Genomic DNA, 42,984 nt, shown 5'->3' with positions numbered 1-42,984 from the left:
GCTCCGCACAACGGATGCAAATGGACAGACCGTCTCGATGACCAACAAGCTCACCGTCGCGAAATAAGTGACGAGAACGCAATAAAGCGATCGCTGAATAACCGATCGCTGAATAAGCGAAGAGTCGAAAACCGACTCCCAAGTGATTTCTCCGAGACTGCCCGGCCAGAATGGCCGGGCAGTCCGGTTTTAGCCCATGAATGATTCTAAACTGTCCTTAGTGAAACTCCCCCGCCGAACCACCGTGTTCTCGCTCGATACACGATGAGCCAACGAACGCAATCAATACTCGGTCGCCGACAGCTTGCTGATTCGGCCAATTCTGACGCCGCACTGACGGACCGTCAGCGGGAGATTCTTCGTCTCATTGTCCGACATTATGTGCTGACAGCAAACCCAGTTGGATCTCGCTACTTAGCTCGTGTTAGCTCTCTGGGGCTCAGCGACGCCACAACGCGCAACGTTATGGCCGATCTGGAATACTTGGGGTACATCGATCATCCTCACACCAGTGCTGGCCGAATGCCCACGGACAAAGGCTATCGGCTTTATGTGGATGACCTCATGGCCCGCGAACACATCGGGGATGCAGCCCGAAAAGCTGTTTCCCGGTCGCTTGCTACCGCGATCACGCCGGAGGACGTTCTCGAGGAATCCTCGCAGCTTCTCGCACGGCTTTCCAGGCAGCTTTCCATGGTGCTATTGCCAGCATTGGATGATGGCATTCTCGACCGGGTCGAGATCGCCCCGCTAAGTTCGAATCGTATCCTCATAATTTTGGCTGCTTCGAGCGGCCGCGTGCGCACGGTTACCCTCGAGTCGGAGAGCACGTTGAGCCAATCAAAACTGGAAGAGCTTCGATTGCTGCTCAACGAACGATTGGCCGGGCACACCTTTCGCGAGATCAAAGCGACGTTTCGTGACCGCGTGAGCGATCTTTCAGAACATGATCGCTCGATTCTCCGCCTGTTCATCGATCAGCCGGAAAAATTGTTTGAAGAGCCAGGCGCGGAGCGCGTGAAAATTGCGGGTGCTCGCAATCTCTTTGCACAGCCGGAATTTCAAAAACCGAGTGTTGCTACTGGCGAGGAATTTCAAAGCATTATTGAACTGATCGATAATGAGGAGGTCGTCATCCACGTGCTCGAACGTTCGGGCGTTGCAGAATTCAACACGGACCGGAATGCACCGACCAGCATCACGATCCGTATTGGAAGTGAATTGGAAGAACAGCACCTTGCGAATTATAGCCTGATCTGCACGAAGTATCAGATCGGGCTTCAGAAGGGAATTATCGGGCTCATCGGCCCGAAGCGGATGGAGTATGAGCGAATTGCCCCACTTGTCGAATATGTCGCACGTGCAATGTCGAACGTGCTCTCACCAAAATAGACCATGAAATCAGACAGAAACGAAAACGAAGAATTATTAGATGGCGATGCCATCGACGATAGAATCACTGCGATCGAGCAGACACTCGAGGATACACGCGATCAACTCTTGCGTCGTACAGCCGAACTCGAGAATATGCGCCGAAGGCATCAGGTCGAACGCGAACAGCTAATATTCGAGGCGAATAAACGTCTAATTCTCGATCTCCTGGAAGTGGTCGATGATCTAGAGCGGACGCTCGAACATGCTTCGCAAGAAAAGGACCCGATCGCCCAAGGCATCGAACTCGTCTTTAAGAATTTTATCAAGACTCTCGAACGCTATGGTGTCCGTCCAATGGAGACTGCCGGAGAGCCATTCGATCCGATGCGGCATGACGCACTGATGGAAGAGCCGCGCACTGATGTTGCGCCTGGCACGGTCACACGTGAAATTCAGCGAGGATATTTGATGCGTGACGCCGTGCTGCGTCACGCCAAGGTCTTTGTCGCCAAAGAACCCGATGAGAAGCAGATCACATAATTATGAAGCGCGATTACTACGAAATTTTAGGGGTTGAACGCTCTGTCACTCTCGATGAGGTCAAGAAGTCGTATCGAAAACTCGCTTTGCAGTATCATCCGGACCGTAATCCGGACAATCCCGAAGCCGAAGAGAAATTCAAGGAGGCGACGGAGGCCTATGAAGTTCTGAGCGATGCCGACAAGCGGGCACGCTACGATCGGTTCGGCCACGAAGGTGTGCGCCAGAATGACTTTGGCCACTATCAGAATGCTAACGACATCTTCTCCCACTTCGCCGATATTTTTGGTGGCATGGGTGGTGGCGGAATGTTCGATCAGTTCTTCGGTGGAGGTGGGCAACGCAATCCGAATGGCCCCGAGCGAGGATCGGATATCCAAATCCCGCTTTCACTTACTCTGGAAGAGATTGCTACTGGGGTCGAGAAAAAGCTGAAGGTTCGGCATCTCAAGAACTGCTCGAGTTGCTCCGGTACCGGCGCGAAGAATGGAGCTGCCATCGAGACTTGCAAGACGTGTCATGGATCGGGACAGCTTCGTCAAGTTCGTTCGATGGGTTTTGGACAGTTCGTTAATGTCACGCAATGTCCGACCTGTCAGGGTACAGGCCAATCCATTCGAGAGCGGTGCGATGTGTGTCAGGGCGAAGGACGGGTGCAAGAAGAATCTACGCTGAAAGTCACGATTCCCGCTGGCGTCAGCGATGGCAATTACCTCACACTCGGTGGTCAGGGCCACGCCGGACGCCGTGGCGGACCTCCAGGTAGCGCATTGGTCGTCATCCATGAGGAGGAGCACGATGTCTTCCTGCGCGATGGCGATGATGTTATCCTCGATCTCGAAATCACGTTCCCCCAAGCCACGCTCGGCGCTGAGATCGAAGTGCCGACGCTCACGGGACACTCCCTGCTCAAGATACAATCGGGCACGCAGAGTGGAACGCTACTACGGATGCGCGATAAAGGAATCCCTCACCTGAACCGAGGAGGCAAAGGCGATGAATTGGTGCGCGTTCAGATCGTCACGCCGAACAAGTTGACAAAGGAAGAACGCAAGCTCATCGAGCAACTAGGAAAGCAGGAGCATTTCAAAGTTGAGGCTATCACGAAGGACCAGGAAGCGCCACCTCGCGAAACTGAAACTTCCGAAGAGCCAGTCAGCTTCGTTAGAAACGTGAAGAGTATTTTTACCTGAGCCCCTTCCGGGACTCCTCAAGCACCTAACTACGAGGGGAACACATGGAACAGACTAGATCCGCTGTAGCGCCACTTATCTATGGACTCGTCCTGGCCACCATCGGAGTGGTATTTCTACTAGACCGATTCAGCATGGTCAATGCGGACGTAGTGTGGCAGGCCTGGCCCCTTGTGTTTTGTGTTTGGGGCATCGTTCGCCTCTTTTCATCGCCCGAGCCACGCGAGAAGATAATCGCGTTGTTCGCAATCGGCATGGGTGTATTGCTCACGATGCACGAGTTCGGCGCGATACGCTATGGTATTGGCGATCTCTGGCCTCTCTTCCTCATTGTGCCCGGATTGCTGATGGTATGGCGAGCACTGCAAACTCGCAAGGGAGCGCAAGTTGATGTCGTCCCTTCGCTCGACCGCTCCGGCTTCAATTCTGTTGCGATCTTTGGTGGCATCGATCGACGTGTAGAGGGCGAATTTAAGTCGGGTGTCACTGTAACTGCGGTATTTGGTGGATTCAAGATCGACTTATCGCGCGCCCAAATGAAAGGTGATGACGCCGTGATCTTTGTGAATGCATTTTTCGGCGGCGGTGAGATTTATACTCCCGAATCGTGGCACATTTCAATGGAGGGAATCGGACTCTTTGGTGGCTTCTCGGATAAAACGCGCTACACACCAACTCCGGGAGCGCCGACCAAAACGCTGCACGTCCGCGGCTCTGCGATTTTTGGCGGCGTCGAAGTTAAGAACTGATGATGTGTAGGGGCAAGCTCCAGCTTACCCTCTGCCCATTGATGCAAGCTGGAGCTTGCATCTACACCGCGACTAACGTACCAGCATTACTGAGATCTTCTTCACTCGCCCGTTCATTCGGACCAGACATTCATACATTCCATCCGGCACTTCGGAAGGCTTCCACTCGAACGTACGCTTCCCTGCTCCAAGCTCACCCGCAAACAGCCGCGCCACTTCGACACCCAGCAGGTTCACGATCGAGACCTCCGCATAGCCGCTGGCCTCCGGCGTGAAGGAGATTGTGGTGGATTGGGAGAAGGGATTGGGATAGGTGCTAACGTTGTGCTTCGATGATGCCGTTGCAGTTACTGTGGCAGGATCTATCATCTCTGAAAGGGGGCGGCACCAAACACCGCTGTAAGTCCCTGCAAAAAGATTCGAGCCAATAACTCCAAGCGCCGTGATTTGGGTACTTGTTAAGCCGCCGCTCACATCTGCCCAAGTTGTTCCATTATCGATGGAGAGAAAGACACCACCGCCGGTCCCGGCGAACAGATTCGAGCCACTTACTGCTATAGTCCGGATAAAAGTGCTTGTCAACCCGGTGCTGGCGGCGACCCAGCTCTCGCCGTTATTGGTCGAGGCATAAATACCGTCCTGTGTCCCTGCAAAAAGCTTTGTATGCCGCCAGACTACTGCTTGAACTGCTTCTCGAACGTCTCGCTTGCATCTCGCAACTCGGGTTTGCGGGAGCAGGCGAGATCGAGCTTGAACTTGTAGGCTTCATTGTTAATCGCGCCGAGGTGGTGCAGGCAGACGAGCGCCATGACGCCGAGAGCATCGTTCGGGTGTCGGTCCAGTTCATCGCCAAGCAACTCGACCGCACGCTTGTGGTAATCGGCGTTTGCCATTCCGATGCGTGTAATGCCAAGCGAAGCGTCGATTGCGTATGCATAGACAGCGTAGCCGGACTTGCGATAGAAATCAATGTCCCATAACTCGGGAATCGAGTCCATCGTAGTGATGATCTCTTCGTATGAGTTCATCGCGCGCTCGTAATGATTTAACTCGCGATCCAGATCGGAGAAGACAACCAGGAAGTACGCTTTCGATTTTTTGAGACGGAAGCGTCCCATGCCGCGCGCGAAGACAGAGTCGGCAATCTTCTTCTCCCCGATTTGCAGTCGCAACAACGCCTCGCAGCTCAATGCCACGGCCAGCGCATCGGGATCGCGCCTCACATCGGTGTCCTGCGCGATGCGACTCCAATTCTTGATGACCTGCTTTGCGGTGGCTGTGCTATCGGCGAGCTTCTCTTGATACTTGTAGCCAGCATCGACTTTCGCACGACCAGGGGTTGGCCTCGGCGCAGTTTGGGCTGAGGCCGCGAACGGGGCGAGGAGGAGAATGAGAAGAAAAATGGAGCGCATGTAAGACTTATGTTCTATTGCTGTCATTGCGAGGAGGGCGAAGCCCGACGAAGCAATCTCGTACGGGGCAACATGAGGCTATCGAGCAAGGGATTGCTTTGCTTCACTTCGTTACGCTCGCAATGACGGCAGGTCCGAATTAAGCATACAAAACAATGATGCCCGCAAACCAATGGTTCACGGGCATCCTGAATATCCATTAACGCGTTACGCGTCAAGCATTATCCGTGCGCCTTCTGCGCTTCGGTCGAGTCGATCTTAAAGCTCGGACCCATGGTCGAACTGATCGCGACAGACTTGATGTAATGGCCCTTGGCCGAAGACGGCTTCGCGCGGATAATCGTCGCCAAGAACATATTGATGTTGTCCACCAACTTCGGTGCTTCGAACGACGCCTTGCCGACCGAGGCATGCACGTTGCCGCCCTTATCGACACGATACTCGATCTTACCGGCCTTGACTTCCTTCACCGCTGTGGCAACGTCCTGCGTGACCGTACCCGATTTCGGGTTCGGCATGAGTCCGCGCGGTCCGAGAATTCGGCCCAGCTTACCAAGCTCACCCATGACTTCGGGTGTTGCGATGATGACATCGGTATCGGTCCATCCGCCTTTGATCTTTTCGAGAATCGTCTCGAAACCCGCTTCATCGGCGCCGGCCGCAAGCGCGGCAGCTTCCTGATTGCGGGTCACGACCGTCACGCGCACCGTCTTGCCAATCCCGTGCGGCAAAGAAACGGTACCGCGAATCGCCTGATCGGCTTTGCGGGGATCGACTCCAAGATTGATCGCAATATCGACCGACTCATCGAACTTTGCCGTGGCGGTCGCCTTCATCTTACTGACGGCATCGGCGATATGGAGCGCTTTGCTCTCCGTGCCGGCCTTCTTAACGAGATTGTTGTAACGCTTTCCGTGCTGTGCCATGGTCTTATCCCTCCACAGTAATGCCCATCGAACGGGCGGTTCCAGAGACCATGCTGATCGCGGCTTCAATGGAAGCAGCGTTCAGGTCCGGCATTTTGAGCTTTGCAATTTTCTCGACGTCTTCACGCGAGACTTTCGCAACCTTGATGCGATTCGGCTCCTTCGAGCCTTTATCGACGGAGACCGCCTTCAGCAACAAGGACGCCGCTGGCGGAGTCTTGGTGATGAAAGTGAAGCTCTTATCAGAATAGACCGTGATAACGACAGGAATAATCATGTCGCCCTCTTTGGAGGTCCGTGCGTTGAATTGTTTGCAGAACTCCGGGATGTTGACACCCTTTTGACCGAGCGCCGGGCCAACCGGCGGCGCGGGATTGGCCTTTCCGGCTGGAATCTGCAGTTTGATGAATCCAGTTACTTTTTTCGCCATGTTGTTAATGGTTTAGTGGTACGTCCCCTGATTCATCCTACCCTCTGGACGAGGGCTGGCTGAGAGAGACTCCCACGGTTAAAACAGCGCCGAATAAACGCAATCAGGCCAGGATAGTTCGATTTTGTCGTATTATTGCATGGCAAATACATACTCCCATGCTAGAACCCATTGTCGAAGAGAGTCTTTTAGCCGAGCAACTGATACGGGATATTCCCGATTTTCCGCGTGCTGGTATCCTTTTCAAGGATATTACACCGGTACTATCGAATCCAGATGCCATGCGCGAAGTCATCGACCGTTTTCTTGACTTTGCGCGCGCAAAGGAGCCGACCATCATCGTCGGCATTGAGTCCCGAGGTTTTGTCTTTGGGATGCCACTGGCGCTCGAGTTGGGGCTTCCGTTCGTGCCAGTCCGGAAATCCGGCAAGCTCCCCTACCAGACCATACAGGAAGAGTATGCGCTCGAATACGGCGTGAACAGCATGGAGGTCCACACCGACGCAATCGTTAGCGGGGATCGGGTGATCATCGTGGATGACTTGCTGGCCACCGGAGGGACTGCAAGCGCAGCCAAACGGCTGGTCAATCGTTTGGGTGGATCGGTCGAGGGATTCGCATTCCTGATCGAGCTCCAGTTTCTTCAAGGTCGCCTTGCACTGGAGAACGATGATGTACTGTCGCTGCTCTCGTTTGACTAATGGGGGGCCGTCAGCAATTTGCTGATAGCTGCTTCGTCGAATCGCTTCATTGGCAGTTCGAACGTTGCGCGCCAATCTCGCTCACATCCGGCATCTCGAATGTAATTCCCGGCCGTCAGCATCGTCAACTCATCAACAGTGATTGGAAACCATGAAAATCGCTGAAGTAATTGTGCGGCACCAAGGATTAGCCACATCGGAATATGTGCTGCGCGCTTCTTCGATCCCATTGCGCACGCAATCCGAAGCACAATTTCTTTATAGGTTAACTTCTCTGGTCCGCCGAGTTCGAAGGTCTTGTCAATCGTCTCGGGTTTCGTGAGCGATTGTATGATGGTCTGCGACACGTCGTCGACCGAGACGGGCTGCATCAGAAAATCGCCGCGTCCCAAAATTGGTACGAATGGCGCCATCCGAATTGCCTTCGCAACCTCACTGACAAAGTTGTGCTGTCGCCGCGGACGGTCATCGAAGATTAGCGAAGGCCGAAGAATTGTCCAGGCGAGTCCACTGGCCCGAACCATCACCTCAGCGCGCCATTTGGTGTCATAGTATCTGATATTCGAATGCGGCTCGACGCCGAGAGCAGACATCTGGATCCATCGGCGCACTCCTGCCATCTTTGCCTCAGCGAGTAAATTTCGGACGCCATCGACATGCAGTCCTTCGAAAGTTAGTCCTTTCGATTCGCGCAACACGCCCGGCAAGTAAATCACGGCCTCGGTACCATGCGCAATTATGCCATGAACCTCCTTCTCTTTTGAGAGATCGACTTTGACCATGTGCAGGTCTGGGTGCTCTCGTTGGAGTGCCCGCAGCGATGCATCGGAATGGACGTGGGCCGTCACATCGTGACCGGTGCGGAGCAGGTCATCAAGGACCCGCTCCCCAATGAAACCAGAGGCGCCCGCAACAAAGATTTTCATCTGACAATTATTCGGTTCGTACTCATACAGATCGATGTATGATCTGCCAAAAGGTAAGCCCCGGGTGGCAAGGAGGACAAATGAAGTGCAGCTATTTTCGTATTTGATTCTGCTTCTTCGAGCGCAATCCGATCCAACGTGTTGGTAAATGCAATGGTTTGGTATTCGGTGGCTGTGTCGATTGTGATCGTAGATTGTGCGCGCGCCATGATCGCGAGAAAGGTCAGAAGCGCAATCTGCAGAAGGATCTTAGTCATAAGCAAGGATCTAGGTCCACTTCTACACCAACAACGTTTGGCGCTTCCACCGGCCTCCTTCAGTGAAGCACTGAGAATCGCCGAACATCAATGGCGCCATTCGTATGAGTGAGTATAGCGGAATACACTCCGGAGGCAAGGCCGCTCACATCGAGCAAGACCCGCGCGTCGGCAATCTTTTGCGAAAGTACTTGCCTTCCTGTGGCATCGAGAATGCGAACTTCGCTAATGCCCTCAAGTCCGTCCATATTTATGGCAGTGCTGGCAGGATTGGGATATGGAAGGAAGGACTCGCGATCCCTGACGGTTGGACGTTGTTCTACGGAAGCAGTCATCTGTGACAACGGTCTTCTCCAAATACCGCCCTGGTTAAATCCGACGAGCAGAAACGAATCGGTAATAGCCAATGAATATACGGTAGTATACGTCAAATTGTTTGGCACCCCGTTGTTGGGTAAACCGTCGCTGATCGATGCCCACGTTGCACCCCGATCAGTCGAACGAAAGAGTCCTTTTGCGGACGTTCCAACAAACAACATATTGCCAGAAGCAGCCAACGCGCTGACCTGATTGTATGGCGTGATCGGCAGATTGTTGGTGACACTCGTCCAGCTTCTGCCATCGTCACTAGACCGCAAAACGCTGTCGGCGAAGGTGTAGAGGTCCGAGCCAGACGCAGCCAGGATGCCGGGCCGCTTCAGTGCGGAATCCACCACGGACCACGTGTTGCCGGCATCCGTCGAAAGCACGACGCCGAGCTGAGACAGCATGAAGACCTTCGATCCGAAGGCAAAACAAATGGGACGATAGTTTTGCGGCAAGGCAATGCAGACGGTATCCCACGTTAAGCCATTGTCGGACGAAATAAAGGCGCCGTTGTTCGTGCCAGCAAAAAGTTTGGAGCCAGAAACGGCGAGGGACCAAACACCGTAGTTCTGTCCGATAGGACGCTGAGTCCAGGTCTTGCCGTAATCCGTCGAAATGTATGGACCTCCATAACCATAACTGGCAAAGAAGTTCGTACCGCCACCCGCTTCCGGAACGGCAGCAAGGCAAACAGCACCGGCGTTAGTCAGCAAGTTATTATAAGATGCCCAGTTCGCACCATCGTCTGTCGATACAAAGACTCCTTTCGGCCAACCGGCGACGAGTGTTCGGCCAGCAGAGGCCATGCCATAGATCGTGCTACTATAGGGTCCGTTTGCCTCCGTCCACTGCGCCACAACGGGTATGCTATTTCCAACGATCATGCTGGTTACTACCAGTGCCGAAGCAACTAATGAGGATGCTGTTTTCATTTTTTCTTTTTCTCCTTTCTAACATTTTTGTTGATTCAGCGCATAATAGCTAGCCGTTGAATCTCCGGGCTGCCGTTGGTGTGAAGGATCTGCACCGCGTAAACGCCGGAAGCCAATTCGCTGACATCGAGTGACGCGGAGGGTCCAGTAATGCTTCGCGAAAGTACCGACTGCCCAGCAGCATCGAGTATGTGAACTTCGCTAATGCCGCTAAGCCCATCAAGGGTAATGTGATTACTGGCAGGGTTCGGCGAAAGCATTAGAACGGTGGCTTTTGCCTCGTTCCTTTGCACCGCCGACGAGGCAACTGTCCCTTCGAGTACGAACGTGGTATCGCGGCTCGAACCACCATCGGTATAGCTCATCGAAACCGTGGCTGAAGATGAGAGTGACGACGACTGTGTCGGGGAATAGTAAACGCTAAGATTTGCTGACTGCCCCGCGGCAATCGAAAGCGGATCGACCAGCCCTTCGACCGAATAATCCGAAGGAGTGGTAAGGATTCGGAGCGTGGTTATGCTGATAACCTCATTTGCATTATTGGTTAACACGACTTCGGCGGTATCTGAAGCTCCCGCTATTGTACTCAGCGAGGTCGTATCCCTGTTGATCTCAAGATTCGCAAGGCGGCTTATGCCGGAAAGGTCAACCGTCGCGAGCGGTGCATCCGAGGGGCCAATGACGAGCGTATCGTAATATTGCCCGGAAATCTTCGGCTTGAAGGTTACCGCGATCATTGCACTACCGCCAGCCGCAATGCTTCCCACCGCCGTATCCGCCAGCGAAAATGCAGTTCCATTCCGTAGCGTGAATGATGGGATGTTCAGCGCCGCCGTGCCATCGTTCGTAAGAGTGAGCCTGGCCGTCTGTAGCGCACCTGCCAGCGTATCGAATGACATCGCTGCCTGGACTGTGAGGTGGGACGATCCCGGTGCCACCGCGCCGACGACCACAAACAGTTCATAGGGAGACCACGCTCCTGCGGAATAAACGTCCCGAATCACGCTGTCCAATTCTCCGCCGGTCCCATAACGATAAACCTCTCGAGCTTTGCGTACCCATTGCGCGCCATCCCAGTTGTTGTCGTAGAGTGTATCAATGCGGCCTTGGTTGTCATATACATATACCCAGTCATCGTCATTCCGGCGCGGGCCGGGAATCAATGTCTCTTGCAGCCGCTCGATCCGGACTCCGGAACCGTTATATGAATGCGTGTACAAATCGTGCTCTTGAAGCGCACCATTTTTGTAAAACATGCGGTCCTGATAGAGGATGCGATTGCCGGAATATGTGAAAGAATCGACCTCGAGACCGCTCCATGACGTGCCATCGAACGAGCTTATTCGATACAGCGAGATCATGCCATTCACATAGGTCTCCGTGGCCCGCTGATATGCGATGTAGTTCTGGTTCACATAAGCTTCAACCAACGCGGAATCAAGCTGCCCACTGCTGTTATACGACGGTGTGAACCTAGCAGCTTCCACCCACTGGCCCGAATTCCAAGTATAATGGATCCCGTACCGGAACTGCGGCATGTCATATTGGAAATCAAATGCGTATGCCCGACTGGAGTAAATACAGACTAGGCCCAAAGCGAAGAACAGAAAAAAGGTAACGGACTTCTTAGTCATAGTTGTAAACAGCGAAGAAAAAGGTTGACGGAACTATACCTGTAAAACTATCAGAGAATACGATTCAGTTCACGGCGAAACTTAGGTTTCTGAAGGCGCGCACTTTGGGCACGACCCTGGAGAGTGGGCACTGGGACTCTTCTCATTCTACCCCCCACCTGTGAAGTGAGGGGTAGAAGCTAAAGATGTCAGGCATCGGGATTTGTGGCGAATTCTTTAATCAAGGCTTCGAACTCCGGGGTCCCTCGAATCGCCTCGAGATCAGAGTCCGTCTCGATCGGCATTGTGTTGAGACTCCCCATCTGCAATGCCCGACGCAGCGCAGCGATCGCCTTATCCAAGGCATTGACGCGTGCATAAAGGCAGGCGAGCTCGAAGCTACTCTCCGCGTCCAGAGAATCTGCGGGCAATCGATCCGCCTCTGCGACTGCCTCCAGCGGCCGACCCGCCTCCAGGAACGTGTAGGCCAACCGTTCACGATTCCGAAAGTCATCCGGATTAATACGAGCATGTCTTTGGAAGATCGGTAGCGCCCGTTCCGCCGCAGCCTTTAGCTCGCTGGCGTACGCTGCTCCTCCAAGTTTGAGCGCGTAAAGGAGTGCGCTGTGACCACCGCTATCGTCCCCGATCCGTACGAATGCTTGCCGCGCCTGAATCTCGCCAGCGAGATTGCCAGTCGCGCGATAGACAGCCGCTAACGCATGGTAGCCGCCTGCGTAGTTGGGCGCTTTCGCGTTCGCTCGTTGAGCGGATTCGAGTGCCCCGGCGATATCTCCTTTCGCTAACAACAGATGCGTGTTGATCCAATCGAAACGCTCGCTTGTACCATAGTACTCACGTGCCTTCTCGACGGCCGCCTCCGCTTTCTCCAAATAACTTGGATCCTTTGTGGCACGAAATAGCATGATAAACATTTGGGCAAGATGACCGTAAGCCCTCCCGAACTTCGGGTCGATCCGTAGTGCCTCTTCCAAGCAGGCGATGGAATGCTGGTGGGCCGCCTCGGTTTCGCGGCCCATATACTCGATACTCTTCATCCAAAGCTCCCAGGCCTCTTCATTGTCAGTCCCCCGCTCCTGCACTTTGGACTGCTCCTCCTTCGACAGGTGGATCTCAAGTCCTGCCAGCACCTTTGCGGCTACTGACTCCTGGATTTCGAAGACATCTTGCATGGTGCCTTTGAGGGAATCCTGCCAGAGATGATCGCCGCGCTCGATATCGAGTAGCCGAACTCCTATCTTGATCTGATCGCCAAACTTTCTTACATCACCCTGAACAAAGTATCGAATCTGCATCTCGTGAGCATACGCGAAAAGTTGCCCTCGATATTGCTTGAACTCTTTTGTCGCTTGACTATCGGCAAGCTTCAATGATTTTACGTTCGATAGCGCCGCGATGAGTTCGGAGACAATCCCATCCGCAAACCAAGCATTATCTCCAGTCGGCGAGAGGTCTTCGAACGGAAGGATCATCAAACTCTTTCGCCCATCAGTCTCCTGCAAGATTTTGGGCGCTTGCGGTGCGCCGGTGGCTTCGAGGCCCAGTTTGGCGAGGGCGCGGATGACGGCGTCGATGTTCGTCATCGAAGTACGCTGCAAGCCGGCAAGATGATACTGCATGCTGGCCGGGAGCGAAACGGGTTCTAAATCCAAGGGAAGAATTTTCTTGTTCTTCTCAAAGGCCAATGCAACTTCCCGGACGACATTCTTCGATTCGATCGAATTCGGCGAGAGCATCACGATGAATGCTTTGCATCCATCCAACGCGTTAACGATCTCTTCCGACCAGCTGCTCGCAGCTTCGATGCCGGCCTGATCGATCCAGACCGATAACCCTGCCGATGCGAGCAACTCGGTTAGCTGGTCCGCCTGGGCGCGGTCTTTCGAGGAATAGGAAATGAAGATCTCAGACATGTGTTTTGAGCAAGACAGTGCAGGGCGACCTGCTGGGCCTTTAAATGTCAACACTCGTAGAGACTCAAAAGTCGCGGCTACAACGGTCCGCGGCTCTCATTGCCCTGCTCCTACCATCAACTGTGAACAAGATGCAGGATTCATCACCAAGTAACAACGCGTTTACGGCTCCATGAAAGAATTTGGCAAGGCAATCCGCGGTGAGTGGCTTCTGGACGAAGATGTAATCTTTCTCAATCACGGGTCTTTCGGGGCATGCCCGCGCCCAGTGCTTGCCGTGCAGCGCGAATGGCAGGAGCGCATGGAAGCCGAGCCGGTTCGCTTCATGACGCGCGAATTACCAGAACATCTTGAGGCCTCGAGAGCGGAGTTGGCAACATTCGTTGGCTCGCGCGCGGAAGATCTCGTCTTCGTTCAAAACGCAACCGATGGAGCGAATGCCGTGCTTCGCTCGCTGCTTCCAACCTTCAAGCCCGGCGACGAACTGCTGACTTCCAGCCACGCATACCGCGCTGTTCGGCAAACGATGGTGTACGTTGCGGCCCTCAGCGGCGCAACGGTCGTCGATGCGGACGTTCCATTTCCTATCAAAGACCAGGATGAGGTCGTGGAAGCCATCGCTCGTTCGATCACGCCGAAGACCGCCTTCGCTGTCATCGACCACATTACAAGCCCGACTGGGCTGATCTTCCCCATTGCGCAAGTCATCGAGGTCTTCAAGGAGCGCGGTATTCCGGTGCTAATCGATGGCGCGCATGCACCCGGGCAGGTCGAGCTAAATCTTGACACACTCGGTGCCGACTACTACGTTGGGAATTGTCATAAGTGGCTGTATGCGCCAAAGGGCGCGGCACTTCTCTGGGTGGATAGGAAGCATCAATCAAAGATCCACCCAACAGTGATCTCTCATTTCCTGGGAGGCGGATATCAAACGGAGTTTGCCTGGACAGGAACATTAGACCCGACTGCTTTCCTGAGCGTCCCGGCGGGAATAGAATTCCACAAGAAGCTCGCTGCCCACGGAAGCCGCGAGTACACCCAAAGGATGCTCCTCGATGCGCGAAGCGATATTAGTGCAGCGCTCGGCGTATCGCTTGCTGCCCCTCCAGACATGCTCGCCAATCTATGTACGATACCGCTACCTGGCAATCCAGACGCAACGGAGGAGCGTGCTCTCCATTTGCATGATGTACTCTTTGATGAGTACAGAATCGAAATCCCCGCGATGAATGCAAACGGGAAGCTATGCGTCAGGGCCTCGTCGCAAGTGTATAACCATCCCTCGGATTTCAATGCGCTGAAGCAAGCGTTGGTCGATCTTTCCGGTGCAGCTCCTGTCATAGGAAAGGCTATCTCGCAATAACGACTCTCCTCCAAATTGCGATCTCCTCTCCACTGTTGGACTCGCCTACAATTCGGACGACATACGAGCCTGCAACTATGCCTGCGGCATCCAGCTTCCAGGTCGTCGTCTTCGATGAAGCGATTTCTTTGCCGAGCAGATCGTAAATTCCGATCTCCGCTGTGCGGACGCCGCTTGACATGATGTTGATATTATCCGTCGCAGGGTTCGGCGTAATCCCTGCTACAATCTCCGTCGGCCGTTGCATGGGACCAACGATTCCATGTTGATCAATCCACACATCCTTCCCACTCGCGCGCAGCATCTCGACAAGCTCCATGGATTGACCGGCATCGTTGTTGGAAGAGTAGACTAGAATATCAACCATTCACAATCTTACGGATCTTTCACACACCGGCAAGCTCCGTTCCCAGCATAGACCGGAGGAATTGTCGCCGCGTAGGTAAACCAGTGCGCTAACGTCGAATTGTAATCCAACTGTAAGACATCGATTTGTCCGGGGTGCAGTTCGGTCGCCATGTGGAACATGGCATAGTAGTTCATGTTATAAAACAAATGCGTGGAGGCGGCGGCATTACCATCCACCCACTCCCCACTCGGCAATGCCGTGAAGCCACTGGAATTTGTCGCGCGGGAGTTCGGCGATGCCCATAACGGTGAGACAGCTTTCAAAGCACCGCCCGCAGTCGTAGAGTCGCCCAGGAAATCGATGAGTTGTTGCCATTCCGATGCGCTCGGCACATGCCAGCCTTTCGGACAGATCCCTTGTACCCCGCTCGGGTTAGCATTGGTTGGCGAGGCACCATTCATTACCATTGAGCGACGATACAACTTTCCATACTGAGCACAGTTCGAGCTGAGGCTGTCGTAGCATTCGCTACCGGGAACGTCATAATTCAGGTTCTGTGCCATCCAGGTTTGCTTTCCAATACAGACTGCCCTATAGACTTGGCCGTCCCGTGCATCGGTAAAAGTATCGACGCAGCCATGCTCATAACTGTAATTGTCCGCACCATAATGCTTGAAATACAGCGGCGGTATTGTTTTGACAACATTTGTTCGTCGTTCAAGGAAGGGATACTGATTGAAGTATTCCGTGGTGTTGTCGGCTCGGAGATTTATGATTTTGGTACTATCCAGATTCCCCACCAATCTCGATACGAGAGAATCTTCCATAACCGAAGCAAAGGAATCCTGCACTCCGGCTGATGTGCCATCCGCATGCGCGTAGCCATAGTAGCTGATGGGATTCCTATTCACAAATGCCGCTTCAATCGGGTCGGTTGTCGCTGTAGCGCTACCGCCTTTGATCTTCACGATCACGGCGCCATTGACGGTATCGGCAAATTGAGGCCACGAGTAGGTCCACGATGCCGCACTCCATCCGCTATAACACATATTACCAAGAATAACTGTATTCGTCATCGGAGGCAATAAATTAAGGTATTTCGAGCTAAACCAGACGGTACGACTGGTACCGGGGATGACGCTCTTCTGCCAGTTGGTGCGATTGGGATTTGCCTTGACGGAAGCGGCTAACTTCAAACTGCCTGAGGTAAGCTTGTCGTAGGCAGCCGCATCGATTTGTGCATTGACTTTCCCTTTCAAATCTGCTTCTGTCTTTGCGGGAGCAGAAAGGTCTAATATGGAGCCAACGAGGAAAGCATCTTTCTGCCCATGGGTATCCATAATCACCAGACCGTAATCGCCGAAATGCTCTACGACGCCGTACGAACATTGCTCATCTTTGAGTACTGTTACATCCAGTCCCAATCCAGAATTCGCCAAACGCTTGAGGGTCCGGGCAATTTGTGGCACGACGTCTGGTAATGACTTCGTATCGGCAGCAAAGAGCAGTACCTTCTTGTTCGTGATCGAATTCGCAGAATTCGTCCCACTGCCCGAAAGGGTCATATTTCCGTGGGGGTCACTGCCGCCACGAAAGACGTCATAGCCGCTATCATTTACTTCTTCGAAATAAAAGCTAGTTGTTAAGCCTGATTTCAGCTTGATGTCGATATACAGGCTGTCGAAGGTTGCTGCTGAAGCAACGCTTGGCTGAGAATTGAGCCACGAGACTGTTCGAATGATCGATTCTCGAACATCCCCGCCAGTCTGATTTGCATACGTAAGAAAGGTTGACTGTGTCGAATCCAGGACTTGCGACACTTCAAACAGCGACGGAGTGGGACCACCAGAAGACGGCCCCGTTGGCTGCGACGCTTTGCAGCAGGGAAATAGAAGCAACAACGACAAAAGGCCAATGGGTTTGAGTGGTTTCATAATGCATTGAGCGCAATTCTTGACTGATCAATCCAATAGGATAGTCCGGCCGAAGCAAGCAACTCCGTAAGCAGTTCGGCCTGCTCGCGGTCTTTCGAGGAATAGGAGATGAAGATATCGGCCATGAGTTATTGCTTCGCTTTCGATTCTATCTCCGCGACGAATGTTCTAAATTCCGAGGACGACTTGAATTCCTCTGGCCATGAATCATCTTCCAACGAACCATCAACAATAAGTCCCTCATCGAAGGCTCGTCGAAGTTGCGCGATGGCGAGCCCGGTATCAAAATGCGCCAGGCTAAGCGCCAAGCTTGCGCGCCACTGAGGGTCGAGTCTCGGTCGCTCGCTGACATCCTTCAGATCGATCAACCACTGCTCCCTTGGCTGCGTCTCGATCCGCAAAATGAGTCTCTTCAGTAATGAATCCGGGGCATCGGGAAAGCGTGCCAGAAAGCGATCCTGAATCTGTAGCCATTCGGAAGCGCGGCGCTTGAGCATCGCATGATCGCCGGCATTGAGGTAGATACCAACAAGATGGTTGGCGTAGTGCGCATCGAGTGGTTCGAGTTCAAAAGCTTTCTCGTAATTCAGCGCGGCATTGGACCAATCCTTTAAGTGGATGTAGCAGAACCCCAGCCAGGCAAAACAATTGTGGCGCTCCGGTGCGAGTGCGTGCATCTTCTTCGCCATATCGAGAGCCTGTTGATATTCCCTATTCTGAATATGCAGACTGGCGAGTCCGGCATAGACTCCCGGAAACATCGGATCGATCCGGAGTGCTGTCATGATAAGCCTGCGGATCTCCTCCTGCGAATTAGGGATTGACTGACCAAGATTCGAGAGCAATCCGGCAAGAACAGTGTAAGGGGCCACGGCATTCGGATCAAGCTCAATCACCCGTTCCAGGAGCGACTTCGCTTTCATCTGGTTTGCGGTATCGGAGTACATATATTCCTGTGCACGAAGGAATAATTCGTAGGCTTCTGGGTTCTGCGTTGCCTGTTTCGAAAGTTGCTTCGCTTCTGCTTCGGTCAGCTTCAGCTTCAGTCCTCCCAGCACCTTCGCGGCAACCTGCTCCTGGATATCGAAGATGTCTTTGAACTCGCCCCGCAACGAATCGGTCCAAAGATGCTCCCCGGATTCGGCATCCAGAAGTTGCACTGTGACTTTGATCTGCTCACCGAATTTGCGGACCGAACCCTCGATAAAATATCGTACATCGAGTGCGCGGGCGATCTCCGCAATCTTCGTTTTCAAGCCCCTATATTCGAGCGAGGTCCTCTGATCGATGAGACGAAGCGATCGGATGCTCGAAAGCGTCGCGATCAGTTCGGACATCAGCCCATCAGCGAACCAGCCATTATCCTGACCGGGCGATTGATCTTCGAATGGCAGGACCATTAGAGACTTACGCGCGTCTTTCTTCGGGGCGGGTGTGGCCTCGAGCGTACTCGTCGCCACAGGTACGCCGAGCTTCCTCAATGACCGCAGCACGGCATCGACATCCGCAATGGGTAACCGCTGCAAACCGGCCAGCGGATATTTCAGCTCGCGGGACAGCGGAATGCTTTCTATGTCAACCGGCAGAATCTTCTTGTCATGCTCGCTGGCGATCGAAATCTCGCGGTGAACATTCACAGACGAGTTTGAATCGTTGGAGACCAGCAGGATCACCGTATGCGCGGCTTCGAGCGCATCGACGATCTCCGCCGACCACTTCTCGGCACCCGAGATGCCGGTTTGATCCATCCAAATGGAATAGCCTTCAGCACGCAGCCGCTCGGCAAGCCCTAAGGCATGCATGGAGTCCCTGCGAGAATAAGAAATGAAGATGTCAGACACGTGAAATTAGCGAGTTATTATGTAACGAGCACCGAGTCCCGATTCGTTGCCATCCGGCCAGCGTCTGGTTGTCCTCCAGAACATTTTTCGTCTTTTTTCAGAATTCACTTGACTTCGCTCTTTTAATTCCCTATATTAGCACATGCTGTCATGGGCACCTACTTCCAGTCGCACCTATTCTCGGGGACCACGAGATTCGTCAAGGAATGGGCGTTCATTAAATGACAATTCAAAAGAGAGAATTTATTCATAATTTCGTGCTTCACGAAAACACTCCACAGTCATGGCTAAAGTCGTAAAAGATCGCGATCAGCTTCCACCTCAGCAACGAAAAGTGCTGGATTACATCGAAGAATACCTCGAAATCACGGGCTATCCCCCGTCAATTCTGGAGATCACTGATTTCCTGGGCGTAAGCTCCACGTTCGGGGTGCGCAAGCACTTGGACGCTTTACTGCGGAAGGGTTACTTGATGCGCGGCGGGCCAGGGCTTTCGCGCGCAATCTCGGTCGCGCGACCAAGCGTCATGATCGGTGGCGAGCGCCATTCGAACGCAATTCCTGTTATCGGGCGCGTCACGGCCGGCGAGCCGATCCTGGCGATCGAGAATGTTGAAGGCTGGCTCTCGTTCAAGCCCATGGACCTCAGCCGAAAAGTCTTCGGGCTTCGCGTCAAAGGCGAAAGCATGAAGAACAAGGGCATCCTGGATGGCGACCTCGTTATCGTCCGGCAGCAGCCGACCGCTGACGATGGCGACATTGTCGTGGCCCGTATCGAGGATACGGCGACGGTCAAGACCTTCCGCAAAAGCAAGGATAACAAGTTCTCGCTCGAACCTGCCAATGAGAGCTATAAGCCGATTCGAATTTCGTCGGATATGGATTTTCAAATCTTAGGCAAGGTCACCAGTGTGATCCGATCCATAGACGAAAAACGGCCGGGCATTTTCACTCTTAAATTCCACTAACACCAATTAAATCAAGACAATAGAGAGGTTTGCTATGACAATTTCGATAGTTCCTGCGCCGGCAACAGACCTGCGCGGTTTTCAGAGCCGCGTGGATGATCGCGTTGACTATGATCTGCTGGAAGTGGCAATCGGATTCGCGAAAAATCGTATCCACCGGCTCAGCAGCAGCGAGTGTGCCGACTTTGGTACGACAACATTCGGCGACGTTACATTTCGACGCTTAGATCCTCTGGAGGAACCATTCAGGGTTGCGGACACGCGACTGCAATCTCGGCTGGAAAGTCTTTGCGAATCGCTCCGAGCAAAATATTGAATCCTGGACTTTAAACCTTACTGACTGTGCGGAAAGTGATTCCAATTCCACTGGATGAAGAATCGCTGTTCTGTTCGTTTGATTGTCGCGGCCGCCAGCGAGGGTGACGTGCGGTCGCTCAGGTAGTTCTGATGTTCCGCGCCAATATCGAAGTTCTTCCAAAGATTTATGGCCAAGCGGGGTTTCAAAAGCACGATCGAGTTCTTTGTCGGCACACCATAAAAGGAGCTGAAATAGAAATAGTAACCGATCGCTGAGACATCGAGGAAATGGTCTCCGATCGAGAAACCAGTTTCGGTCATAACCTGGAATCCATCGCCATAGCTGTAGTCTCTGGTTTGCGTGGTATCGATCGGGAAGAAGCTCGCATTATTTGCCGCAAACGGCATAAAGCTCAAATGCAGATTCGAGTAGAGGTCGTGATGCTCCCCGATGGGAAGCTTCGATTCGATACCGCCACCAAAGGCCACATCGCCTAACTCGAAGGTAAGATTATCGAAATAATCGAAATGTTGATAGAGCCCCATGAGCATTTGCCAGTTTCCGAGATGAACATTCGTCCCAGTCAGCAGCCCATATCCCGTAACGCCGCCCAGATATTTCCGCTGATAGGCATTCGTGAACTCGCCCCAGACTTTGAAGTGATCGTAGGGTTTTCGATCCCGCAACTCGAATGGGTCACCATAATCGATCATAAGGTTAGCACTCAATTTGACTGGCCCAGAACCAAATGTGGTCCCATTGTTGACCATGTGAGGCCCCAGCGAAAGCCGGGCATCCATCGGCTCGCGCTCCAATGTTGGTTGATCGGCAACCTCCCAAAGCTTTCAAGTGATCAGCCGCGAAAGAAATCGCGATGGGCTGATCAGGCCAACTCCTATCTCTCTCCAGACCCGATCGCTCCCGGTAGCCCGATCATCCAGAATATTCGATGTAAGCCGATACCCGATCTCGCCGATGAAGGTACCATTGATGGAGGTGTTGATCAGGTCGGGGTACGTCGGTTGATCGTTTTCGCCAAAGTACTTCCACTCGACCGCGCCGAAGACTGCAAATGGAATCGATTCCCAAAAATTATAGCCGAGCGAGCGAGCATCGATGAAGTAACCGCCTCCGGTATAGGGATGAAAGAAGAAATCGTTGCCGAATCGGTCGCCATCATTCCATGTCCACCCTTCTTTCAGGTTGTTCGACCAGCTATTCAAACTGATATGCGAAAAGTCGTAGTTGAAGACATAGCGATCGATCGCCCACAGTGCGGCATTCGAAATTGTGATCTTAGCCAGCGGCACCCAGATTGGTGCTCTGCCGTAATAATGTGGATCGTCGTTGAAAAGCCAACCTACCGAATTCAGGAGCAGGGAGTCCGGTATGGCCTGCGGGGTGAACAACGCCATGGGTGGCGCTATGTTATTAGATGGAGTAATCTGACTGAAGGCAATATTCGTAGTGATACTACTGCCGAGGAAAACCAATAATAGTGTTTTCATAGAGGTGACTCGAAAGCCATTTCTTCCAACAAGATTGTGCCAATCCGATGCAAAAGCGCACTATTGATGAGTTAGAAAACATTCTTCTCCCGGCCCGAACGTATCTCTGGAATCCATGTTTAACGCAACGAGCTTGTGGTACGACGAAGCCGATTCGCATCGAATTCGACACGCCTCATGCTCTTTAGTACATTCACAGCTTTCGGTTTCGAGTTTTTGAGATTCTGGTTTTGCATCCAGCGATTCGGCTCTTGCGTTATTGCACCTGCTTTTCCTGATTGCTTTACTTGCGAATGAGTCCCCGCACTCCGTGAGGATCATTCACACCTTCCCTAATTCCCGTCTTCGTAAAGCAATTTCTTTGATAATTCCAATTTAGAGACATGACGAAAATCTATGTCGGTGGTCTTCCGTATCAGACGGACGATGACCAACTCAACCAAATCTTCTCGAGCTACGGCGAGATCGCAAGCGCCCGAGTGATTATGGATCGCGATACCGGACGCAGCAAAGGCTTCGGATTCGTTGAAATGAACGATGACGCGGCGGCCAAGAAGGCCATCGCAGAACTCAACGAAGCGGATCTCGGTGGTCGTACGATCACTGTGAACGAAGCTCGCCCGATGGAGCAACGCTCCGGTGGTGGTGGCGGCGGCTATCGTGGCGGCGGCGGCGGTGGTCGCGGCGGCAGCGGTGGTGGCTATGGCGGCGGCGGCGGTCGCTCAGGCGGCAGCGGTGGCGGCGGTGGCAAGCGCTGGTAAGCGCAAGCACCTAAGCCAATAAAGCTTTAGGCTTGTAAGAAGAGGCGGCAGTAATGCCGCCTCTTCTGTTTTGGACAATCCCAAACTACCGCACCACTTCAAACTTCACCGTCCGGCCCTGTGTCGAACTCGCGATGCGGACGAAATAGGTCCCGGCCGCGAGGTGCGAGCAATCCAGACGATGGCACAGACCGAGATCGGCCTCGGGCGTCGCATCGTAGAGCGTAGCGATATGCTCGCCGGTCATGCTGACTACTTCGGCGACGAACGGCTCGCCAGCCACCATCTCATCGATGCAGATCAACGCCTGATCGCGTGCGGGATTGGGATGAACGTATACAATCTCCGAGACGCCATTAGAAGTTGCGACGTCGCTGTGACCGGAAGCAAGGGTGACACATTGAATGTCTCCATTCACAGATCCAAATGCAAGGACATTTCGACTCATATTAAGAGCAATAGCCGCTGGCCTCCCCCAGAAGAGATGTTCTTTGTTAGGAACCGACTCATCATCTTTTCCCACCTGTAGCGAGCTGTCATCGCCTACGGCAATGAGTTCATGTTTACTCGATCCGTAATATGCGCTACCAAAATAATGGTAATAAGATCCGCTTGAACCATTCACTGGCACATAGCTAGCCGCCTGTTGTGCACCGATCAATAGGATACTATCGTCTGAACTGAAATCTAACGATCTAATTGGAGTCACCCAATGAGAAGTAGACACTAATATTCGGCGGTCCGCAATGGAATAAATGAAATATCTTTGACCATCTGATGCAGCAATCAGAGAGCCATCTAAAGACGCCGCTAGAAGCCCAGGCTGGACACCATAAGGCAGCATAATGCTGTCTATAAAACGCCTTTGATCGACAGCCCAGATCCGTATGGTACTATCGGAGTAAGTCACATACAGACGAGAACCCATCAAGACCTGAAAAATTACCGTAAGTCCTGAATTAGATTCTATTACGAACAATGAGTCACCGTTTTGAACGCTGTACGCCAAAACGGAACCGTCCCACGTACTCACGAAAACAAAAGAATCATTTGCAGACAAACTTGAATTCTGCTGAATCCTTGAACTTTGAGTTAGCCAAAGCCGCGCTCCCTCACTGTTGAAGTAACCAACTAAACCAGCTTCGCCAGAAACAGCAATCACAGAATTACGATCTGAAGAAGTAGCTATCCCAGTAATTGGCCCATTCAAGCCCCAAAGGGAATAAATGTTTGCTCCAGCAGCGACGTCAAGAGTTCGAATACCAAGAATTATTGCAGTATCACCTGTGAAGGATATGGCTGCCTGTTGGACGTAACCCGTGTTCCAGACGGTCTTTTGAATCTCTGGAAAAGCGATTAAAACGATACTGTCTTGAAATAGATATTGTACTTTCTTGCCATTCCCCGAAAATTTGGCATCAAAAGCAGGTGCACTGACTTCAGTTAATGTTTGAATCTCCTTCGTCATACGTGAGACTGAATATAATCCGCCTTGGCAAGCGACGAACAGATTTTCATCGTTATCGTCAAAACACAGGGATAGAACTCGATTCGGCATCTGGATGGTATCAGAAGCCGTACCTCCTGAAGCTGAAATAACAATCCTTGAATCGGCTGTAACAGCCAAGGTGTTGCCCGATCTTCCGAGTGCAATTCGATGCTTGCCCGAAGGTGCTTTAAAAGATCTTATAGAGGTTAAACTTGAGTCTAGAATGTTGACAATTCCATCGGTTGTGACAACAGCGATAATGTTGTCACCAGTCGCAATATCCTCTATTGCGCCTCCTAGGTTCGATTCCCTATATCTGCCATCGCTGAGATTAAACGCCTGCAGCGAACCTGTCGCCGCGCCCACCAATAGCTTTTCGTTATTGCTGAATCGCATGACGGTGGCACTGCTATCAGCCTTCACATAGGGTTCCGAATAAGATGAACTGCGATCTAAACTGTATAGCATGATCGACCCATCGAGAGAACAGGTTGCAACCGCACCATCATTCTTGAGTGCAACGAGGCTTGGAAAGGAATACGGGGAATGCCGTAAACTCCACTTGAGGTTCTGGCCAACCAAGAGAGCCGGCCAGAACGTGATAAGAAATATTAGCCTACTTTTTCTGAACATGAGTTATTGCAATGCTACCTTGAGTTTCATTTTCCATGCGCCCTGAGCGCCACGAAAATCCGGCAAAGAACCAACCTCTGCACCACTGGTGTGAAGGGCACCGGAACCAATGAAAGCACAATGTACAAAACAAATTCAGACAGAGAATACTCTCGGCGAAGAATTCTTCAATTATTTTGGCTGTAAGTGCGAAAAAGAGAATGGCAGGGAGTAAGTAATGTCTCATTGCTCAATGAAGGATTAACACTCTGAAAAGTCTCCGATCGATCCGCAGATAATATATTCCAGGCTCCCACGTCGAGACGTCGAAGGATAGAGGATCTGAGGTACCATTCAACTGGATGGTTGCAGCTCTCCCCAGCGCATCAAAAATCTGGGCGCTACCGATTCTAGATCCTCCGCTTATAAAAAGCTCGCGGTCACATGGTACTGGCCATAAGCGTGGAGCGGAAGTTATGTTATTTTGTGCCACACCAGTGAAGTAGCGGATCGAACCATAGAACCTTACTGCTTCGCTGCTATCGAGGCCAGGCACGTTCGACAAATAATTGACTATTGTGTCGGCGTAGACATAGCGATCGAAAATCAAATCCCACTCTCTTCGAGTGAACCAAGATGTGTCGTCTTCGGTGTATGCAGTCCTCCATAAGGTAAATGTGCCGAAGCGTCGCTCGATCGCTGCGAGTGCATTTCGAATATTTAGATACTTCGTGTCAATGTCCTTCCAGCTCCGATAGACCGTATCTCCCACAGGCACGCCAGTGTCCGCCAATACATAATAGCGGAATGTGAGTTGAAAATCCTTCCGCGCAAATGACGAATGTAACATCGTCGCTCCCGAAAGATAATAGAATGGGGTATCGGATGAGCAAGTATCAAACTTAAGGCTATCAGGATTCATCCACATGGCTGTATCGTGGGGTATGCCATGACATAGAGTTGGTATGTCCTGCCAGAGTGCTAGGCATGTATCCATCTGCGCCTCGGCAGGGCTTGCCGTTAGGCTGGAGACGAGAAGGAGAATCACCGCTGCGAATAATCGTTTCATGGGCACGCCCTCAAACATTCGTGAGAAACCAAGCTTCTACCATAGAAAACCAGCGAGATGGCAAAGGGTTACACCTACTTTTCAATAGAAACAATAAAAATTATATTCGCTACGCAAAGTATTAAAGCCACCCACGAACCACTCCTTGAAAAAGCCGAAGGATTTTTAAACCATTTTTTCACGTGGTGGTACCAATCGGCCAAAGTTGCCCTATATTAGTCCGGGTTGTGAGTGGCACCATTGCTCATTGACAAAAGATTGGCCAGGAGGAGTCGTTTATTAAATGACAACTCAAAAGAGAGAAATCATTCATGAATGAAATCGAGGCAAATGGCGAAAGCGGCGCGGAAACGGCAGTGATTATGAATATGAAATTCAAAAAACAAAAGGCGCGATTTCTGGAGGCGAGATCTCGGGGTTGCATGTGGATAAATGTGCTATTTTTGCGTCCGCTGTCCAGTCACTAACTGATTTAGGAGACCCATTATGCATCCCGCAATGACGATCGATACTGGAAATACCGGTTTCATGCTGCTGTGTTCGAGCCTTGTCATGCTTATGACGCCGGGACTCGCCTTCTTCTATGGCGGACTCGTCGGACGCAAGAACGTGCTGGCGATCATGATCCAATCGTTCGTCAGCATGGGTTGGACGACGGTAATCTGGTATGCGTTCGGCTACTCGCTTTGCTTCAGCGGCGATGTCGGTGGCGTGATCGGCAATCTCGATAAGGCGTTCCTTTCGGGAGTCGATCTGATGAGCCCCTCGCCCATCAATCCGACGATACCGATGATTGTCTTCATCGCGTACCAAATGATGTTCGCGATCATCACGCCTGCGCTGATCACTGGGGCCTTCGCCAACCGGGTGACGTTCAAGGCGTACATGCTTTTCCTGACGGGCTGGCTGGTTTTTGTTTACTTTCCGTTCGTCCACATGATCTGGGGTGGCGGTTTGCTTGCGCAATGGGGCGTGCTTGATTTTGCAGGCGGTATCGTCGTCCACAACATCGCTGGAATGGCAGCCCTGGCTTCGGTGCTCATCGTCGGCAAGCGTCGCGCGAAAGATGCCGGTCCGCATTCCATTCCGCTCGTCGCACTCGGTACCGGATTGCTGTGGTTCGGATGGTATGGATTTAACGCCGGGAGTGAATTTCGCGTCGATGCTGTCACCGCCAGCGCATTTTTGAATACGGATATCGCCGCATCGTTTGCGGCCGTAACGTGGATGATCGTTGAATGGATGACCACTCGGAAGCCGAAATTCCTTGGCCTGCTAACGGGTGCTGTCGCTGGACTTGCGACCATCACACCTGCTGCCGGTTATGTTTCCCCTACCTCTGCGGTCTTGATCGGCGTGATCGCCGGCCTCGTTTGTTTCTTAGCTGTCATGCTCAAGAACAGGATGAAATGGGATGATGCGCTCGACGTCTGGGGAGTTCATGGCGTAGGTGGCGCGCTCGGAATCGTATTGCTTGGAGTCTTTGCCGATGCAACATTCAATCCCGCGGTCGGCACAAATGGACTATTGCATGGTAACACGCACTTCCTCGGCAAGCAGCTCATCGCAATCTTGTTCTCATCGGTTTGGGCTTTTGGTTTTACTTATGGAATGCTCAAGCTGATCAATCTCATCACCCCGGTCCGCGTCGAGGAAGAACATGAGATCGCAGGACTCGATGTCACGTTGCATGGTGAAATTGCGTATTTGGAACATCTGTGAGATCATACCTACAAATGCCCTTTGCCCGCTGGCGAATGGGATTTATCATCACAACGATAATCACATTACATCTTTCTGTTCGTGTTCGGGCACAGCCGCAGGCCGCAGATTCCCTCGTGTGGTACAAGAGCATTGCGGTTAATGGCCTCATTAGCACAAGCGCAACTTACAATTTCAATCGCCCTGCGAGCGCACAGAATCAATTCCGAGTCTTCGATATTGCTTCGAATTCATTCCAATTTGATCTATTCTCGTTGACTTTGAAGCACGAAGCGGCTTTGGGGGAGGCTGGATTTCGAGTAGATGTTAATGCCGGGCCGTACATTCCACGGATCATGCAGTCAGCGGGCTTTCCGGCGCTGAATGTCGATTTCGAACAAGCCTTCTTATCTTACAATGCGCCAATCGGTCGAGGCTTGCAATTCGATTTCGGCAAATTCCTCTGCCCTGCTGGATACGAGTATGTCGAACGATCGGACAATTACAATGACAATGCATCTCACTCTTTCATGTTTGGGTATGCCATCCCATATACCCACACCGGCATTCGTGCGACTTACCCACTCAGTGATGCCCTCTCGGCTGCCGTGTTACTCGTGAATGGCTGGGATAATTCAGTTGACAACAACAAAGCCAAGACTACGTGCGCGGATGTATCTTGGACACCATCATCTGGGACGAATGTCACCATCACGGCCATTGGGGGCCCTGAAAAGAATGGCAACACCAGCGACGAACGAATGGTCATCGATTTTGCTGCCTCCTTCAAGTTCAGTGAGCCACTTGTGCTGGGATTCAATGCAGATTACGGAAGCGAACAGAACGATCCAGTCGGCTCACATACAGCGGGACAGGAGGAGACTGTAATGCAGATTGGCACTGCGATCTGGCGTGGCGCGGCAGGATATTTGATTGCTACGATGAGTCAGAAGTTCTCATTCTGCCTTCGTGCTGAAATCTTTGACGATCCAAATGGCGCCCGAACCGGGATCAACCAGACATTGCACGAGTGCACACTCACTCCATGCTGGAAACCAACAGAGCGCCTCGTCATTCGTGGAGATCTGCGATACGACTGGTCCACCGCCGACGTATTCGATCAACAGGGAAGCATGGTCCAGTTTCAGCCGACTGCAAGTCTCAATCTATTGTATGTTTTTTGATCGAGCAGTATGCCTGGGATAATCCGCTGCGGCTGGAGCCTCAAAGATCCTCTCATGGTCGCATACCACGACGAGGAATGGGGCGTGCCGGTGCATGACGAGGAACAACTTCTCGGGAAACTAATACTCGACGGTGCACAAGCCGGGCTGAGTTGGATCACAATCCTACGCAAGCGTGAAAGTTACCTCAGGGCATTTCAAGGATTCAATGCCGAAAGGATTGCCCGGTATGGTAATCGCGACATCGAGCGACTTATGAAAGACGATTCGATCGTTCGCAATCGCCAGAAGATCGAAGCTGCTATCGCTAATGCTAAAGCATATCTGAAGCTAAAAGATCGTGATGTGAATTTCGATGAATTCCTATGGAAGTTCGTGGGTGGCAAGACCAAACATAATCGCTGGAAGACAGGCACTCAGGTTCCAGCCGCCACCGCTGAATCCGAAGCGATGAGCAAAGCGCTTCGCGGCGAAGGCTTCAAGTTTGCGGGCCCAACCATCGTCTATGCCTTCATGCAGGCGGTCGGCATGGTCAACGATCATTTGGTGGATTGCTTCCGACATGACGAACTATTCTAGTGACCTGTGACTATTTCCGTAACTCTGGGAAATCCCGCCGAAATTGCTCGACTTCCCGCCTCGTCACACTCTCAATGTATGGCTCACCAGGATGATTACGAAAATAGCGAATGTGATAATCCTCTGCGCGATAGAATTGATCGAAAGGCGCCACCTCGGTTACTATCGGAGATGTATATTTATGTTCCACTTGGAGTTTGGCGATGTAGACATCAGCCTCCCTCTTTTGCTGCGCGGTATGATAGAAGATAGCGGAGCGATATTGAGGACCATCGTCTGGCCCTTGGCGATCGAGCGTGGTTGGGTCGTGCTCGCGAAAGAACACTTCGAGTAATTTGGCGTAACTGATCGCCTTCGGATCGAATGCCACATCTACCGACTCGGCATAGCGGGTCGAACCACTGCCAACAAGCTCATAGGTGGGGTTGGGTTCGGTTCCACCGCAATAGCCGGGCATGGCATTCTTTACGCCTTTGATCTCAAGAAATATCTCTTCCGAATGCCAAAAGCATCCCATCGCGAATGTTGCGTGTTCCAGCGTTGAGTCAAATTGAGGCTGCAATTCAGTCCCGCGTGCAACAGGTCGACACATACGGAAAAACATTAGCGCGAATACGAATACAATAAGGCCCAAAACACCCAACCCATTCTTTAGACGTTTATTCATTCCGATTCCTTGAAACGAGCTACGCGAGCATCTTCAATTGGTTTCGAAAGGAAATCAAACGCCAACCGGTTCATGCTTGCGGTATGAGACTATTTTGTTTTTTGGCTGCGTCGGCTTGGCAAGTTTCCTCGAGCCAGACTGAGGAGCTTTGAATCCATCGTCCGGCACGGATGCAGAGTGGATTGTGGGCGCCTCCGCAGGACCCGGAGCGCAGCTTGATAGCGGCGTCATAATCACCACAAATGCAGTCATTAGTGAGAGAATGAGTGAAAGCCGAAATCGCGGCATCCACTTCATCGGCAAATTATTCCTCTGTCCCATTTCAATACCTATCTAATAGGAACGCTCTCAATGCGATTGCGTCCCTCCTATAGATTAACTCGACTTTGCTCAAAGTGTTACAGCAATTCCCATCCCAAAATGGATGAGTAAGATGAATCTTCACTCACACATCATGCCCTGTTAGAAAGGGACTTCCACTAATCTTATTTCATGCACCTTGGCGTAGCTTTCCTACGTAGTACAGTGCATGACTAATACACTTTCTATTACAAAGCCAATTGCATTCTCCAGACCGATCGCTGCTACGTCAGGGCGATCGAGGTGGAGTCTACGGAGGATCTCGGCGATTGCGTTATTCGTAACCACTAGCTTTCTTACGATTGCATCGAGCTACAGTCCAAGTACAGCAAAGAGCATAGCCCAGCGAATTACTGATCGACTGCGCCATGCCCGAAGCGCGGGCAAGTTTCGATTACTGAACGTTTTCAATATGATCAAGGCAACCAACCCCACACTTATTTATGCTATGAATTCGGCGACACAGGGACTTGCTTCCTGGTACGGAGGAATGTTCCATGGCCATAAGACTGCCATGGGTACAACCTACAATATGTATGCGATGACGGCTGCACACCGCTCACTTCCACTCGGAACGTGGGTCCAGGTTACCAACGAGCAGAATGGCAAGTCGGCGATTGTTCAGGTGACTGATCGTGGGCCGTATGTTGCGAACCGCATCATGGACCTCTCCTATGCGGCGGCACAAAAGCTCGGCTATGCCTCGTCCGGTACGACGCATATCTCCATGAAGGTGATCGGGCAAGGCTATCAGAGCGCGGAGGAAGCCGCGAAGGCAATTGCATTGGCGTCGAATGCAGCCGATGCGACCAACATATCCAATCCAGCGTTTCAGATCACTCCTACCTCATTTACGATGGTCTCGACCGACTATCGCACCTTGGAGCGCAACAGAAATACTCTTCGAGACTCCGTCACGAGTTTGATGGACGCCGTGAGAGTGGTACCACCAGTATCAGTTGCTGCGACAGTGTTCGCCTAACTCGTTTAGATTCGAAACTGCCCGGTTGTAGGATGGTCAATCATCCTGCAACCGGGCAGATCATTTTCTTAATTTTCGATCGGACTTATCGATCAGGGGCAGGTAATTGCTGAAGTTGAAAGCGACCCATCATTATTCACAGTCAGCTTGTAACAAGTCCCATTCGGCGATTTAAGGATGATCCCCTCTCCCGCTGTCTGGACCTGGATCGAGCCGCTCGTCGCCTGAACGGCGATGTTATTGGCTGCTCCAGTTGCCGCAAATCGACCGCCAATCGCGTAGCCGGTGCCAGCAGTATTGTGACCGGTAAAATCCCCGCCAATGGAATTTCCGCTACCCGATCCCTGCCCGGTCGCTTTGATCCCAATGTTCTGATCGTCAGAGCCGGAAACAAACGCATTGTATCCAATGATATCGACGACGTTGGTGGTTGAACCTGTTACGTTGACTTTGTGACCAGAATAGGTGCCACTGGCGAATCCGCTAAAGTTAGCAGTTATACTGTCTACGCTTGACAATGTACTTCCGATATTCGTCAGTGAGGTGTTAATGGTACTAATTGAGCTATTGACCTGCCCAATGAGAACATCCACGTAGTTCTTATTCGCAGCATCTTGCGCGAAGAAGGGGTCCGCAACATCAATGATACTCTGGAAATTCATATCAAGCGTGCCTCCGATTGAGGCATTCGCGTAGAGCGATAGATCACCATAGAAAAATGATGGGGATGCCTGATAGAGGTCACCATAATTAACAAATGGAGAGCCTGACAGCGTCAAACCCGCAAACGTTGGCGATGCCGTGGTCGATAGATCTTGCGGCATGGTAAGGCCATTTATTTGAGTCTGCAGGCTGTTTTCTTCCGTGGTCGCCCGCGAAGTTTCGCTTTGAAGACTTGTTGTCAGCAGGCTGACGGCACTCGCACGGGTGCTTGCCTCTCCTGAGATAGCGGTCTGCCGATTTATAACTTCATTGTTTAGATTTGTCCCAAGCGTATTATCGGCAGCAATACGAGCCGATGCTTCAGCCGTCACTGCTGATTGGCGCGCTGTGATTTCACTATTGAGATCCGTTGCTTGCGTACTCTCCACTCCTTCCGCACGCGTGACTTCAGCTCCAAGAGCCATACTCAAAGTTGAATCGGCAGCCGAGCGAGACGATGATTCGGAAGTAATGGCCGCTTGACGATTTGTTACTTCGGACGATAAATGCGCGGTTAATACACTATCTGCCGACGAACGAGTATTGGCTTCGGATGCGATGGCGCTCAAGGCATTTGAGCTTAGACTATCAGCATATCCTTTCGTCGCAGCATCCGAGGTGGCCGACGGGGCCGCAAGGCTGGTGATGTGATTGCTCGACATGTTAACATCGCCGCCCATCGTCGCCCCAACGGAAAATGTCTTTAGCCCACTGATGGTCTGACTACCCGTCTGCATTACAAAAGTGGCATTCGCACCAGCATCCGGAATTGTGTACGTCCGATTGCCTCCCTGTGATGCTGAAACGATCGTGGCATAGTTGCTACTTGCACTATTGTACATTCGAATTGCACCAGAAGTGGTGCTGGCGATGCCCGCCATGTAGGTCGGGGCATTCAGAATATTGTGACCGTTCATATCGAGATCCTGATTCTGATTCTGAGATGCAGCTCCTTTCGAACTTACAGGCGTGGCGCTACGCATAAGAACGGCGTTGCTGGTCGGATCGAACGCCAATGTCAAGCCATCACCGGCAACAAAATTCACATCAGAGCCGCGGCTGCTGACGTGCTGGCCATTGACCGAGATCGATCCAACGTAATCCGTCCCCATCTTCGCGGCGGTGATCGAGCCGTTGGCAACATTCAATGCATATGGGGATGTGGAAAGCTGCGTCATCGGCCGCAGTTCATCGGATTCCCCCACTTTGATCGCAAGCCAGAGCGGAACGCCTAACCTGGCGGATTCCGGCAAGGGCTTGTTCGAGCCAAGCGATAAGTCGAAAACTCCATGGTCGACAGTCGAAAGAAATTCATCCTCCCACACAAGCTGCTTGCCGATTGCATCGGCATACAGCCGGACCGTGATCCTCTGGAGCCCATTGAGGGCAGTCCCGTCCGATGCGAGCAGCATGCCCTGATAACTTATAGCATGCGGAATATCGGCATTCACTGCTGCGGCACTTGACTGAGACCGACTCGAAACGGGCTGCAATACAACCAATGCGATGGAAATCGCACAGAGACAAACGTTGATCTTCTTCATTTGTGAATTGAGCTGTGGCGGCATAGTGCGCAATCAGAGCGCTCCATGAAACCGTGGCAATTACTAAACATCAACTAACACTACATGACCAAGCCCAAGAGGCCACGTCATGCAAACATGCTCAGAGATCCTCAGGGTGGGGCTGAAGGCACCGGGCAAAACTAAAAAACTGCGGCTCGACCGAATGTACGCGGTCATCCGCTGAAAACTATACTGGCAAAGTTAATCATTTCCAATCCGAAATGCAAGAGTTAAATAATGAATTTTGCTATTCTTTGAGCAAGCTATTTGAGCTACTCATTCCTGGAATTCGGAGAATATTGCAGCGACAGCTTTCTTTCGCCCTATTTTTGTTCTGGGGATTAGCGAATAAACAATAGGGAAAGATACGAAGTGAAAGCGATAATTATGGCGGGCGGATTTGGAACCCGGCTCCGACCTCTGACGATGAACTTACCGAAGCCCATGGTCCCGATGATGAACCGGCCAATGATGGAGCATATCGTCCGGCTTCTCGCCAAACACGGCATGACAGACCAGACCTCGCTCCTCTATTATCATCCGGACGCCATCACTTCCTACTTTGGAGATGGCTCGAAGTTCGGCGTCACAATGAACTACATTCGCGCCGAGGCAGATTTTGGCACGGCGGGCTCTGTTCGTAATGCAACGGAACAACTTGGAATCACCGATCGAATTCTCGTGATCTCAGGAGACGTCCTAACCGACTTCGATCTCACGGCTGCAATCGCATTCCACGAAAATAAACATGCATTAGCGACCATTGTACTGACCCATGTTAAGAATCCCCTCCAGTATGGGATTGTGATGACGAACCCCGATCAGGATATTGTTCGATTTCTGGAAAAGCCTTCGCTTGGCGAGGTCTTTTCAGATACGATCAATACCGGAATTTACATCCTCGAGCGCGAAGCATTCGCCGAGATTCCATATAAGCGGGAGTTCGATTTTAGCAAAGAGCTTTTCCCTGCTCTCTTGCCGAAGAAGGGCGCGCTGGCCGGCTATATTGCAAACGGCTATTGGCGAGATGTCGGCAATCTCAGCGAATACCATGAGGCCCACATGGATGCGTTGGCCGGACTGGTCAGGATTACTCTGCCCGTCGAATCGCAAAACGGCCTCATGGCCGAACCAGAATCAGTTACCGAAGGCGCGACATTTCGTGGATCGAATCTGATCGCTCATGGCGCCAGAATCGAGCCTGGTGCGCGGCTTACGAATGCGATCATTGGTGCCAATTGCCATGTCGAATCTGGTGCGACAATCGAGAATTCCGTCTTATGGGATGGTGTTCGCATCGGACGGAAGGCACACGTAAGTCACTCTGTCGCATGTAGCAACGTTGTGGTGGGCGCACTCGCCATTATACAAGAGAATGTCTTCATTGGCGAAGGCACTCAAATCGGGGAGAATGCGGAGGTGTTGCCGAATGTCAAACTTTGGCCCGGCAAACGGGTTGAGGCCGGTTCCAAACTTTCGACAAGTCTCGTTTGGGAGGACGCTTGGAATCGAGAGCTATTTACAAACTCACGCATTAGTGGTCTTTCAAATATCGAGCTGATTCCCGAACTTGCTGCGAAGATCGGCGCTTCAGTCGGGGCGCTGGCTGGTCTCGGTCAGCGAATTGTAATCAGCCGTGACTCCGATCCCGGCTCGCGAGTTCTTTCACGCGCACTGACAAGTGGTGTGATGAGTGCGGGCGCAATCGTAGTCGATATGCAACAGACTCCAATCCCGCTTACACGACATCATCTTCGCGATGCCCGTCACTCCGCTGGCATCCACGTTCGCAAGAATCCAATCGATCGCCGACGTTCCGACATGATTTTCTTCGATTCCGGTGGATACGATCTGCCGTCGAATAAAGGCAAATCAATTGAGCGGTATTTCTTTGGAGAGGATTTTCCGCGGGCGCCCTTCGACAAAGTCGGCAACATTGAATTTCCAGCGCATACCGGCGAAATCTACACGAAGCGGTTTACGAACGCGCTCGATGTCGATCTCATATCCCGCTCGCACTTCAAGCTAGCCATTGACTATGCCAATGGCATCGCCTCAACGATATTTCCAAATATTCTGGGCATGTTGGGAAGTGAAGTGGTATCCATCAATGCATATTTGGAGCCGACCCGATTGACGCGAGGCCGCGAGGAATTTGAACGCTCCATGCGGCATTTGGCCAACGTCGTTAAGTCCTTGGGCTATCAGATTGGGTTCGTGCTGGATGCCGGCGGCGAACGAGTTGCGGTTGTGGACGAGGATGGACAGATGTATACAAACAATGCTTTGCTCACACTCCTGACAAAACTGCTTTTCGAGAGCGAAGCAAAGCGTGGTCGTACCGTTCAGAAAATCGCCGTGCCAATTTCCGCGACTAGCGAAGTAGAAGAGCTCGCCCAAAATTATGGCGCCGAACTGATCTATACGAAAAATACCCATGCGGACATGATGCGTGCTGCCAGCGAAGATGGCGTAGCATTCGTCGGAGGCACTTTAGGCGGGGCAATCTTTACCGATTATTTTTTCGCGGTCGATGGGATGTTTACCGTCGCTAAAACGCTCGAAATGCTTGCGGTGCTCGATAGAAACCTTGGTGATGTCGCTCGCGACATGCCGCATCATGCTCAGGCTCGCTCAGAAGTTTTTTGCAAACCGGACGAGTTCGGCAAGGTCATGCGCCACACAATGGATCATGCACACTCCATGAAAAAGGTGCTTATTGACGGTATCAAGTTCTATCCCGATTTTGGCGACTCCTGGGTACTCGTGCTTCCAGACAAGGAACGGCCATATTGCTCCGTTTTGGCAGATGCCAGGACTGAGCATGCGGCGAAGGACCTTGCTCGGAAATATGCTGGACTTGTTGAACAGTGGCGCGGATCGGGAGAGTGAGTCTCTACAAGAACGCCCTCTTCCGTTGAGCCTGGAACGCGAAGTAGCACAATTGTACTTAGCAGACTCGTATGAGATCAACTGTACTTCTCGCGCGGGTTCTTGCCATTTCAGTATTTCTGTTTGTCATCGCCGGGATCGCCCGGTCAAACGGTAACACTCCCCGATTTGAGATTCCCGCCATCGGGACAAGGTTCTTTAATATCTACTACGTCAAAGATTCCAGCGATCGGCTGGTACCGGATAGTATCGCAATGTCACCAATGGTACCGGACGAGCAGGTCGTGGTTGCAGCCGGTGTCAAAGCGCATGGTCGATCCAACTGTATTGTGCTGCTTGGCCCGCTCCACCCGGATACGACATTCATCTCATTTGCGAAGAATGGCGATCTCTATGTCCTGCATCATCTGGAACGCGATTCGAGCATGCCCTCCTGGGAATGGCTGCCCTTCAGCCTTCAACCTGGTAAGGTGCTAAAAACCAAACCGGTTCGCGAAGTCTATTTCAAGAACTCCCAGAGACCCTGGACGCTGATGCATCGACGCGAGTTGGAAGTACTCGGCAATGATACTGTCTCTGTCTCTGGAAAAGTCTTCGATTGCATCAAACTTCGCGCAGTCGAGATTCGTAGTGAAGATGGTATCGATTACAAAAATGCATTCACTTACTGGTACTCGCCTGAAATAGGCTACTTTCTCCGCCTGAGTTTTGGCTGGAATGGTCCGTACTTCATGCACCAACAAGTAGAACAGATTACTCACGGATAGCCGGAGCGGTATCCGGAGTGTGGATACCCGCTCTCTCTCCTGCATAGTGCTACCGAGCGGTGATCTTCCCAAATTCCCCATCTTTCCCAAGATTTGGTCCGGAAGTATAATAAAGCGATCCGTTAAATACTACCAGAGCCCACAATCCCGGAATTACGATCGGCGTCCCCGAGGCATCATTGAGATATCCTACTCGCGCTCCGGTTGAGCGATCGTAGACATTGATCCTACCGTCGCCAAAATTCGCGACAAGCAGTTTACCGCTATTACTTCCAAAGGTGCTCGGGGCTATTGCCACACCCCATGGCTCATCAAGTGAATCACTGGAAATCAGATTTTTCTCATAGTTGCCGTTCATATCATAGATATCGACATATCCTCCATTGCCAGCACCAACGCCGACAAATCCGCCGCTCATCTTTGCATGCGTCACAAACATCTGAGTATCGATCAGCACTGCATTGAAAGGCGTGTATCCAGGATACGGATCGCTGATTTGCTTAATGCGATTGAAGTTCTGATCGAATTGATCAAGCGATCCATTCTTGATGTTCGGTGCATAGAGCATCGGTCCTGCATTGCCTGTTACCAGCGCCAGTCCCGTAAAACTAGAACTACTTGACCGATCCGCTACGACGTAAGTGCTATCAACGCTCGAGCCTGCGGCGATTGCGGCAAGCACGCCATTCAACTCCGAAAATATCCACGTGGCATTCGTGCCTGCATTCTGAACTGCAAATGAACCGGGTTCGGTATTGATTACGATTCCGGTTGGGCTACCTTTCGCCCCGCCGGGGCCATTGACCTTATAGACTGTTGTCTTCGGGACCCCAAGCGAATCATAGATCGTCGTTGTCCCACTCGCCCGATTTGCGACCCACGGATAGCCTCTGGCAGCATTGAAAGCGAGCCCCCAGGCGTCCTGCATATTGGTATCAAGATTTGTAGCGCCATAGCCCGATGTGTTTGCGGTTAACACGGATACCACATATGACGATGGCGCCACGACCGGCGGAGTCGTTGAAGTCTGGCAGCCAGTGCTAACAATAAAGGCAGCTAGCAGCCCCATTAGGAAAAACGATTGAGTGTTACGTTGCATAAATTAGATTAAGGTAATTGCCGCTTCGTTTCATCGGAGCGCCCACCAGCGCCTAATGCAAGATGAATGCCTTCGTGAAGCTCAAGCATGGACCAATTGAACTGTTGCTCGAATTCATAATTGCGAAAAACATCGCAATTCGCTGGATATTTGTCCCAGGCCTTGCATTCTGACCAGAAATTGCGTATGTTTATGGTTCTTATGTTACATATTCGATATTCGCTCCTTCTTCTTTTGGCTCTGGGCATTGCTAATTCTCCTGCCTTGGCCTCCCGTCCTGACCGCGTCCAATTCTCCGGACTCGAATCGTGCATCAGCGGAGAAAGTATTAGGCTTTCGAATCACGAGACTCATCGGATCGAGTGGTTTCTCGCGGCCGTTTTCCCTTTGCGACAGATGAAGCGAGGCGAACATCGATCCCAAGTTCCGCTCCTCAAAAAAGCGGTGTACACCATCGTCGAGCAGGACGGTATTCGCTTTGTACTGGTTGGATTCACGACCCAGTGGACTTGGAGGCTCTCCTCCAATGTCTTTGCCGCGTATCGTCTCGAACATGGGGCACCAAATCAGGTCTGGCGTTCGAGACCATGGGAGGCGACTTACGATCAACTTTCCTTCAAGACTGCCATGGTTGGCCGCCGCTCCATTGTGCTCTTCCAGGAAGGTGGTGATGCCAAAGTGACAACAAATAGTGGAGGATATGATAGTACCTATCGAGTCCATCAATTTGGTTTGGCTGGTGTCTTCACGTTTCAGAATAAGCCTGAAGGACTCATTGTCAACGATCTGACCCCCTCGCTTCCCTGGCTCCGCGCATTTACCCATTTCCCGTTCCGTCCGTTGTATGGCACTTCGATTACCCTCAGCCAGAACGATTCGCGTTTAATGCTTTCGGCCAGCGATCAGGAATATCAGATTGGTCTTGAGACTGCAGTCCGTCCTGCTCGAACCTGGCAATATATCCCAAGGCGCGACCGATTCGAGCCAGTGCGGCACAGTGTTCGGTCGGCTTCTCAACTTACCCATGTCGATGGCGAATAACTCTACGATAATGCACTATGCCTGACATCCTCTGAGCGGCATGTTGATTGTCGTTGTATTCAAACGATCGCGACGAACACATTGCCAGAATGATCATGCCTTCGATAAAATCATCCCGTTGGTCTGGCCGAGTAACCAAAGAGAGCAATGCGCTCGATCTTGAGCCAGAAGTCTTCAAGAAGATCTCGGCGCGAGCGATTGCCATTTCCCTTAAGCGTTCTGCCGAGCGAAGTTCGCGAAGGAAGACTACGGCGTTTCGATCGGCAATGTCAATGCTCAACTTCTATATCAATCGCGCCGGTAAGAACCTCTCGGCTCGTCGTAAAGCCATACTGGAACGTGCGAAGAACGAACTTCGCGCACTCTACAATCGCCCAACAAAAAGCTGATTCACTCCAACGCGCTATCCAAAACGGAGATCACGTTGCGTCCCTTCCGCTGTGCAACTCTTAGCTTCGCGCCCCATGGCAGCGTCCATTTTCTTGCTTCGTGACCGAATGGCAAGCCGCTGACAACTGGTATCTTTAGCGTACCGAAATAATCGATAAGAATCTCATTCAGGGTTCGGGTCGGCGCATCAGCATCGACATTGCAGTTGGTAAACTGACCGAGCAGCACCGCTTTCGATTGACTCCATAAACCCGCGAGCCGCAAATGCGCGAAATGGGCATCGACTCTTCGAGGCTTCTCATCGATCTCCTCCAAAAATGGAATAGCATTCCGAAAACTCGGTTGATATGGCGTTCCCATCAGGCTGCAAAAGACCGTGAGATTTCCACCAATCATTCGGCCCTCGACAACCGACTTGACCATGTTCACTGATGCGCCTTCACTTTCAGCCATCGGTAAATTGCCGATTGGCTTGGTACTCGTCATTGCGCGCCAGAAATTTTCCTCAGCAAACGGATCGACATCATCCCAGAGATCGACCCCTGGCATTGGACCAAAAAAGCATGAAGCAAGCCCAGCTTTCTTATTCAGCGCGGCAAAGAGCGAGGTCGCATCGGAATAGCCAACGATGATCTTTGGATTTTGCCGGATTAGGTCATAGTCAATTCGATCCAGCAGTCGTATTGAGCCATATCCACCGCGATGATAGAACATCGCCTTCACTCGCTTTGCGCGAAACATCGCATGAAGGTCGCTGACCCTATCTTTGTCCGAAGCTGCGAGATAATCATTCAACTGAGTCTGAGCCCGGTCCGATTTACCGGAGAGGGTTGCTTGGATCGGCGTCAAATGCTTCCCCACTTCGACCCGATACCCCAACCGCTCGAAATACCGAACTGAGCGTTCAACTCGCTCCGCAGATCTCGGAGGACTTGCCGGAGCGACAATGCCAATCACATCTCCGGGACGAAGTGCACTTGCCTTAATGACAGCCATTATTTCGCTGTTCCTTTCGCGCGCGAGCGTTTGTACTTCATGAACTTCATTGCGATATATAGACTTACAGCTTTTTGTCCATAAGACAGAATGCTATTCTTCCCGTGCACCCGCATCGTTCATCCCTTATCCAGCATCCTTTCCCATCATGGGTGCCCATCATCTCACGAACAATATAATGGCTTCGGAGATGAAAATCATAAATTATGCTGATAGAATGCGCTTTTGTTACAAAACCGTGGGTTTTTCGTGGGGTTGCTTTTCGCATTGCTGTCGTATGTTTGCCACGTCCATTCGGTCCTTAGGCCGGAGGATACACTAATTTGCCCCAAACGGGTCTTCCATTCTCCACTTCACTGGAGAAGTTCTGATCTCGAACATGACCAAACGCCGAAGCCGTGCAAAACGGCACATTGCGTGGGAGCAGGCCGAACTCGCTTCGGGGGGCTTCTACGCTCAAAATCTTCATGAGGTCGCCGAACGCTACCCCATGCTCACACCAATGGAACGCCGCGTTGCTGCGCTCGTCATGGCCATGCTGCCAAGCTGGAGAATCGCCGAGATTCTCTGCATCCGCGAGGCCAGTGTCGAACGCTATCGCTGTCGCATTCGGCGCAAGCTCGATCTCCACGGCGGCTGGCTGCAAGAGTATCTCGCCACCGCGTGACCAGCTGCCGCGATTGTCGTGGTTTTGTCGGGGTGGAATCGGACATGCGCGCGCTAGTTTCGCCAATGTTCACTCGGGCCTGCGGTCCGAACGGAGGTAGCCGAAAATCCTGAACAGAGTAGGCCGTTTCGTTCTCAATAATACCATAGGAGAATATAGTGATGCCAACACTTCAAATGGGAAGACTATCTCTGGCTGAACCTCTCTTTCCAGAGGAGTACCAGAAGACGAACCTGGGAAAGGCTAAGCAACTGATCACCTCATCGAAAGCGCTTGCCGCTTCCGTAAAGCATGCTTTGGATGCTGCCCACAAGGCGAACTTCAAGGTTAGCACTGCGGATTCTGAAGCTGCCCTTAAGGCGTATAACGCCGTGGTCGCCGATGGCCGATACATCAAGGAATTTGCCTCAGACCCTGCCGGAGCAGCGAAGAAACTCAATATCCATCTATCCGACTCAGCGGCCAATGCCGTAAAGCATGCAGCCGGCTTCGCAAGCGGTGCATCGGGTGGAGGGGCGGTTTCGGACAGCGTAGATGTGGTTTGCGTGGCAGTCATCGTTCTAATCCTCGTTTTGGAGGTACCAAGAGAGGGAGACTTAATGCGACAACATATCATCATCGATCATTCCGGCCGAATCACGCTCTGAGGGGACAGTTCTTACTTTCAAACACAGCTCGCGTGGGTGAAGTAGATGTCGTTCTAGTTAGCATGCCTTGGGGGCCTGTCTCCCAGCCCTCGCTCGGACTCGGGGTTCTCAAGGCATGCCTCAATCAAAATGGAATACGCGGGAAAGTCTTCCATGCCTCCCCGCGCCTGCTTCGGTGGGTATCGCTGGCCACCTACGAGTTTCTCGCGGGGTGCTGGGGTATCAACGAATTCCTATTCTCCGGGGCGCTCGATCCTGAATGCGACGAAGTTCAAATCAAGCGGCTAGTCGAGCAGGCCGAGAAATACGTCGAAGAGAAACGAAATATCAAATATGGGACAGCGGAGGAAATGGTGGACCTCTTCTTTGGTGTGCGTCACGAGGTCGTCCCGGCATTTCTATCACTTTGCGCTGAGAGAATTCTCGCCTCCTCCCCAGCGATGGTCGGTTTCACTTGCATGTTCGATCAAACCATTGCGTCGATCGCCCTTGCCAAAATACTGAAGCAAATTCAACCCGACCTCACCATTGTTCTCGGCGGCTATGCATTGGAAGGACGGTCAGCCACGACAGTTGCAGCGAGCTTTGATTGGCTCGATGCGATCGTGACAGGAGATGGGGAGAAAGCGGTCGTCGATATTGCTCAAGCGGTCCTACGCGGAAGAGAAGAACTCGACTGCCTTTTACTCCAGCATGGAGAGCCTGCTGGCACGGTGGGTCACGATGGAGAGTCGTCAGCAATCATGCCACTGGAGATGCTGCACGCGCCACTTCTTGCTGCTGCTGCCACAAAGACATCACCGCGGCGGATTGTCTTGCGAGCTCCAAAGATAGATCTTGCCGAGAGCCCAGTACCAGACTACTCTGATTGGTTTGACGATCTTGAAGATATCCAGCAGGTCGATCAGATTCGCATCGCATCTAAGATTTTGCCGGTGGAAAGTTCGCGAGGATGTTGGTGGGGGCAAGTGAAGCATTGTATGTTCTGCGGCATTGACGATGAGACACTAAAATACCGTTTCAAACCTCCCCAGCAAATCCTTAGCATGCTCGAGGAGATGCGAAATATGTATGGAAGTCATTCGTTTCACTTCTCCGACTACATCATGCCAAAGAGGTATTACACCGAACTGTTGCCTCTGCTTGCTCAGCATCGACCAAAGTTTGACCTTAAGGGGGAGATGAAAGCAAATCATCCTCC

At 51.9% G+C, this 42,984-nt stretch carries 42 protein-coding genes (1 of these 42 cut by a window edge); 20 read left to right on the top strand and 22 right to left on the bottom strand.

What is annotated here, in order from left to right; all coding sequences use genetic code 11:
- Positions 1-264 precede the first annotated feature (264 nt).
- Genes hrcA through Q8902_10765 form a run of 4 tightly spaced genes read left to right on the top strand, consistent with a single transcriptional unit; the run spans position 265 to position 3,856 of the window.
- On the top strand, positions 265-1,392 hold the full coding sequence (gene hrcA, locus Q8902_10780) for a heat-inducible transcriptional repressor HrcA (protein ID MDP4200040.1): 1,128 nt from the start codon (positions 265-267) through the stop codon (positions 1,390-1,392).
- 3 nt (positions 1,393-1,395) lie between these two features.
- A complete protein-coding gene (locus Q8902_10775) occupies positions 1,396-1,914 on the top strand; it encodes a nucleotide exchange factor GrpE (protein MDP4200039.1) in 519 nt (172 codons plus the stop codon).
- Between the two features lie 2 nt (positions 1,915-1,916).
- Positions 1,917-3,107: a molecular chaperone DnaJ gene (gene dnaJ / locus Q8902_10770; GenBank protein MDP4200038.1), complete on the top strand. Its 1,191-nt coding sequence runs from the start codon at positions 1,917-1,919 to the stop codon at positions 3,105-3,107.
- Positions 3,108-3,151: 44 nt separating this feature from the next.
- Entirely contained in the window at positions 3,152-3,856 is a 705-nt protein-coding gene (locus tag Q8902_10765) for a DUF5668 domain-containing protein (GenBank protein MDP4200037.1), read from the top strand.
- 72 nt (positions 3,857-3,928) lie between these two features.
- Here Q8902_10765 and Q8902_10760 read toward each other — a convergent pair whose 3' ends face one another.
- From Q8902_10760 to rplK, 4 genes are all read right to left on the bottom strand, one after another.
- Positions 3,929-4,438 carry a T9SS type A sorting domain-containing protein gene (locus tag Q8902_10760; GenBank protein MDP4200036.1) on the bottom strand — a complete coding sequence of 170 codons (510 nt, stop codon included), beginning with the start codon at positions 4,436-4,438 and terminating at the stop codon, positions 3,929-3,931.
- 92 nt (positions 4,439-4,530) lie between these two features.
- Positions 4,531-5,268 carry a hypothetical protein gene (locus tag Q8902_10755; protein ID MDP4200035.1) on the bottom strand — a complete coding sequence of 246 codons (738 nt, stop codon included), beginning with the start codon at positions 5,266-5,268 and terminating at the stop codon, positions 4,531-4,533.
- Positions 5,269-5,489: 221 nt separating this feature from the next.
- Positions 5,490-6,194, bottom strand: coding sequence for a 50S ribosomal protein L1 (gene rplA / locus Q8902_10750; GenBank protein ID MDP4200034.1), 705 nt, complete (start codon positions 6,192-6,194; stop codon positions 5,490-5,492).
- 4 nt (positions 6,195-6,198) lie between these two features.
- Positions 6,199-6,624, bottom strand: a complete 426-nt coding sequence (gene rplK / locus Q8902_10745) for a 50S ribosomal protein L11 (GenBank protein MDP4200033.1) — start codon at positions 6,622-6,624, stop codon at positions 6,199-6,201.
- A gap of 158 nt (positions 6,625-6,782) precedes the next feature.
- Between rplK and Q8902_10740 the strand changes: the two genes are divergently transcribed.
- Entirely contained in the window at positions 6,783-7,325 is a 543-nt protein-coding gene (locus Q8902_10740) for an adenine phosphoribosyltransferase (protein ID MDP4200032.1), read from the top strand.
- Here the strand turns inward: Q8902_10740 and Q8902_10735 are convergent.
- The 5 genes from Q8902_10735 to Q8902_10715 form a co-directional block, all read right to left on the bottom strand.
- Positions 7,322-8,251 carry an NAD(P)H-binding protein gene (locus Q8902_10735; GenBank protein ID MDP4200031.1) on the bottom strand — a complete coding sequence of 310 codons (930 nt, stop codon included), beginning with the start codon at positions 8,249-8,251 and terminating at the stop codon, positions 7,322-7,324. The genes Q8902_10740 and Q8902_10735 overlap by 4 nt on opposite strands.
- Positions 8,248-8,508 carry a hypothetical protein gene (locus Q8902_10730; protein ID MDP4200030.1) on the bottom strand — a complete coding sequence of 87 codons (261 nt, stop codon included), beginning with the start codon at positions 8,506-8,508 and terminating at the stop codon, positions 8,248-8,250. Before Q8902_10730 ends, Q8902_10735 begins: the two co-directional genes overlap by 4 nt.
- 59 nt (positions 8,509-8,567) lie before the next feature.
- Complete coding sequence (locus Q8902_10725) at positions 8,568-9,806, bottom strand: T9SS type A sorting domain-containing protein (GenBank protein MDP4200029.1); 1,239 nt, start codon at positions 9,804-9,806, stop codon at positions 8,568-8,570.
- A gap of 35 nt (positions 9,807-9,841) precedes the next feature.
- Positions 9,842-11,440, bottom strand: a complete 1,599-nt coding sequence (locus Q8902_10720; protein ID MDP4200028.1) for a choice-of-anchor D domain-containing protein — start codon at positions 11,438-11,440, stop codon at positions 9,842-9,844.
- Positions 11,441-11,628: 188 nt separating this feature from the next.
- On the bottom strand, positions 11,629-13,353 hold the full coding sequence (locus tag Q8902_10715) for a TIR domain-containing protein (protein MDP4200027.1): 1,725 nt from the start codon (positions 13,351-13,353) through the stop codon (positions 11,629-11,631).
- A gap of 172 nt (positions 13,354-13,525) precedes the next feature.
- Between Q8902_10715 and Q8902_10710 the strand changes: the two genes are divergently transcribed.
- Entirely contained in the window at positions 13,526-14,716 is a 1,191-nt protein-coding gene (locus Q8902_10710) for an aminotransferase class V-fold PLP-dependent enzyme (GenBank protein ID MDP4200026.1), read from the top strand.
- Here the strand turns inward: Q8902_10710 and Q8902_10705 are convergent.
- From Q8902_10705 to Q8902_10690, 4 genes are read right to left on the bottom strand one after another with little or no spacing between them, the layout of a single operon-like run.
- Positions 14,703-15,083, bottom strand: coding sequence for a T9SS type A sorting domain-containing protein (locus tag Q8902_10705; protein MDP4200025.1), 381 nt, complete (start codon positions 15,081-15,083; stop codon positions 14,703-14,705). The genes Q8902_10710 and Q8902_10705 overlap by 14 nt on opposite strands.
- A gap of 8 nt (positions 15,084-15,091) precedes the next feature.
- Positions 15,092-16,999: an FISUMP domain-containing protein gene (locus Q8902_10700; GenBank protein MDP4200024.1), complete on the bottom strand. Its 1,908-nt coding sequence runs from the start codon at positions 16,997-16,999 to the stop codon at positions 15,092-15,094.
- The gene (locus Q8902_10695) at positions 16,996-17,124 is read right to left on the bottom strand and encodes a TIR domain-containing protein (protein ID MDP4200023.1); all 129 of its coding nucleotides are present in this window, start codon (positions 17,122-17,124) and stop codon (positions 16,996-16,998) included. Before Q8902_10695 ends, Q8902_10700 begins: the two co-directional genes overlap by 4 nt.
- Before the next feature lie 3 nt (positions 17,125-17,127).
- A complete protein-coding gene (locus tag Q8902_10690) occupies positions 17,128-18,840 on the bottom strand; it encodes a TIR domain-containing protein (protein MDP4200022.1) in 1,713 nt (570 codons plus the stop codon).
- A 283-nt stretch (positions 18,841-19,123) separates the two neighbouring features.
- Between Q8902_10690 and lexA the strand changes: the two genes are divergently transcribed.
- Together lexA and Q8902_10680 are read left to right on the top strand one after the other, a co-directional pair.
- On the top strand, positions 19,124-19,807 hold the full coding sequence (gene lexA / locus Q8902_10685; protein MDP4200021.1) for a transcriptional repressor LexA: 684 nt from the start codon (positions 19,124-19,126) through the stop codon (positions 19,805-19,807).
- Between the two features lie 34 nt (positions 19,808-19,841).
- On the top strand, positions 19,842-20,123 hold the full coding sequence (locus Q8902_10680) for a hypothetical protein (GenBank protein MDP4200020.1): 282 nt from the start codon (positions 19,842-19,844) through the stop codon (positions 20,121-20,123).
- A 17-nt stretch (positions 20,124-20,140) separates the two neighbouring features.
- Here Q8902_10680 and Q8902_10675 read toward each other — a convergent pair whose 3' ends face one another.
- Together Q8902_10675 and Q8902_10670 are read right to left on the bottom strand one after the other, a co-directional pair.
- The gene (locus Q8902_10675; protein ID MDP4200019.1) at positions 20,141-20,920 is read right to left on the bottom strand and encodes a hypothetical protein; all 780 of its coding nucleotides are present in this window, start codon (positions 20,918-20,920) and stop codon (positions 20,141-20,143) included.
- Between the two features lie 30 nt (positions 20,921-20,950).
- Entirely contained in the window at positions 20,951-21,613 is a 663-nt protein-coding gene (locus Q8902_10670; GenBank protein MDP4200018.1) for a DUF3943 domain-containing protein, read from the bottom strand.
- A 383-nt stretch (positions 21,614-21,996) separates the two neighbouring features.
- Between Q8902_10670 and Q8902_10665 the strand changes: the two genes are divergently transcribed.
- Complete coding sequence (locus tag Q8902_10665; protein MDP4200017.1) at positions 21,997-22,374, top strand: RNA-binding protein; 378 nt, start codon at positions 21,997-21,999, stop codon at positions 22,372-22,374.
- 85 nt (positions 22,375-22,459) lie between these two features.
- Here Q8902_10665 and Q8902_10660 read toward each other — a convergent pair whose 3' ends face one another.
- Together Q8902_10660 and Q8902_10655 are read right to left on the bottom strand one after the other, a co-directional pair.
- The gene (locus Q8902_10660; protein ID MDP4200016.1) at positions 22,460-24,331 is read right to left on the bottom strand and encodes a hypothetical protein; all 1,872 of its coding nucleotides are present in this window, start codon (positions 24,329-24,331) and stop codon (positions 22,460-22,462) included.
- Between the two features lie 394 nt (positions 24,332-24,725).
- Positions 24,726-25,544: a T9SS type A sorting domain-containing protein gene (locus tag Q8902_10655; protein ID MDP4200015.1), complete on the bottom strand. Its 819-nt coding sequence runs from the start codon at positions 25,542-25,544 to the stop codon at positions 24,726-24,728.
- Between the two features lie 486 nt (positions 25,545-26,030).
- Between Q8902_10655 and Q8902_10650 the strand changes: the two genes are divergently transcribed.
- From Q8902_10650 to Q8902_10640, 3 genes are read left to right on the top strand one after another with little or no spacing between them, the layout of a single operon-like run.
- Positions 26,031-27,266 (top strand): ammonium transporter, encoded by a 1,236-nt coding sequence (locus tag Q8902_10650; GenBank protein MDP4200014.1) that lies wholly within the window; start codon positions 26,031-26,033, stop codon positions 27,264-27,266.
- Positions 27,263-28,429 (top strand): outer membrane beta-barrel protein, encoded by a 1,167-nt coding sequence (locus tag Q8902_10645; GenBank protein ID MDP4200013.1) that lies wholly within the window; start codon positions 27,263-27,265, stop codon positions 28,427-28,429. The genes Q8902_10650 and Q8902_10645 overlap by 4 nt, the downstream gene beginning before the upstream one ends.
- A 9-nt stretch (positions 28,430-28,438) precedes the next feature.
- Positions 28,439-29,008: a DNA-3-methyladenine glycosylase I gene (locus tag Q8902_10640; GenBank protein ID MDP4200012.1), complete on the top strand. Its 570-nt coding sequence runs from the start codon at positions 28,439-28,441 to the stop codon at positions 29,006-29,008.
- Positions 29,009-29,018: 10 nt separating this feature from the next.
- On the opposite strand, the gene msrA is transcribed toward Q8902_10640, so the two are convergent.
- Positions 29,019-29,675 carry a peptide-methionine (S)-S-oxide reductase MsrA gene (gene msrA / locus Q8902_10635; protein MDP4200011.1) on the bottom strand — a complete coding sequence of 219 codons (657 nt, stop codon included), beginning with the start codon at positions 29,673-29,675 and terminating at the stop codon, positions 29,019-29,021.
- 54 nt (positions 29,676-29,729) lie between these two features.
- On the bottom strand, positions 29,730-29,996 hold the full coding sequence (locus tag Q8902_10630) for a hypothetical protein (protein ID MDP4200010.1): 267 nt from the start codon (positions 29,994-29,996) through the stop codon (positions 29,730-29,732).
- A gap of 451 nt (positions 29,997-30,447) precedes the next feature.
- Here Q8902_10630 and Q8902_10625 point away from each other — a divergent pair, with 451 nt between their 5' ends.
- Positions 30,448-31,017, top strand: coding sequence for a septal ring lytic transglycosylase RlpA family protein (locus tag Q8902_10625; GenBank protein MDP4200009.1), 570 nt, complete (start codon positions 30,448-30,450; stop codon positions 31,015-31,017).
- Between the two features lie 92 nt (positions 31,018-31,109).
- Here Q8902_10625 and Q8902_10620 read toward each other — a convergent pair whose 3' ends face one another.
- On the bottom strand, positions 31,110-33,263 hold the full coding sequence (locus Q8902_10620; protein ID MDP4200008.1) for a hypothetical protein: 2,154 nt from the start codon (positions 33,261-33,263) through the stop codon (positions 31,110-31,112).
- Between the two features lie 408 nt (positions 33,264-33,671).
- Here Q8902_10620 and Q8902_10615 point away from each other — a divergent pair, with 408 nt between their 5' ends.
- Together Q8902_10615 and Q8902_10610 are read left to right on the top strand one after the other, a co-directional pair.
- Positions 33,672-36,176 (top strand): sugar phosphate nucleotidyltransferase, encoded by a 2,505-nt coding sequence (locus Q8902_10615; GenBank protein ID MDP4200007.1) that lies wholly within the window; start codon positions 33,672-33,674, stop codon positions 36,174-36,176.
- Positions 36,177-36,247: 71 nt separating this feature from the next.
- Positions 36,248-36,943 carry a hypothetical protein gene (locus tag Q8902_10610; protein ID MDP4200006.1) on the top strand — a complete coding sequence of 232 codons (696 nt, stop codon included), beginning with the start codon at positions 36,248-36,250 and terminating at the stop codon, positions 36,941-36,943.
- Between the two features lie 49 nt (positions 36,944-36,992).
- Here the strand turns inward: Q8902_10610 and Q8902_10605 are convergent, their stop codons facing one another.
- Positions 36,993-38,042: a TIGR03118 family protein gene (locus Q8902_10605; protein ID MDP4200005.1), complete on the bottom strand. Its 1,050-nt coding sequence runs from the start codon at positions 38,040-38,042 to the stop codon at positions 36,993-36,995.
- 396 nt (positions 38,043-38,438) lie between these two features.
- On the opposite strand from Q8902_10605, the gene Q8902_10600 reads away from it, so the two are divergent.
- Both Q8902_10600 and Q8902_10595 read left to right on the top strand, forming a co-directional pair.
- Positions 38,439-39,083, top strand: coding sequence for a hypothetical protein (locus Q8902_10600; protein ID MDP4200004.1), 645 nt, complete (start codon positions 38,439-38,441; stop codon positions 39,081-39,083).
- A 95-nt stretch (positions 39,084-39,178) separates the two neighbouring features.
- Positions 39,179-39,472, top strand: a complete 294-nt coding sequence (locus tag Q8902_10595; GenBank protein ID MDP4200003.1) for a DUF3175 domain-containing protein — start codon at positions 39,179-39,181, stop codon at positions 39,470-39,472.
- Between the two features lies 1 nt (position 39,473).
- On the opposite strand, the gene Q8902_10590 is transcribed toward Q8902_10595, so the two are convergent.
- A complete protein-coding gene (locus tag Q8902_10590) occupies positions 39,474-40,469 on the bottom strand; it encodes an LD-carboxypeptidase (GenBank protein ID MDP4200002.1) in 996 nt (331 codons plus the stop codon).
- A 379-nt stretch (positions 40,470-40,848) separates the two neighbouring features.
- Between Q8902_10590 and Q8902_10585 the strand changes: the two genes are divergently transcribed.
- The 3 genes from Q8902_10585 to Q8902_10575 all read left to right on the top strand — a co-directional run.
- Positions 40,849-41,136 (top strand): LuxR C-terminal-related transcriptional regulator, encoded by a 288-nt coding sequence (locus Q8902_10585; protein MDP4200001.1) that lies wholly within the window; start codon positions 40,849-40,851, stop codon positions 41,134-41,136.
- 161 nt (positions 41,137-41,297) lie between these two features.
- A complete protein-coding gene (locus Q8902_10580) occupies positions 41,298-41,783 on the top strand; it encodes a hypothetical protein (protein MDP4200000.1) in 486 nt (161 codons plus the stop codon).
- A gap of 32 nt (positions 41,784-41,815) precedes the next feature.
- A protein-coding gene (locus Q8902_10575; GenBank protein MDP4199999.1) for a RiPP maturation radical SAM C-methyltransferase crosses the window boundary here: on the top strand, positions 41,816-42,984 show its 5' portion. 850 nt of this gene lie beyond the right edge of the window; the window shows 1,169 of its 2,019 coding nt (coding positions 1-1,169); the start codon lies at positions 41,816-41,818; its stop codon lies off the right edge, out of view.

The organism is Bacteroidota bacterium, assembly GCA_030706745.1.
Classification (GTDB): Bacteria; Bacteroidota; Ignavibacteria; order Palsa-1295; family Palsa-1295; genus PALSA-1295.
The sequence above is the reverse complement of the archived record's forward strand: the minus strand, read 5'-3'. Positions and strand labels throughout refer to the sequence as shown.

What these genes read in the sequence shown, in the direction of transcription:
- Q8902_10720 (MDP4200028.1), bottom strand. Translation starts at nt 11,440, where the DNA reads ATGACTAAGAAGTCCGTTACCTTTTTTCTGTTCTTCGCTTTGGGCCTA.
- Q8902_10705 (MDP4200025.1), bottom strand. Translation starts at nt 15,083, where the DNA reads ATGGTTGATATTCTAGTCTACTCTTCCAACAACGATGCCGGTCAATCC.
- Q8902_10775 (MDP4200039.1), top strand. Translation starts at nt 1,396, where the DNA reads ATGAAATCAGACAGAAACGAAAACGAAGAATTATTAGATGGCGATGCC.
- Q8902_10610 (MDP4200006.1), top strand. Translation starts at nt 36,248, where the DNA reads ATGAGATCAACTGTACTTCTCGCGCGGGTTCTTGCCATTTCAGTATTT.
- Q8902_10625 (MDP4200009.1), top strand. Translation starts at nt 30,448, where the DNA reads ATGATCAAGGCAACCAACCCCACACTTATTTATGCTATGAATTCGGCG.
- hrcA (MDP4200040.1), top strand. Translation starts at nt 265, where the DNA reads ATGAGCCAACGAACGCAATCAATACTCGGTCGCCGACAGCTTGCTGAT.
- Q8902_10740 (MDP4200032.1), top strand. Translation starts at nt 6,783, where the DNA reads ATGCTAGAACCCATTGTCGAAGAGAGTCTTTTAGCCGAGCAACTGATA.
- lexA (MDP4200021.1), top strand. Translation starts at nt 19,124, where the DNA reads ATGGCTAAAGTCGTAAAAGATCGCGATCAGCTTCCACCTCAGCAACGA.
- Q8902_10620 (MDP4200008.1), bottom strand. Translation starts at nt 33,263, where the DNA reads ATGAAGAAGATCAACGTTTGTCTCTGTGCGATTTCCATCGCATTGGTT.
- Q8902_10765 (MDP4200037.1), top strand. Translation starts at nt 3,152, where the DNA reads ATGGAACAGACTAGATCCGCTGTAGCGCCACTTATCTATGGACTCGTC.
- Q8902_10665 (MDP4200017.1), top strand. Translation starts at nt 21,997, where the DNA reads ATGACGAAAATCTATGTCGGTGGTCTTCCGTATCAGACGGACGATGAC.
- Q8902_10755 (MDP4200035.1), bottom strand. Translation starts at nt 5,268, where the DNA reads ATGCGCTCCATTTTTCTTCTCATTCTCCTCCTCGCCCCGTTCGCGGCC.
- Q8902_10580 (MDP4200000.1), top strand. Translation starts at nt 41,298, where the DNA reads ATGCCAACACTTCAAATGGGAAGACTATCTCTGGCTGAACCTCTCTTT.
- Q8902_10640 (MDP4200012.1), top strand. Translation starts at nt 28,439, where the DNA reads ATGCCTGGGATAATCCGCTGCGGCTGGAGCCTCAAAGATCCTCTCATG.
- Q8902_10730 (MDP4200030.1), bottom strand. Translation starts at nt 8,508, where the DNA reads ATGACTAAGATCCTTCTGCAGATTGCGCTTCTGACCTTTCTCGCGATC.
- Q8902_10595 (MDP4200003.1), top strand. Translation starts at nt 39,179, where the DNA reads ATGCCTTCGATAAAATCATCCCGTTGGTCTGGCCGAGTAACCAAAGAG.
- Q8902_10590 (MDP4200002.1), bottom strand. Translation starts at nt 40,469, where the DNA reads ATGGCTGTCATTAAGGCAAGTGCACTTCGTCCCGGAGATGTGATTGGC.
- Q8902_10725 (MDP4200029.1), bottom strand. Translation starts at nt 9,806, where the DNA reads ATGAAAACAGCATCCTCATTAGTTGCTTCGGCACTGGTAGTAACCAGC.
- Q8902_10660 (MDP4200016.1), bottom strand. Translation starts at nt 24,331, where the DNA reads ATGCTATACAGTTTAGATCGCAGTTCATCTTATTCGGAACCCTATGTG.
- Q8902_10680 (MDP4200020.1), top strand. Translation starts at nt 19,842, where the DNA reads ATGACAATTTCGATAGTTCCTGCGCCGGCAACAGACCTGCGCGGTTTT.
- Q8902_10605 (MDP4200005.1), bottom strand. Translation starts at nt 38,042, where the DNA reads ATGCAACGTAACACTCAATCGTTTTTCCTAATGGGGCTGCTAGCTGCC.
- Q8902_10585 (MDP4200001.1), top strand. Translation starts at nt 40,849, where the DNA reads ATGACCAAACGCCGAAGCCGTGCAAAACGGCACATTGCGTGGGAGCAG.
- Q8902_10700 (MDP4200024.1), bottom strand. Translation starts at nt 16,999, where the DNA reads ATGAAACCACTCAAACCCATTGGCCTTTTGTCGTTGTTGCTTCTATTT.
- msrA (MDP4200011.1), bottom strand. Translation starts at nt 29,675, where the DNA reads ATGAATAAACGTCTAAAGAATGGGTTGGGTGTTTTGGGCCTTATTGTA.
- rplA (MDP4200034.1), bottom strand. Translation starts at nt 6,194, where the DNA reads ATGGCACAGCACGGAAAGCGTTACAACAATCTCGTTAAGAAGGCCGGC.
- Q8902_10735 (MDP4200031.1), bottom strand. Translation starts at nt 8,251, where the DNA reads ATGAAAATCTTTGTTGCGGGCGCCTCTGGTTTCATTGGGGAGCGGGTC.
- Q8902_10710 (MDP4200026.1), top strand. Translation starts at nt 13,526, where the DNA reads ATGAAAGAATTTGGCAAGGCAATCCGCGGTGAGTGGCTTCTGGACGAA.
- dnaJ (MDP4200038.1), top strand. Translation starts at nt 1,917, where the DNA reads ATGAAGCGCGATTACTACGAAATTTTAGGGGTTGAACGCTCTGTCACT.
- Q8902_10670 (MDP4200018.1), bottom strand. Translation starts at nt 21,613, where the DNA reads ATGAAAACACTATTATTGGTTTTCCTCGGCAGTAGTATCACTACGAAT.
- Q8902_10615 (MDP4200007.1), top strand. Translation starts at nt 33,672, where the DNA reads ATGGCGGGCGGATTTGGAACCCGGCTCCGACCTCTGACGATGAACTTA.
- Q8902_10600 (MDP4200004.1), top strand. Translation starts at nt 38,439, where the DNA reads ATGAAGCGAGGCGAACATCGATCCCAAGTTCCGCTCCTCAAAAAAGCG.
- Q8902_10650 (MDP4200014.1), top strand. Translation starts at nt 26,031, where the DNA reads ATGCATCCCGCAATGACGATCGATACTGGAAATACCGGTTTCATGCTG.
- Q8902_10655 (MDP4200015.1), bottom strand. Translation starts at nt 25,544, where the DNA reads ATGAAACGATTATTCGCAGCGGTGATTCTCCTTCTCGTCTCCAGCCTA.
- Q8902_10695 (MDP4200023.1), bottom strand. Translation starts at nt 17,124, where the DNA reads ATGGCCGATATCTTCATCTCCTATTCCTCGAAAGACCGCGAGCAGGCC.
- Q8902_10715 (MDP4200027.1), bottom strand. Translation starts at nt 13,353, where the DNA reads ATGTCTGAGATCTTCATTTCCTATTCCTCGAAAGACCGCGCCCAGGCG.
- Q8902_10630 (MDP4200010.1), bottom strand. Translation starts at nt 29,996, where the DNA reads ATGGGACAGAGGAATAATTTGCCGATGAAGTGGATGCCGCGATTTCGG.
- rplK (MDP4200033.1), bottom strand. Translation starts at nt 6,624, where the DNA reads ATGGCGAAAAAAGTAACTGGATTCATCAAACTGCAGATTCCAGCCGGA.